This window comes from Streptomyces sp. NPDC004031, from assembly GCF_053604375.1.
On sequence record NZ_JBSGHL010000021.1, the window covers coordinates 56,688 to 114,358 of the forward strand.

The 57,671-nt window shown below is 73.6% G+C and carries 42 protein-coding genes and 4 pseudogenes (1 of these 46 only partly in view); 21 read left to right on the forward strand and 25 right to left on the reverse strand.

Annotated features, from left to right (window positions below; all coding sequences use genetic code 11):
- Positions 1-246: 246 nt before the first annotated feature.
- On the forward strand, positions 247-2,856 hold the full coding sequence (locus tag ACWERV_RS15985; RefSeq protein WP_452933213.1) for a glycosyltransferase family 1 protein: 2,610 nt from the start codon (positions 247-249) through the stop codon (positions 2,854-2,856).
- Here ACWERV_RS15985 and ACWERV_RS15990 read toward each other — a convergent pair.
- A pseudogene (locus ACWERV_RS15990) lies at positions 2,853-3,008 on the reverse strand (transcriptional regulator); the annotation flags it as partial. The gene ACWERV_RS15985 and the pseudogene ACWERV_RS15990 overlap by 4 nt on opposite strands.
- A 59-nt stretch (positions 3,009-3,067) precedes the next feature.
- Here ACWERV_RS15990 and ACWERV_RS15995 point away from each other — a divergent pair.
- Entirely contained in the window at positions 3,068-3,907 is an 840-nt protein-coding gene (locus tag ACWERV_RS15995) for an SDR family oxidoreductase (protein WP_452933215.1), read from the forward strand.
- Between the two features lie 77 nt (positions 3,908-3,984).
- Here the strand turns inward: ACWERV_RS15995 and ACWERV_RS16000 are convergent, their stop codons facing one another.
- The 3 genes from ACWERV_RS16000 to ACWERV_RS16010 form a co-directional block, all read right to left on the reverse strand.
- Positions 3,985-4,194 carry a cold-shock protein gene (locus tag ACWERV_RS16000; RefSeq protein ID WP_031518373.1) on the reverse strand — a complete coding sequence of 70 codons (210 nt, stop codon included), beginning with the start codon at positions 4,192-4,194 and terminating at the stop codon, positions 3,985-3,987.
- Positions 4,195-4,361: 167 nt separating this feature from the next.
- Positions 4,362-6,704: a M4 family metallopeptidase gene (locus tag ACWERV_RS16005; protein ID WP_452933297.1), complete on the reverse strand. Its 2,343-nt coding sequence runs from the start codon at positions 6,702-6,704 to the stop codon at positions 4,362-4,364.
- Positions 6,705-7,081: 377 nt separating this feature from the next.
- Entirely contained in the window at positions 7,082-8,026 is a 945-nt protein-coding gene (locus ACWERV_RS16010) for an RNA polymerase sigma-70 factor (RefSeq protein ID WP_452933299.1), read from the reverse strand.
- 270 nt (positions 8,027-8,296) lie between these two features.
- On the opposite strand from ACWERV_RS16010, the gene ACWERV_RS16015 reads away from it, so the two are divergent.
- Positions 8,297-9,823, forward strand: a complete 1,527-nt coding sequence (locus tag ACWERV_RS16015) for an MFS transporter (protein WP_452933217.1) — start codon at positions 8,297-8,299, stop codon at positions 9,821-9,823.
- A 16-nt stretch (positions 9,824-9,839) separates the two neighbouring features.
- On the opposite strand, the gene ACWERV_RS16020 is transcribed toward ACWERV_RS16015, so the two are convergent.
- From ACWERV_RS16020 to glgX, 8 genes are all read right to left on the reverse strand, one after another.
- Entirely contained in the window at positions 9,840-11,729 is a 1,890-nt protein-coding gene (locus ACWERV_RS16020; RefSeq protein ID WP_452933219.1) for an ABC transporter ATP-binding protein, read from the reverse strand.
- On the reverse strand, positions 11,726-13,576 hold the full coding sequence (locus tag ACWERV_RS16025; RefSeq protein WP_452933221.1) for an ABC transporter ATP-binding protein: 1,851 nt from the start codon (positions 13,574-13,576) through the stop codon (positions 11,726-11,728). Before ACWERV_RS16025 ends, ACWERV_RS16020 begins: the two co-directional genes overlap by 4 nt.
- Positions 13,577-13,651: 75 nt before the next feature.
- On the reverse strand, positions 13,652-14,398 hold the full coding sequence (locus ACWERV_RS16030) for an SDR family NAD(P)-dependent oxidoreductase (protein ID WP_452933222.1): 747 nt from the start codon (positions 14,396-14,398) through the stop codon (positions 13,652-13,654).
- Between the two features lie 95 nt (positions 14,399-14,493).
- The gene (locus ACWERV_RS16035) at positions 14,494-15,792 is read right to left on the reverse strand and encodes an MFS transporter (protein ID WP_452933301.1); all 1,299 of its coding nucleotides are present in this window, start codon (positions 15,790-15,792) and stop codon (positions 14,494-14,496) included.
- Between the two features lie 120 nt (positions 15,793-15,912).
- Positions 15,913-16,542: a hypothetical protein gene (locus ACWERV_RS16040; protein ID WP_452933224.1), complete on the reverse strand. Its 630-nt coding sequence runs from the start codon at positions 16,540-16,542 to the stop codon at positions 15,913-15,915.
- Positions 16,542-16,868, reverse strand: a complete 327-nt coding sequence (locus ACWERV_RS16045; protein WP_452933226.1) for a hypothetical protein — start codon at positions 16,866-16,868, stop codon at positions 16,542-16,544. The genes ACWERV_RS16040 and ACWERV_RS16045 overlap by 1 nt, the downstream gene beginning before the upstream one ends.
- On the reverse strand, positions 16,855-22,065 hold the full coding sequence (locus tag ACWERV_RS16050; RefSeq protein ID WP_452933228.1) for a wHTH domain-containing protein: 5,211 nt from the start codon (positions 22,063-22,065) through the stop codon (positions 16,855-16,857). Before ACWERV_RS16050 ends, ACWERV_RS16045 begins: the two co-directional genes overlap by 14 nt.
- Positions 22,066-22,199: 134 nt before the next feature.
- On the reverse strand, positions 22,200-24,419 hold the full coding sequence (gene glgX / locus ACWERV_RS16055; RefSeq protein ID WP_452933303.1) for a glycogen debranching protein GlgX: 2,220 nt from the start codon (positions 24,417-24,419) through the stop codon (positions 22,200-22,202).
- Positions 24,420-24,684: 265 nt separating this feature from the next.
- On the opposite strand from glgX, the gene ACWERV_RS16060 reads away from it, so the two are divergent.
- The 5 genes from ACWERV_RS16060 to ACWERV_RS16080 all read left to right on the forward strand — a co-directional run bounded on the left by ACWERV_RS16060 (position 24,685) and on the right by ACWERV_RS16080 (position 30,549).
- A complete protein-coding gene (locus ACWERV_RS16060; protein ID WP_452933230.1) occupies positions 24,685-25,854 on the forward strand; it encodes a L,D-transpeptidase in 1,170 nt (389 codons plus the stop codon).
- 528 nt (positions 25,855-26,382) lie between these two features.
- A complete protein-coding gene (locus tag ACWERV_RS16065) occupies positions 26,383-27,570 on the forward strand; it encodes a L,D-transpeptidase (RefSeq protein WP_452933231.1) in 1,188 nt (395 codons plus the stop codon).
- A gap of 37 nt (positions 27,571-27,607) precedes the next feature.
- A complete protein-coding gene (locus ACWERV_RS16070; protein ID WP_452933232.1) occupies positions 27,608-28,375 on the forward strand; it encodes an enoyl-CoA hydratase/isomerase family protein in 768 nt (255 codons plus the stop codon).
- A gap of 289 nt (positions 28,376-28,664) precedes the next feature.
- A complete protein-coding gene (locus ACWERV_RS16075) occupies positions 28,665-29,174 on the forward strand; it encodes an ATP-binding protein (RefSeq protein ID WP_398186254.1) in 510 nt (169 codons plus the stop codon).
- 415 nt (positions 29,175-29,589) lie between these two features.
- Entirely contained in the window at positions 29,590-30,549 is a 960-nt protein-coding gene (locus tag ACWERV_RS16080) for an alpha/beta fold hydrolase (protein WP_452933233.1), read from the forward strand.
- Between the two features lie 39 nt (positions 30,550-30,588).
- Here ACWERV_RS16080 and ACWERV_RS16085 read toward each other — a convergent pair whose 3' ends face one another.
- From ACWERV_RS16085 to ACWERV_RS16100, 4 genes are all read right to left on the reverse strand, one after another.
- Positions 30,589-31,125, reverse strand: a complete 537-nt coding sequence (locus ACWERV_RS16085; protein ID WP_452933235.1) for a hypothetical protein — start codon at positions 31,123-31,125, stop codon at positions 30,589-30,591.
- Complete coding sequence (locus ACWERV_RS16090) at positions 31,122-31,697, reverse strand: RNA polymerase sigma factor (RefSeq protein ID WP_452933237.1); 576 nt, start codon at positions 31,695-31,697, stop codon at positions 31,122-31,124. The genes ACWERV_RS16085 and ACWERV_RS16090 overlap by 4 nt, the downstream gene beginning before the upstream one ends.
- Before the next feature lie 171 nt (positions 31,698-31,868).
- Complete coding sequence (locus ACWERV_RS16095; protein WP_452933304.1) at positions 31,869-34,256, reverse strand: endonuclease/exonuclease/phosphatase family protein; 2,388 nt, start codon at positions 34,254-34,256, stop codon at positions 31,869-31,871.
- A gap of 390 nt (positions 34,257-34,646) precedes the next feature.
- Entirely contained in the window at positions 34,647-35,321 is a 675-nt protein-coding gene (locus ACWERV_RS16100) for a TetR/AcrR family transcriptional regulator (protein ID WP_398186243.1), read from the reverse strand.
- A 152-nt stretch (positions 35,322-35,473) separates the two neighbouring features.
- On the opposite strand from ACWERV_RS16100, the gene ACWERV_RS16105 reads away from it, so the two are divergent.
- On the forward strand, positions 35,474-36,898 hold the full coding sequence (locus ACWERV_RS16105; protein ID WP_452933239.1) for an MFS transporter: 1,425 nt from the start codon (positions 35,474-35,476) through the stop codon (positions 36,896-36,898).
- 482 nt (positions 36,899-37,380) lie between these two features.
- Here ACWERV_RS16105 and ACWERV_RS16110 read toward each other — a convergent pair whose 3' ends face one another.
- Positions 37,381-39,660, reverse strand: coding sequence for a glycoside hydrolase family 3 N-terminal domain-containing protein (locus ACWERV_RS16110; protein ID WP_452933241.1), 2,280 nt, complete (start codon positions 39,658-39,660; stop codon positions 37,381-37,383).
- A 444-nt stretch (positions 39,661-40,104) separates the two neighbouring features.
- Between ACWERV_RS16110 and ACWERV_RS16115 the strand changes: the two genes are divergently transcribed.
- Together ACWERV_RS16115 and ACWERV_RS16120 are read left to right on the forward strand one after the other, a co-directional pair.
- A complete protein-coding gene (locus ACWERV_RS16115; RefSeq protein WP_452933243.1) occupies positions 40,105-40,938 on the forward strand; it encodes an aminoglycoside phosphotransferase in 834 nt (277 codons plus the stop codon).
- A 119-nt stretch (positions 40,939-41,057) separates the two neighbouring features.
- Positions 41,058-41,636 carry a Uma2 family endonuclease gene (locus ACWERV_RS16120; RefSeq protein WP_452933245.1) on the forward strand — a complete coding sequence of 193 codons (579 nt, stop codon included), beginning with the start codon at positions 41,058-41,060 and terminating at the stop codon, positions 41,634-41,636.
- Between the two features lie 122 nt (positions 41,637-41,758).
- Here the strand turns inward: ACWERV_RS16120 and ACWERV_RS16125 are convergent.
- Positions 41,759-41,899: pseudogene (locus tag ACWERV_RS16125) on the reverse strand (alcohol dehydrogenase catalytic domain-containing protein); the annotation flags it as partial.
- A gap of 137 nt (positions 41,900-42,036) precedes the next feature.
- On the opposite strand from ACWERV_RS16125, the gene ACWERV_RS16130 reads away from it, so the two are divergent.
- From ACWERV_RS16130 to ACWERV_RS16155, 6 genes and pseudogenes are all read left to right on the forward strand, one after another.
- Positions 42,037-42,882, forward strand: coding sequence for a hypothetical protein (locus ACWERV_RS16130; protein ID WP_452933247.1), 846 nt, complete (start codon positions 42,037-42,039; stop codon positions 42,880-42,882).
- 112 nt (positions 42,883-42,994) lie between these two features.
- Positions 42,995-43,324: a putative quinol monooxygenase gene (locus tag ACWERV_RS16135; protein WP_452933249.1), complete on the forward strand. Its 330-nt coding sequence runs from the start codon at positions 42,995-42,997 to the stop codon at positions 43,322-43,324.
- A 254-nt stretch (positions 43,325-43,578) separates the two neighbouring features.
- A complete protein-coding gene (locus ACWERV_RS16140; protein ID WP_452933251.1) occupies positions 43,579-43,956 on the forward strand; it encodes a hypothetical protein in 378 nt (125 codons plus the stop codon).
- Positions 43,957-44,219: 263 nt separating this feature from the next.
- Positions 44,220-45,203 carry a threonine ammonia-lyase gene (locus ACWERV_RS16145; protein ID WP_452933253.1) on the forward strand — a complete coding sequence of 328 codons (984 nt, stop codon included), beginning with the start codon at positions 44,220-44,222 and terminating at the stop codon, positions 45,201-45,203.
- Positions 45,204-45,600: 397 nt separating this feature from the next.
- Positions 45,601-46,746 (forward strand): annotated as a pseudogene (locus tag ACWERV_RS16150) (right-handed parallel beta-helix repeat-containing protein); the annotation flags it as partial.
- 732 nt (positions 46,747-47,478) lie between these two features.
- Positions 47,479-47,676, forward strand: a complete 198-nt coding sequence (locus ACWERV_RS16155) for a DUF6191 domain-containing protein (protein ID WP_452933255.1) — start codon at positions 47,479-47,481, stop codon at positions 47,674-47,676.
- A gap of 8 nt (positions 47,677-47,684) precedes the next feature.
- Here the strand turns inward: ACWERV_RS16155 and ACWERV_RS16160 are convergent, their stop codons facing one another.
- The gene (locus ACWERV_RS16160; protein WP_452933256.1) at positions 47,685-48,590 is read right to left on the reverse strand and encodes an SMP-30/gluconolactonase/LRE family protein; all 906 of its coding nucleotides are present in this window, start codon (positions 48,588-48,590) and stop codon (positions 47,685-47,687) included.
- A 175-nt stretch (positions 48,591-48,765) separates the two neighbouring features.
- Here ACWERV_RS16160 and ACWERV_RS16165 point away from each other — a divergent pair, with 175 nt between their 5' ends.
- Positions 48,766-49,845 carry an NAD-dependent epimerase/dehydratase family protein gene (locus ACWERV_RS16165; RefSeq protein WP_452933258.1) on the forward strand — a complete coding sequence of 360 codons (1,080 nt, stop codon included), beginning with the start codon at positions 48,766-48,768 and terminating at the stop codon, positions 49,843-49,845.
- Between the two features lie 22 nt (positions 49,846-49,867).
- Here the strand turns inward: ACWERV_RS16165 and ACWERV_RS16170 are convergent, their stop codons facing one another.
- The 6 genes from ACWERV_RS16170 to ACWERV_RS16195 form a co-directional block, all read right to left on the reverse strand.
- Entirely contained in the window at positions 49,868-50,677 is an 810-nt protein-coding gene (locus tag ACWERV_RS16170; protein ID WP_452933259.1) for an aminoglycoside phosphotransferase, read from the reverse strand.
- Between the two features lie 66 nt (positions 50,678-50,743).
- Positions 50,744-50,908, reverse strand: coding sequence for a hypothetical protein (locus ACWERV_RS16175; RefSeq protein WP_452933261.1), 165 nt, complete (start codon positions 50,906-50,908; stop codon positions 50,744-50,746).
- The gene (locus tag ACWERV_RS16180; protein ID WP_452933262.1) at positions 50,905-52,026 is read right to left on the reverse strand and encodes a radical SAM protein; all 1,122 of its coding nucleotides are present in this window, start codon (positions 52,024-52,026) and stop codon (positions 50,905-50,907) included. Before ACWERV_RS16180 ends, ACWERV_RS16175 begins: the two co-directional genes overlap by 4 nt.
- Before the next feature lie 229 nt (positions 52,027-52,255).
- A complete protein-coding gene (locus ACWERV_RS16185) occupies positions 52,256-53,467 on the reverse strand; it encodes a helix-turn-helix domain-containing protein (RefSeq protein WP_452933264.1) in 1,212 nt (403 codons plus the stop codon).
- A 92-nt stretch (positions 53,468-53,559) separates the two neighbouring features.
- Entirely contained in the window at positions 53,560-54,678 is a 1,119-nt protein-coding gene (locus ACWERV_RS16190; RefSeq protein WP_452933266.1) for a sensor histidine kinase, read from the reverse strand.
- Positions 54,675-55,433: a response regulator transcription factor gene (locus tag ACWERV_RS16195; protein ID WP_452933267.1), complete on the reverse strand. Its 759-nt coding sequence runs from the start codon at positions 55,431-55,433 to the stop codon at positions 54,675-54,677. The genes ACWERV_RS16190 and ACWERV_RS16195 overlap by 4 nt, the downstream gene beginning before the upstream one ends.
- Before the next feature lie 235 nt (positions 55,434-55,668).
- On the opposite strand from ACWERV_RS16195, the gene ACWERV_RS16200 reads away from it, so the two are divergent.
- The 3 genes and pseudogenes from ACWERV_RS16200 to ACWERV_RS16210 all read left to right on the forward strand — a co-directional run.
- Positions 55,669-56,361, forward strand: coding sequence for a glycosyltransferase family 2 protein (locus ACWERV_RS16200; RefSeq protein WP_452933306.1), 693 nt, complete (start codon positions 55,669-55,671; stop codon positions 56,359-56,361).
- Positions 56,358-56,972 (forward strand): annotated as a pseudogene (locus tag ACWERV_RS16205) (TIGR04282 family arsenosugar biosynthesis glycosyltransferase); the annotation flags it as partial. The gene ACWERV_RS16200 and the pseudogene ACWERV_RS16205, both read left to right, overlap by 4 nt.
- 314 nt (positions 56,973-57,286) lie before the next feature.
- A protein-coding gene (locus tag ACWERV_RS16210; protein WP_452933269.1) for a methyltransferase domain-containing protein crosses the window boundary here: on the forward strand, positions 57,287-57,671 show its 5' portion. Its footprint extends 299 nt past the window's final position; only the first 385 of its 684 coding nucleotides appear in the window; its start codon is at positions 57,287-57,289; its stop codon lies beyond the right edge, outside the window.

Consider the following 57,671-nt stretch of genomic DNA (forward strand, 5'->3'; position numbering starts at 1 on the left):
TGATCCAAGCCCCCAGCATGGCACCGCCCGGCGTCCCACGGGCCGGTTCCGACCAGCGCCGACCCCGGCTGACGTGCTGTCGGCACCGGGACGACATTTCCCGGACGCCTCTGGTACAGAAGGCTGAACACGCCCGCGCCCGCGCCCCCGTGGCGCTCACTCCGATGCGCCGCCGTTCGAGCGTTTGAACCACCGGAATGGGGACAGGACCCGCGGCCCCCGTGCCCACCGGGCTACGGTCGAAGGGTGAAGGCTATCCGTCGATTCACCGTGCGCACCGTCCTGCCGGAACCTCTGCGCCCGCTGGGGGATCTGGCCCAGAATCTCCGCTGGTCATGGCACCAGGAGACCCGGGAGCTGTTCCAGTCCGTCGATCCCGACGGCTGGCGCGCCGCCCAGGGCGACCCGGTCCGGCTGCTCGGCACCGTCGGCAAGGACCGGCTCGCGGCCCTCGCCGACGACCGGCGCTTCCTGCGCCGGCTGAACGCCGCCGCCGAAGACCTCGCCGACTACCTCAGCAGCCCCCGGTGGTACCAGGAGCAGACCGACCTGCCCGCGGCCATCGCCTACTTCTCGCCCGAGTTCGGCATCACCTCCGCCCTGCCGCAGTACTCCGGCGGCCTGGGCATCCTGGCCGGCGACCACCTCAAGGCCGCGAGCGACCTGGGCGTCCCGCTCATCGGCGTCGGCCTGCTCTACCGGCACGGCTACTTCCGCCAGACCCTCTCCCGCGAGGGCTGGCAGCAGGAGCACTACCCGGTCCTCGACCCCAACTCGCTGCCGGTCGCGCCGCTGCGCGAGGCCGACGGCACCCCCGCCCGGATAAGCCTGGTGCTGCCCGGCGGCCGCGCGCTGCACGCCCGGATCTGGAAGGCCCAGGTCGGCCGCGTGCCGCTGCTGCTGCTCGACTCCGACGTCGAGGGCAACGGCCCCACCGAGCGCGACGTCACCGACCGGCTCTACGGCGGCGGCAGCGAGCACCGGCTGCTCCAGGAGATGCTGCTCGGCATCGGCGGGGTGCGGGCGCTGCGCGCGTACTGCCGGATCACCGGCCACGCCGCCCCCGAGGTCTTCCACACCAACGAGGGCCACGCCGGATTCCTCGGCCTGGAACGCGTCCGCGAGCTGTCACTGGACGGCCTGGACTTCGACGCCGCCCTGGAGGCGGTGCGGGCCGGCACCGTCTTCACCACCCACACCCCCGTCCCCGCGGGCATCGACCGCTTCGACCGCGAGCTGGTCGCCCGCCACCTCGGCGACGGCGCCGAGCTGCCCGGCGTGGACACCGGCCGCATCCTCGAACTGGGCATGGAGACCCACCGCGGCGGCGACCCCAACCTCTTCAACATGGCCGTCATGGGCCTGCGGCTGGCCCAGCGCGCCAACGGCGTGTCCACCCTGCACGGCGCCGTCAGCCGGGAGATGTTCGCTGGGCTGTGGCCCGGCTTCGACCCCGAGGACGTGCCGATCACGTCCATCACCAACGGCGTGCACGCCCCCACCTGGGTCGCCCCCGAGGTGCTGCGGCTGGGCGCCCGGCAGCTCGGCGCGCAGCGCGCCGAGGACGCCCTCATGACCGGCGGCACCGACTGCTGGGAGGCCCTCGGCGCCATCCCCGACGCCGCCCTGTGGGAGCTGCGCCGCGAGCTGCGCGAGCAGCTCGTCGCCGACGTGCGGCGCCGGCTGCGCGCCTCGTGGCGGCAGCGCGGCGCGGGCGAGGCCGAGCTGGGCTGGACCGACCAGGTCCTCGACCCGGACGTGCTCACCATCGGCTTCGCGCGGCGCGTCCCGTCGTACAAGCGGCTCACGCTCATGCTGCGCGACCAGGACCGGCTCACGGAGCTGCTGCTGCACCCCGAGCGGCCGATCCAGATCGTCGTCGCCGGCAAGGCCCACCCCGCCGACGACGGCGGCAAGCGGCTGGTGCAGGAGCTGGTCCGCTTCACCGACGACCCGCGGGTGCGGCACCGCATCGTCTTCCTGCCCGACTACGACATGCGCATGGCCCGGCTGCTCTACCCCGGCTGCGACGTGTGGCTCAACAACCCGCTGCGTCCGCTGGAGGCGTGCGGCACCTCCGGCATGAAGGCCGCCCTCAACGGCTGCCTCAACCTGTCGGTGCTCGACGGCTGGTGGGACGAGTGGTACGACGGCCAGAACGGCTGGGCGATCCCCACCGCCGACGGCGTCACCGACGAGGACCGGCGCGACCAGCTGGAGGCCGCTGCCCTCTACGACCTGCTGGAGCGGCAGGTCGCCCCGCGGTTCTACGACCAGGGCGGCCGCGGGCTGCCGCAGCGCTGGATCGAGATGGTCCGGCACACCCTCACCACGCTCGGCCCCAAGGTGCTCGCCGGGCGCATGGTCCGCGACTACGTCACCCGGCTCTACGCACCCGCCGCGCGCTCGCACCGGGCCATACGGGGTCCCGCCGCGGCGGAGCTGGCCGAGTGGAAGCAGCGGCTGCGCCGCCAGTGGCCGCAGGTGTCGGTGGACCACGTGGAGACCGACTCCGTCGAGGGCACCCCCGAGCTGGGATCCACCCTCACGCTGCGCACCCAGGTCACGCTGGGCGGGCTGGACCCGTCCGACGTGGACGTCCAGCTGCTGTCCGGCCGGGTGGACGCCGCCGACCGGATGGCCGACCCCGCGGTCCAGTCCCTCAAGCCCGCCGGGCGGTCCGACATGGCGGGCCGGTACTCCTACGAGGGCCCGCTGACCCTCGACCGCACCGGTTCGTTCGGCTACACCGTGCGGGTCCTGCCCTCCCACCCGCTGCTGGCCACCCCCGCCGAACTCGGCCTGGTGGCCTTCCCCCCGGACTCGGCGGGCATGACCGCCGGGATCCTGCGCTAGGCCACGCCCGAGGCCGCCGAACTCACCGCCGCCGCCAACTCGCGTACTCCCGTCACCCTCGGGTGACGGGACCGCGGGTCGCTGACGATCTGCCTGATCGCAGGCCGATCGCGGACTTCGCCGGGGGAGACGCGTACGGCGGACAGCAGCTCGGCCGGCCCGGAAAGCAGCGCATCCACGGGCGGTCATGTGCGGTCTACCGTTGTCGTTCGTGACAACTCTGATCATCGGCGGCAGCGGCTTCCTGGGGACCGAGCTGGTCCGGCAGTCGCGAGCCGCCGGCCACCCGACGGCCGCGACGTACGCGACCGGGGCGCCCACCTCCCAGGCGGCGTGGCACAGCCTTGATCTGCGGGACACGGGCCGCCTCGGCGCCGTCATGGCGGAGGTGGGACCGCGCCTCGTCATCAACGCGGCGAGCGGGGGGGCGGACTGGGAGGTCACGGCGACGGGTCCCGTCCACCTCGCGATGCTGGCCGCGAAGCGCGGTGCGCGCATGGTTCAGGTGTCCAGTGACGCCGTGTTCTCCGGCGCCGCGGTCCACTACGACGAGTCCGCCCTGCCTGATCCCACCACCCCGTACGGGGCGGCCAAAGCAGCGGCGGAGACCGGGGTCCTCGCGGTGAATCCGGCGGCCGTGGTCGCCCGCACCTCGCTGATCATCGGCCACGGCCGCTCCAAGCACGAACGCCTCGTGCGCGACCTCGCCGCCGGTACCCGCGAGGGTGCCCTCTTCACCGACGACGTCCGCTGCCCGGTCCACGTGACGGACCTGGCCGCCGCGCTCCTGGAGCTGGGGGCGAGCGGCGCCGCAGGCGTGCGCCATCTCGCGGGGCCCGATGCGCTGAGCCGCCATGAACTCGGCGTCCTCATCGCCGGGCGGGACGGTCTCGACGCCTCCCGCCTGCCGAGAGCCCTCAAGGCGGAGAGCACCGTTCCCGGAGCCCTCGACGTGCGTCTCGACTGCCGAACGTCCCAGCTCTCCCTGCACACGAGGCTGCGCGGCGCGCGGGAGTTCCTGCGCCCGGGGACCGACCGGCCCGCGCGCTGACAAGCGGCCCGCGGCCGGGGCCCCAGGGGCGCGGGAGTCCGCGCCCCTGGGGATGCCCCGCAGGGGCGGAGCCGGGCTTATGCCTGGAGGGTCTTGATGTTCTCGGCCTGCGGGCCCTTCTGGCCCTGCGTGACGTCGAAGGACACCTTCTGGCCCTCGATCAGCTCACGGAAGCCGGTCGACTGGATGTTCGAGTAGTGGGCGAAGACGTCGGAGCCGCCGCCGTCCTGCTCGATGAAGCCGAAGCCCTTTTCCGAGTTGAACCACTTCACGGTTCCGGTTGCCATATTGCATCTCCTACATGTGGGGCACTTTCAGCTCCGCACTGTACGGACCGGGGCGCCCGGAGCCGATCACCCCACACCGGAGAAAAGCGGCAAAAACTCGAACGCACCCGGGCCGGCCAGTGCTGACCGGCCCGGGTGCGTACCGCCGAACGGATGGTGCGACCGCGTCAGCTCACGTTGACGGCGGTGTCGTCGAGCAGGAAGGAGGTCGCCAGGCTGGAGTCCTCGGTGCCGGTGAACTTCAGGGCGACGGTGGAACCGATGTACGGCGTGAGGCTGACCGTCCGCTGGACGTAGCCGGTGCCCTGGTTGACGTTGCTGTAGCTGGCCACGGTGGTGCTGCCGGCGGCGACGGTGAACTTGTCGTACGCCGTGCCCGTGCCCTCGTCGGAGGAGATGTACAGGTAGAACGTCAGGCTGGCGCTGGTGCAGCTCGCCGGGATGGTCACCGACTGGGAGAGCGTGTCGGTGTGCGTGGTCCCGTAGCCGTCGAACCAGGCCTTGTACGAGCCGGAGTGCGCCGGGGCGCCGGTGCTGCTGTCCACGACGCCGGAGGACGACGTCCAGCCGGTGCTGCCGCTCTCGAAGCCGGGGTTGGCCAGCAGCTGGCCCGCGGTGCAGCCGCCGCTGGTGCTGGTGACCGCCCAGCTGAAGGAGGCGGTGCCGGTGGCGTTCGCGGAGTCCTTGACCGTCACCGTCACGCTGGAGGTGCTCGCGCTGCTGCCGGTGGTGCCGGAGATCAGGCCGGTGGAGGCGTTGATGCTCAGGCCCGCGGGCAGGCCGGTGGCGCTGTAGGTCAGGGCGCCCGAGGTCGTCGAGCTGGCCTGGATCTGCAGGCTCACCGCGGTGCTCACCTTGGTGGACTGGTTACCGGGGTTGGTGACCGTCACACCGGTCGGGTTGGACACCCGGCTGCCGACGCCGATCGCCGCCCAGGTGTTGGCCACCGTGTTGTACGTGGCGCTGCCCTGGCCCCACAGGTCGGCCGCGGCCTGGAGCGACTGGGTGCGCGCCGCGGCGTAGTTGGTGGTGGAGGTGAAGCGCTCGGTCAGCGACTTGTACCAGAGCTTGAGCGCGTTGTCCCGGCCGATGCCCGGCACCGACAGGCCGTCGTAGGTCGGGCTGTTGTAGCTGACCCCGCCGATCACCTTGGCGCCGCTGCCCTCGGACAGCAGGTAGAAGAAGTGGTTGGCCGGGCCCGAGGAGTAGTGGACGTCCAGGCCGCCGAGGCTGGAGGACCAGTAGTCCTTCGAGCCGCCGTCCTTGCTGGGCTTGTCCATGTAGCGCAGCGGGCTGCCGTCACCGTTGATGTCGATCTTCTCGCCGATGAGGTAGTCGCCCGGGTCGCTGGAGTTGTTCGCGTAGAACTCCACGCCGGTGCCGAAGATGTCGGACGTCGCCTCGTTCAGGCCGCCGGACTCACCGGAGTAGTTCAGGCCCGCGCTGTTGGAGGTGACGCCGTGGCTCATCTCGTGGCCCGCGACGTCCAGCGCGGTCAGCGGGTGCGCGTTGCCGCTGCCGTCGCCGTAGGTCATGCAGAAGCAGGAGTCGTCCCAGAAGGCGTTGACGTACGAGTTGCCGTAGTGCGTACGGGAGTAGGCTGCCTTGCCGTCGTCGGCGATGCCGTTGCGCCCGAAGGTGTTCTTGTAGAAGTCCCAGGTCTCCTGGGCGCCGTAGGCCGCGTCGACACCCGCGGTCTGGGCGGTGCTGCCGTTGCCGTCGCCCCAGGTGTCGTCGGCGTCGGTGAACAGCGTGCCGGTGCCGGACGTGGCGTGGCTGAGGTTGTACGTCTTGTGGCCGCCGCGGGTGTTGTCGGTCAGCTGGTAGGTGCTGCCGGACAGCGTCGTGGTGATGTTCACCTGGCCGCTGTACTCGCTGTTGCCGACGCCGGTCTCGATGCCCTGGTACTGGAAGAGCTGCTTGCCGGAGGTGGCGTCCGTGATCACGTGCAGCTCGCTGGGCGTCCCGTCGTCCTGGAAGCCGCCGAGCACGGTCTCCCACGCGAGCACCGGGGTGCCGGAGGCGGCCCACACGACCTTGCGGGCCGAGTCGACCACGGCGGAGTCGTTGTGGAGGGCCTTCATGCGCGAGAGGTTGTCGGCCTTCACCTCGGCGGCGCTGATCCCCGCGGTGGTGGAGGGCACCGCGACGCTCGCGCCGGTGGCCTTGTCGACGCCGGTGGTCGCGCCCAGCGCGCTGGTGTGCACCACCAGGTCGCCGCCGAGCACGGGCAGGCCCTGGTAGGTGCGCTCGTAGCGGGTGTGGGTGCTGCCGTCGGCGTCCTGGGCCACGGACTTGACGACCAGTTTCTCCTGCGCGCCCAGGTGCAGGGACGACGCGGTCGCGGTCGCGCCGGCCTGGGCGTGGGAGACCAGGGCGGCCTGCTGGGCGGGGCTCAGCGCGGCGGGCAGCGCGCCCGCCCTGGGCTGGGCGTGGGTGCCGGCGGCCGGCACGGACTGCGCGGCGGGGTCTGCCGCCGCCGTCCCGGCCGGGAGGGTCACGGCGAGCATGGCCGCACCGGCGACCAGCGCGCCGACGGCTGCTGCCGTCCGGCGCGTACGGGGGGATCGTGCCACTCGTCACTCCTTCTGCGGCGGCCGCGGGTGACGGCCGGTGACAGGCCGGGCGGGAGGGGTTGGTGATCCGCCCGGATAGAGCTGTGGAAGTGCTGCGGAACGGGGCACAGAGTGGCACTCTTTACCTGTTCATGTCAGTCCCATGGGACCAACTTGGCTGAAAAACGTCCGGTGAACGGAGTCCCGCATCCGCATAACGGACGCGTGTTGCCACGGTGTTGCGCGCCGGAGAACTCGACCGCCGCTCCGGCGTGCCGCAACAGTGACCTATCGGGGCCTCCCGGGGCGAACCGGGCACACCCGCGGGGGGCCTACGAGGAGCGGCTCACGGCCGTCTGCCGCCCGACCCGGGAGAGCTTCTCCGGATTGCGCACGCTGTAGAGGCCGGAAATCAGGCCGCTGTCGATGCGCACCGCCATCACCGCGTCGAGCGTCCCGCCGAACCGCACCAGCAGCGCGGGGCCGCCGTTGACCTCGACCGGTTCAAAGCTGCGCGCGCCCCGCCGCCGGTACCAGCCGTTGGCCAGCAGCCGGGCCACCTTGGGGGCGCCCACCACCGGGCGGACCAGCGCGTGCACCACCCCGCCGCCGTCGCTCAGCGCCACCACCCCGGGCGCGAGCAGATCCAGCAGCCGTTGCAGGTCGCCGTTCTCCACCGCCTCCTGGAAGGCGTCCAGCACCGCCCGCGTCTCGGCTGCCGAGACACTGCCGCGCGGGCGGCGCGCGGCCACGTGCCCGCGGGCCCGGTGCGCGATCTGCCGTACGGTCGCCGGGGTCTTCTCGACGGCCTCGGCGATCTCGTCGTAGTCCAGGTCGAAGACCTCGCGCAGCACGAAGACCGCCCGCTCGGTCGGGTTCAGCGTCTCCAGCACCAGCAGCATCGCCATCGACACGTTCTCGGCCAGCTCGACGTCCTGCGCCGCGTCCGGCGCGGTGAGCAGCGGCTCGGGCAGCCACGGGCCGACGTAGGACTCCTTGCGGCGGCCCAGCGCGCGCAGCCGGTCCAGCGCCTGCCGGGTGGTGATCCGCACCAGGTACGCGCGCACCTCCCGTACGGTCGACGGATCGACGCCGACCCAGCGCAGCCACGTCTCCTGCAGCACGTCCTCGGCGTCGGCGGCCGAACCGAGCATCTCGTAGGCGACCGTGAAGAGCAGATTGCGGTGGGCCACGAAGGCCTCGGTCGCCGCGTCGACGTCCCGGTGGACGACCTTCCCGGCGCCGTCCTTACGGCTCTTCCCGGCCGCCTCCGCCACCCCGTCGCTCGCCTCGCCCACCGCCGGCTCCTCCCCGTGTGCCGCGCGGCTGTCACCGCGCCCGATCTCGCGCCCGTCCTCGCGCACAAGACGACCGCCGCGGCCGGTTTGTGACAGCCGCGGGCGGTGTCGCTCGTCACAGGCGCAGCCTGTCACAGCCCTGCGACCAGCGGCGTCCTGTGAGCGTCGAGGCGCCGGACGGACAGGTCCGGGCGGCGCCCCGGCCCGTCGGAGTGTCCGACGAGTGCCCGATGTGCAAAGGAGACGGTCGTGGCAGTGCACGACGCAACCCCCGGGGCCGGGCCGGTCCCGAAAACGGCCGGGAACGCGGACGCCGACCCGCGCCGCTGGCTGGTTCTCGGCGTCATCGCCGTCGCGCAGTTCATGGTCGTCCTCGACCTGACGGTGATGAACCTCGCGCTGCCCTCCGCGCAGCGCGCCCTCGGTTTCGGCACCGCCGACCGGCAGTGGGTCGTGACGGCCTACGCGCTGTCGTTCGGCAGCCTGCTGCTGTTCTGCGGGCGGCTCGCCGACCTCCTCGGCCGCAAGACCACCTTCCTGACCGGCCTGATCGGCTTCGCCGCCGCCTCCGCGGTCGGCGGCGCCGCGGTCGGCTTCCCGATGCTGGTGGCCGCCCGCGCCTGCCAGGGCGTCTTCGGCGCGCTGCTCGCGCCGTCCGCGCTGTCGCTGCTGACCACCACCTTCAAGGACCCGCGCGAACGGGCCAGGGCCTTCGGTGTCTTCGGCGCGGTCGCGGCGGCCGGCAGCGGCCTGGGCCTGCTGCTGGGCGGCGCGCTCACCACGTACCTGTCCTGGCGCTGGTGCATGTACGTCAACGTGATCTTCGCCGTCGCCGCCGCCTTCGGCGCCGTCACGCTCGTGGGCAAGCAGCCGCGCACGCCCGGCGGACGGCTCGACGTGCCCGGTGTGGCCACCGTCTCCGCCGGGATGTTCTGCCTGGTCTACGGCTTCGCGCACGCCGGGTCGCACAGCTGGGGCAGCGTCACGACGGTGTCCTTCCTGGCGTCCGGGGCCGCGCTGCTGGCCGTCTTCGGCTTCCTCCAGGCGCGCACCGCCCACCCCCTGCTGCCGCCGCGCGTCGTCCTCGACCGCAACCGCGGCGGCGCCTACCTCACCGTCCTGGTGCTGGGCGCCGCGACCTTCGGCGTCTTCCTCTTCCTCATCTACTACATGCAGGTGATGCTGGGCTGGAAGGCGATCCGCTCCGGTGTCGCGATGCTGCCGATGGTGCTGGTCAGCGGCGTCTTCGCGGTCCTCGGCAACACCCGGCTGCTGCCGCGCGTCGGCCCGCGCCCGATGGTCTTCACCGGCATGCTGCTCGACGCGGCCGCGATGGCCTGGCTGACCCGGATCGGCGAGCACTCCGGCTACTGGTCCGCGCTGTTCGGCCCGCTGCTGGTCATCGGCGCGGGCAGCGGCCTGATCTTCGGCATGGTCGCCGCCACCGGCACCTTCGGCGTCGGCCCGCAGGACGCCGGGGTGGCGTCGGCGAGCATCAACACCGGCCAGCAGCTCGGCGGTTCGATCGGCACCGCGCTGCTCAACACCGTCGCGGCCGGGGCGGCCACGCGCTACGTCGCCGCCCACGCGCACGGGAAACCCAGCGCGCACGTGCTCCAGCTCGCGGCGATCCACGGCTACACCACCGTCTTCTGGTGGTGCGCCGCGATGTTCGCCGTCGGCGCCCTCGTCGGCGCGGTGGTGCTGCGCGGCGGACCGCTGTCCCGCCCCGCGGACGGGGCCGGCCCGCACACCCCGGCCCCGGCCACCGGGTGACGCGCGGGCCCCGGGCTCAGGCCAGGCCGTCGCGCCAGGCGGCGTCCAGGTGGGCGTAGTGCCCGTCGGCGGCGATCAGTTGCGCCGGCGGGCCGTCCTCGACGATCCGCCCGTCGCTCATCACCAGCACCCGGTCGGCGATCTCGACCGTCGACAGCCGGTGCGCGACGACCACCGCCGTGCGGCCGGCCAGCACCGTGCGCATCGCGTGCTGGACGGCCCGCTCGCCGGGGATGTCCAGCGACGAGGTCGCCTCGTCCAGGATCAGCACCCCGGGGTCGGCCAGCAGGGCCCGTGCGAAGGCCACGAGCTGGCGCTGGCCCGCGGAGATCCGGCCGCCGCGCTTGCGGACGTCGGTGTCGTAGCCGTCCGGGAGGGCCGCGATGAAGTCGTGCGCCCCGATCGCGCGGGCCGCCGCCTCGACCTCCTCGCGGGTCGCGTCGGGCCGCCCGATGGAGATGTTCTCGGCGACGGTGCCGGAGAACAGGAACGCCTCCTGCGTCACCATCACCACCGCCCGCCGAAGGTCGCCGAGCGAGAGATCGGTGAGGCCCGTGCCGTCGACGAGCACCCGCCCGCCCGTCGGGTCGTAGAACCGGGCCAGCAGCTTGGCCAGCGTCGACTTGCCCGCGCCTGTCGCGCCGACGACCGCGACCAGCTGGCCGGCCGGCAGCCGCAGGCTGAACTCCGGCAGCACCTCGCCGCCCGTGCGGTAGCCGAACCGCACCCGGTCGAAGACCACCTCGCGCCCCGGGCGGCCGTCCGCGGCCGGCGGCAGCGCCGCGGGCCGCTCCGGCTCGGGCACGGTCGGCGCCTGCGCCAGCAGCCCGGCGATCTTCTCCAGCGACGCGGCCGCCGACTGGTAGGAGTTGAGGAACATCCCCAGCCGGTCGATCGGGTCGTACAGCCGCCGCAGGTAGAGCGCGAAGGCCGCGAGCACACCGAGCGCCATCCCGCCGCCCGCGACCCGGTAGGCGCCCCACACCACGATGCCCGCGATGGTGACGTTGGCGATCAGCCGGGAGCCGACGACGTAGCGGGCCATCTCCAGGATCGCGTCGCCGTTGGCGCGGTAGTGCCGGTGGTTCAGCTCGTCGAACGCCGTGTCGTTGGGCACCTCGCGGCGGAAGGACTTCACCGGGCGAATGCCATTCATCGTCTCGGTGAACTTCACGATGACCGCCGCGACGGCCGTCGAGCGCCTGCGGTACGCGACCATCGACCGGCGCTGGAAGATCCGCACCGCGACGTACAGCGGCAGGTACGACACCAGGGTGACCAGGCCGAGCCGCCAGTCCAGCACGAGCAGCAGCACCGAGATGTACACACAGCTCAGCACTACCCCGATGAGTTCCTCCAGACCGTCGGTCAGCAGCTCGCGGATCGACTCGACGTCGGAGGTGGCGCGCGAGATGAGACGGCCCGAGGTGTAGCGCTCGTGGAAGTCCAGGCTCAGCGTCTGGGCGTGCCGGAACATCCGGGCCCGCAGCTCGATCAGTACGTCCTGGCTGATCAGCGCGGCGATCCGGATGAACGCCCGCTGCAGCAGACCGGCCGCGAGGCCGCAGCCCAGATAGGCCGCGGTGACCGCGATCAGCGCGCCGTGCCGCCCCTCGCGCACCTGCGGGATCGCGTGGTCGATCGCGTACGCGACCAGCAGCGGCCCGGCCTGCACCGCGGCCTGCTGCACCAGCAGCAGCACGGTGGTCACCCACAGCCGCCGGTGGTGCGGGCGCAGCAGCGAACGCAGCAGCACCGACTGGGCGTCGGGCGGGGCGGGCAGCACGTCCCGGTCGAAGGCGTCCGGCTCCGGCGGGGCGGTGCCCGTGCCGGTGCTGGTACCGGTGCCGGTGGCGGCTCCGGTCCGCTCCGGGTCGCCGAGCTGCTGCTCGGTGGCGGACGTCATCGGGCGTCGCTCCTCTCCAGGGCGGCGGCCCCGGGCACAGGGTCCTGCGGCGGTGTCCCGGAGCCGAGGCCGGACATCAGATGGCGGTACTCCGCGCTGGTGCGCAGCAGTTCGGTGTGGGTGCCGACCGCGGTGATCCGGCCGCCGGACAGCAGCGCGACCTGGTCGGCGAGCTGGACGGTCGACGGGCGGTGCGCGACGACCAGCGCGGTCGTCTCCCGCAGCACCTCGCGCAGCGCGGCCTCGACCAGCGCCTCGGTGTGCACGTCGAGCGCCGAGAGCGGGTCGTCCAGGATCAGGAACCGCGGCCGCCCCACGACCGCGCGGGCCAGCGCCAGCCGCTGCCGCTGCCCGCCCGACAGGCTCAGCCCCTGCTCGCCGACCTGCGTGTCCAGCCCCTGCGGCAGGGCGTGCACGAAGCCGCACTGCGCGACCTCCAGCGCGCGCAGCACCGCCTCCTCGTCGGCGCCCGCGGGGCCCGCGCCCATCGCCACGTTCTCCCGCACGGTCGCGGAGAAGAGGGTGGGCTCCTCGAAGGCGACCGCGACCAGTTCGCGCAGCCGGGCGGCGGACAGCAGAGCGGTGTCCGTGCCGTCCAGCGTGATCCGCCCGGCGGTCGGCTCGTGCAGCCGCGGTACGAGCGCGGTCAGCGTCGTCTTGCCGCTGCCGGTCGCGCCGACCAGGGCCGTCGTCCGTCCGGCCGGGACGTGCAGATCGACGCCCGTGAGCAGCGGTTCGCTGCCGGCGGGCGCGTCCGGGTAGCGGAAGACGACGCCCTCCAGCCGCAGTCCGTCGCCCTGGTGGGCGGTGGCCGCGGCGGGGCCGCCGTCGTCGGTGGCCTCCGCGCCGGGGGTGTCCATGGGCTCGAAGTAGCGGTCGGCGGCGGTCGCGGCCTCGTTGCTCATCGCCAGCAGGAAGCCGATCGAGTCCACCGGCCAGCGCAGCGCGAGCGCCGTGGACAGGAAGGCGACGAGGGTGCCCGCCGACAGCTTGCCGTCGGAGACCTGGAGCACCCCGATCAGCAGGGCCACCCCGATGGACAGCTCCGGCAGTGTCATGATGAGCGCCCACAGGTCCGACAGCAGGTCGGCCTTGCGCAGTTCGGTGCGGCGCAGCTCGCGGGCCCGGGAGTGGAAGGCCTGCGCCTGGGTGCGGTGCCGGCCGAAGGCCTTGATGATGCGGATGCCGAGCACCGACTCCTCGACGAGCGTCGCCAGGTCGCCCGCCTGGTCCTGGGCGCGCCGGGCGGCGAGCGCGTACCGCCGCTCGAAGCGGGTGGACAGCACCATGAGCGGCACCGCCGGGCCCAGCACCACCAGCGTCAGCAGCGGGGACTGGGTGAGCAGCACCACCACGCCGACCAGCAGTGTGGTGGCGTTGACGAACAGGAAGACCAGCGGGAAGGCCAGGAACATCCGCAGGATCTGCAGATCGGTCGTCGCGCGGGAGAGCAGCTGCCCGGACGCCCAGCGGTCGTGGAAGGCGACCGGCAGCCGTTGCAGCCGCCGGTAGAGATCCGCCCGCATCGCCGCCTCGACGCCCGCGAGCGGCCGCGCCACCAGCCACCGCCGCACCCCGAACAGCCCCGCCTCCGCGACGCCGAGGGCCAGCAGCAGGCCGCCGCCCAGCCACACCCCGGACGGGTCGCGGTCCTTGACCGGCCCGTCCACCAGCCACTTGAGCACCAGCGGGATCAGCAGCGACATGCACGAGGCGACGACGCCGACCACCGCCGACACCGACAGCCGCACCCGTACCGGCCGCACGTACGGCCACAGCCGCAGCAGCGAGCGGACGGAGGACCGCGGACGGACGGCGGGCGCGGAGTCAGGGGCGGTGGCAGACATCACCCCTGACACTACGGTCCCCCCTGCCCCGCATCACAGGGTTTTCCGCCGGACAGGGGGCGGGTGGCGCGCGGCTCAGACGGTGAAGCCGCCGTCCGCGTGGACGATCGCGCCGGTGACGTACGAGGCCGCGTCCGACGCCAGATGGGCCACGACCGCCGCGATCTCCGCCGGTTCGGCGTAGCGGCCGAGCGCGGTCAGGCCGCGCACGGTGTCGGCGAACGGGCCGTCCGCCGGGTTGGCGTCGGTGTCGGTGGGACCGGGGTGCAGCAGGTTGACGGTGATGCCGAGCGGGCCCAGGTCACGGGCCAGGCCCTTGGTCATACCGGCCAGCGCGCTCTTGGTCAGGGCGTAGAGCGTCAGGCCGGGGAAGGGGGTGCGCTCGGCGACGTTGCTGCCGAGCGCGACGATACGGCTGCCGGGGCGCATGTGCCGGACCGCCGCGCGGGCGGCCAGGTAGGGCCCGCGCACGTTGACCGCGACCGCGCGGTCGAAGTCCGCGGCGCCCAGGTCGGTCACCGCGCCGGTGACGTACACCCCGGCGCTGCACACCAGGACGTCCAGCCGTCCCCACTGCTCCGCGACCCGGTCCACCGCGGCCTCCGCCTCGGCGCCGTCCCCGCTGTCCGCGCGCAGCGCCAGGGCCCGCCGCCCGAGGGCGCGTACCTCGGCCGCGACGGCCTCCGCGCTGTCCTTGTCCTTCTCGTAGGTGATCGCGACGTCCGCGCCGCCCTGCGCCAGCCGCCGTGCGACCGCCGCGCCGATACCGCGTGAGCCACCGGTGACCAGGGCGGTCCGGCCGCCGAATTCGTTCGTGTTCATGCTGATCATGCTGGTCGGCGCGGGCGACGGAAGCTGGCGGGAATCGGCCCTGGCGCTGCTGCCCGTCCCCGCGGCCGGTCGGTGGGCGCGGCCGGTCAGTGGGCGCGGCGCAGGCCCCGTACCGCCGGGATGGACAGCAGGGTGACGGCGACGCAGACGGCCACCACACCGCCCGCCTGGAGGACGTGCCGGGCGCCGAGGACGGACGCGGCCGGGCCCGCGAGCGCCTGGCCGACCGGGAGCATCGCCACCGAACCGGCGACCTCGTAGGCGTGGATGCGGTTGAGGATCTCGTTCGGCACCTGCGTCTGCACGCTCGTCGCCCAGTTGACCGCCCAGAAGGCGCCGCCGATCCCGGCGACGAAGACGCCCCCGCACAGCAGCGGCATCGGCAGGTCCAGGCCCACCGAGGTGGGCATCAGGGCGAAGGCGAAGATTCCGAAGGTGCCCGCGCGCAGCGGCCGGTCGGCCCGCAGCCGCATCGCCACGAGCGCCCCGCACGCGGTGCCCGCGCCCAGCGCGGAGTTCATCAGGCCGTACGCGCCCGCGCCGTGCTCCGGGATGATCTGGCCCGCGGCCAGCGGGATGAACGGGCCCATCACGCACATCGTGTAGACCGTCCAGACCAGGATCACCGCCCACATCCACGTCCGCGCCCGGAACTCCCGCCAGCCCTCGGCGAGATCGGCCCGGAAGGCGCCCGGCGCCGCCTTCCCGGCGCCGTCGCGGGCCCGCGCCCCCACCGGCGGCAGCCGCAGCGCCAGCAGGCACAGCGCGCTGGTCAGGTACGTCGTCGCGTGCACCGCGAAGACCGCGCCCGCCGAGGTGAAGCCGACCAGCACACCGGCGAGCGCGGGCCCGGCCAGGCTCGCCCCCGACTCCGCGGCCCGGGTCACCGCGTTCGCGCCCTGCACATCCCGCGCGACCCGCACCACCGTGCTGGCCACCCCGGGCTGGAACACCGCCGCGCACGTGCCGTTGACCACGCCGATCAGCAGCACCTCCCACAGCCGCACACTGTGCGTCAGGAAGAGCACGGCCGCGGTGGACTGCGTGCACACCCGCGCCAGGTCCGCGCCGATCATCATGCGGCGCGCGTCGAAGCGGTCGGCGATGACGCCGCCGAAGATCACGAAGCCCGCGAAGCAGGCGGTGGTCGCGGCCATCACCAGGCCGATGTCGCCCGCCGAGTAGCCGTACGACAGCAGCCCCGCGGACAGCGCGACCGGAAGCATCGTGTCGCCGAGCATGGCGACGGAACGGGCGGTGAAGTAGAGCCGGAAGTTGACCGACCAGAGCGAGCTGCCGAGGCCCTCAGGACCCGGCGGCGCCAGGAGCCCGCCTGGTCCGGCGGCAGCGGGGGAGCGCGGTGCGGAGGACGTCACTGGGCTCATAGTGGACTGGACCATTGCGGGAGTCCAGCCAATTTCCGCCCTCCGGACGGGGCGCGGTCCGGGACGACGGGCGAGCGGTGCGACCGGCGCGACCGGCCCGCGGCGGCTCGCCGCCGGGGCTCAGCAGGTGTCCGCCGGGGACGCGCTCAGGGCCTGCGTGCCCCATGCGAGCCTGCGCAGCGTGTCCTTGCCGCCCGGCTCGCGCGCCGCGACCCGCACCGTCACACCGGTCCGGTCCGCAGCGACCAGTTCGCCGCACACCGCGCCGTCCCGTGTGTGGACGCTGACCAGGCCGGACGCCGCGTCCGCCGCCGGCGCCGTCCACGTCAGCATCACCGCGGCCGCCGTCGCCAGCACCCCCACGACCGCGAGCCCCCGGGCCAGGGCGACCAGCCGCCCGATCCGCCGCACCTCCGCCGACTCCCAGCGCAGCAGCGCCGAACCGTCCGCGTACACCAGCGCCTGCCCCGGCTTGCCGTGCGCGGCCGACGCCACCGCGAACGCGGACGCCAGCAGCGCGAGCAGGCCGCACGCCGTACAGGCCACGACCGCGTACCGGAAGTCCGGCGGCAGCTCGGCGACGTTCTCCCGGCCCTTGAGCACCAGCACCGCCGCGAGCAGCGCGGTGGCGGTGGCGAGGAAGTTGCGCCACCCCTCGGCCTGCGCGCGGGCGACCTCCAGCTGCGACTGCAGCATGTCCTGCACCCGGGCCTGCGCCCGCAGCCGCGCGGCCCGGTTCGTCGTCGGCATCAGGGCGTCCCCGGCGCCGGGGACGGCACGCGGACCGTCCACCAGGCGCCGCAGCCGGGGAACTCGTCGGTGTTCCGCGGATGCGTACGCGGGCAGCCGCAGTCCATCGTCCGCTCCGCGGGCGCCTGCTGCTGCGCCCGCGGCCAGGGCAGCCCCTTCGCCACCGTGCCGGGCACGACGGTGGGCAGCGGGAAAGCCGTCGCGCTGTGGCAGACCGGGCAGGTGCCGGTGGCCACCAGGATCCCGGCGGCGTCGGTGTGCCAGGCGAGATCGCCGGGCGGCGCCACCTCCTGCTCGCGGAAGTCGGTGTCCTCATGGTCCGGCATGCGCGCTCACCTCCGGGGCGGGTGCGGATTCGGCGGCCCCGGCGGATTCCGCCGGGAGGGTCAGCCCGAAGAGCGGCGCGAAGTACGCGAGCCGCTCCCGCGCTTCGGCGGGCGTCAACTCCGTCTCCTCGGCGGCGAGTTCGATGTGCCCCACGGTGACCTCGCCGCTGAGCGCGGGCTCCGTGCCGGTGAGCTTGCGGGAGAGCAGGATGACGTCCCGCCAGTCCGGCGCGCGCTCGTCGTCGGCCGGTTCGGGGCATGCGCTCATGTCCAGCCCGTAGGGGCCGTAGGGCGTGAGGGCGCGGTAGGTGGAGGCCAGACCGCGGTCGAGGCGGACGGCGGTGACGACGAGGGCGAGGGGGGTGAGGAGGCTTTCGTCCAGCGGGGCGTAGTCGAACAGTTCCTCGACGGCCGGGTCCGGTGTCCAGGTCGAGGGGGCGTGGCGCGGGACCGCGGGGGCGCCGAACGGCTCGTACGCGCGCAGTTCCTCGGCGGCGGCGGGGAGTTCGAGGTTGCGGGCGTCCGCGTGTTCGAGGAGGACTTCCAGGGCGATCGCGCGCTTCCAGCCGGCTCCGGTCCCCTCGCACAGCGCCTGGTACACCGCGAGGTCCGGGCGCAGCGCACGGCATTCGGCGGGCACCTCCACGATCTCGATCCCGAAGGACGCGGCCTCGTCGCGTACTTCGTCGGCGGCTGCCCCCAGGTCGGTGCGGTTGTGGGCGGCCAGGGCGATGAGATAAGCCCCGCCCAGCATGTTCGAGCAGGGGTCGAAGTCGACGGAGAAGGTCGACGAGCTCCCTCGCCGGTCGGACAGGTGCCAGTGGGCCAGCAGTAGTTTCGCGGGGTGCTGCTCCGGCGGCAGCGCGAGCCAGCGGCGGACAGCCGCGGCGGCGTTCGGGGCGACGATGCCGGCTGCTGCGAGGGCCGCGGTTCGGCGCACTTCCTCTGCCGGTGAGTCGTACGGTGCGTCGTACGGGCGCGCCGACGACAGCGCCCGCAGCACCGCCAGCGCGCTGTAGGGACGGGGGAGGGGATCCCCCTGGTGGAAGAGCGCCTGCCACCACTGGCCCGGTGTGACCGTGAGCACGGATTCCAGCCGCCTGTCGTCGACATCGACGCGCAGGTCGGTCCGCGACGCGGCCTCGCGGACCCTGGCGAGCGTCTCGGCGACCGGTACGTCGCTGTTCACCGCTGCGATCATCAGCAGCCGGTGGAGCGTGACGGGGACGACGGGGGAAGTCCCGGGCATCGGCGCCGGCGTGCGCGCCGAGTAGAGAGTGCGCGCGTCCTCGGACTGCAGCAGTGCCTGCTCATGGCCCTCGCCGGTCACCTGGTAGCCGAAGGACCGGTAGCGGCGCGCTGTGTCGACGACCTGCGCGACCGGGTAGCCGAGCCTGTTCGCGACGAACGCGGCGACCGCCGGGGTCACCACGACGGGAAGCGCAGGCGCGTCGCGCTCTCCGCCCAGGATCCGCATCTCGGCTGGTGTCGGGACATGGTGGGTGAGATCGCCGGTGTCCGGGGGTTCCGGGATGCGGGGGTCCAGGATCCTGAGCAGACGGATCAGGCCCGCCACGTGGCCGAGAGTGCGCCGGGTGTGGCCTGCGAACAGTACGAGAGCGGCCGGCTCCCGGGTTGGACCGGGCACAGCGATGTTCTCGTGGAGATCCTTCGTCTCACGCGTGCACGGCACATCACGCAGCGCGCTCAGGTCCTCGGGCGCCGGAACGACGACGCCTGTGACCGCGTAACGGCGTAGCGCGCGCAGCAGGGTCCGCAGATCGGCTCCGGTGTCGAGGGCGGCCTGCAGCGCAGCCGCGCCCGCGTCCCAGTCGTGGTGGCCGCCCGGCTCGCGGAACAGCACCGCGTCGAGGGCGCGAGGACGGGGGAACCCGCTGGGGACCCAGTCCCCGGAGGTGCCGTTCGGGTCCCAGGGGGCATCGTCCGTCACGATTCCCGACCGCCAGCGGTGGAAGAAGCCGGCAGTCGTGGACGACCTGGAGATCCAACGCCCGGACGAGTCGGTGTCGAGCGGGATGCAGCCGACGTCCCCGAGGCGCCATAGCCGGAGGGCGGTTCCCTCAGGATTCCGGTTCGGGTCTGAGATGCTCACCGTCGTGTCCGCCGCGAGCAGGCGGTCGACCACACGGACACCGAGTGCGGGGTTGTCGTCGACCAACTCCCACAGCCAGCGCAGGGGCAGCGCGTCGATCCGGGTCAGGTCGTCGGCGGCCGAGACGAGTTCCCGCATGACCATGTCCTCGTCGAAGGCGTTGAGCTGGTTGCGGCTGGCGCTGAGGACGGGGCGGTGCCGGTGGCGCAGGTTGACGATGTAGCCGAACGGTGTCCGGGCGCCGGACACGGCGATGCCGTCGACGAGAAGCAGACCGCGGTCCTGCGTCCACCAGATGTCCCGGTCCGGATCCTGCCGCGTCACCAAGGGCGGCATCGCGCCCAGGAGTTCCCCTGCGGGCAGGGGCACCGACACCGGCGAGCCGGGCGTCGTCTCCTCCGTGACGACCAGGCCCACGGGGCTGTACCAGACGTGCTCGCGCAGGAATCCGCCGACCGAGGGCGGATCGTCCGCGAACTCCGGCCGCAGGTAGAGCCGTACGGTGGTGCCCGCGTCGATGTCGTCGCACGGCGTGATGTGCATCAGGCCCGAGTCGGCCACCACGTCCACACGGTGGCCGGAGGGGCCCGCGCCGAAGCCGCTTCTCGCCGCCGGGCGGGTCGTCACCCGGATCTCCTCGGCGAGCATGAAGTAGCTGAACACCCCGATGCCGAAGCGGCTGTTCAGCTCGGGCACGATGCCGACCCGGCGCCAGCGCCGCAACTCCCTTACCCGTGCGGGGGACTGCTCGTTGCGGCGGCCGGCGCGGGCGAACAGGTCGCGCAGTTCCTCGGCCGTCATGCCGATGCCCTCGTCCTGGCACTCGACGTAGAGGCGGCCGTCGGCCGGGTCCCGGGCGAGGGTGAACGTGACGGTGTACGAGGCGAGTTCGGCGGGGCGGCGGGTGCCGTCGCCGGTGCGGGCGGCGTACTGCTGACGGGCCTGGCGGCGGCGGCAGGCGTCCAGGGCGTTCTGGTACAGCTCGCGGATGGCCAGCAGGCGGTCGCCGTAGAGCTGGGTGCCCATGATGAGGGGCTTGACGCCGTCCTCGGCGAGCTGGAAGCGGGGCGGCGGGGCCTCGTAGGAGCCGGGGTTCACCGGTTCGAGCGCGTCGGTGTTGATGTGGCGGGGGAGCGCGGAGAGCAGGATCTCGCTCGGCTGGGCCTTGGCGATGTTGCGGGCGGCCGAACTCGCGCTGTCCGCCTGGCGTTCCAGCGCGACGTGCAGGGCCGCGCTGTGGCACGCGGCGGACAGCGTCCAGTCGGCGGAGTGCCCGGCGCCGACGGGGTGGACGTCGCACGCGACGACCTGGGCGACGACGTCGGCCGCCGTCACGCGGTGGTGCGGTACGCCGAGGTGGTCGACCACGATGCCGTCGAGCAACCTCGGGTCCACGGCGAGGAGTTCGGCCACGTAGAGCAGTTCGGCGAGCCGCGCGGGGCGCCAGAAGGCGGGCTGCGCGTAGATGCCGAGCTGGGCGGCGAGTCCGGTCTGCCACAGTTCGTCGTTCGGCGCGTCGGGGCCGGGGCGGGTGCGCATCTGGGCGACGACCTGGAAGAGCGCGGCCCGCAGCCGGTCGCGGCTGTGGGCCGGGGGGTTCGCGCCGAGCCCCGCGGCCTTCGCGGCGGTGTCGGTGAGCAGCTCCATGACGGCCGTCAGGCTGTCCAGCTCCCCGAGGACGGGCCCGCCGGTGCCGGGCGCCCGCAGGTGTTCGGCGAGCTGGTCCCAAAGCTGGTCCCACCCGGCGAGCAGGCGGTGCCGCAGCCAGCTCTCGGCGGCGACGGCGGCGTCCCGGGCCTCGGCAGCGGCGGCCGCGTTCCCCGCGGCGTCCGCCGCGTCGCCCGCCGCCAGCAGGCGCAGCCGCTTCGCCTCGATCTGGCCGAAGGCCCGCCGTACGTCGGCCATGTCGTCGGCCAGGTGCCGCCGTGCCTCGTCGGGGGAGCCGGAATCGGAGTCGGAGCCGGAGCGGGTGCCGGAATCCGGGCCGGAGTCCTCGTCCTGCCCGCCCCGCGGGCCCTGCGGTGGGTGCAGCCGGGCCAGGGCGCGGCGGCCGCACGCCACCGCGGCCTCGCGGACGAAGGGGGTGGCCAGCAGCGTCACCGCCTCCAGCGCGCTGAGGCGGCCGCCCTCCGCGGCGGGCGGGACGAGGCGGTCGAGCTGGCACAGGACGCGGGCGGGGTGGTGCGGGTCGTCCCAGGGGTCGGGGCCCGCCTTGGCGGGGTGGGCGGCGTCGCGGCGGATCGCGGCGACCTTCTCGACGATGCGGCCGAGGCCGTCGGCGAGCGGGCCGGTGCCGAGGGTGCCGGGGGTGCCGGGGGCGACGCGGTCCCACAGCGCGGAGCCGCGCACGGCCTCGGCCCACAGGCCGCGTCCCGGGCCCGAGGCGCAGATGACGCGGTCGGCGTGCACGGCGGCCGGGGCGCCGGTCCTGCCGTGCAGCCACCACGCGTCGAGACGGGCCGACCGGCCGTTGTCCGCGGCGATCTCGCGGGTCCGCCGCCGGACGGCGGCGATGACCTCGCCGACCGTGCGGGGCGGGGTGCCCGGACCGAGCGCTTCGGCGAGGGCGCGGCCCATGAAGCTGCCCGAGGCGTTGCCCATGGCCTGGCGTCCGGGCGGGCAGCCGTAGAGCAGGACGACGTTCTCCCGCAGGCCCGTGAAGTCCGGTCTGGTGACCTGGCCGGGGTCGGGCGTGAGCGCGTCGCGGCACGCGTCGAGGCACACCAGCACGGTCGCCTGCGAGGTGAGGCCGCCGAGCAGTTCGTCGGGCCGCACCGCGACGAGTTCTGCGGGGCCCGCGGCGGGGTCGTAGCCGTGGGGGACGAGGTGGTCGACGTCGTCGACGCGTACGCCGTGGCCGGAGAAGTAGACGAGGGCGGCGTCCTCGTCCCGCAGGCCGGCCAGGAAGGTGCGCAGGGCCGCGTACAGGCGGGTGCGGCTGGTCCGTTCCGGGGTGTCCAGCACGGTCAGGTCGTCGTCGGCGCAACCGGAGGCGAGGAGCGCGTCCTTGACGCGTGCGGCGTCCCCGGCGGTGAAGCCGAGGTCGCTGGGTACGGCGATCAGCAGTGCACGTAACGCGCCCACGGCGGAGCGGCCCTCCCGTCTCGGAAACCGGCCGCGTACCCCCTGTGCCCCCAACTCGCCGCCGGCAGAGCGGCATTATGGCAGAGCGGCCCGGCGAGCACGGACAAACACCCCACCTCCGGCGGCCCGCGCCCTCATCCCCGCGCCCGCACCGCGCGGTACAGCCGTACCGAGCGCGGGCCGATGCCCACGGCGGTGCCCGCCGGGGTCGGCGGGGCGGCGGGCGGGGCGGACTGCGCCTCCAGGGCGGTGTCGAGGAGGAGGTCGTAGGTGGTGGCCCAGGGCGGGCCGGGGAGGGTGAAGGAGCAGGCGAGGTGCCCGGCGTGGACGACGAGCAGGAAGCTGTCGTCCCGGACGGGGGCGCCGCGCGGGTCGCGGTGCGGGATGTCCGCGCCGGACAGGTACATCCCGAGGGTGGCGGAGTGCGCGAACCACTCCTCGTCGGTGAGTTCGCCGCCGTGCGCGCCGAACCACGCGACGTCCCGCAGCCCTTCGGGGGCCTGCGCCAGGCCGGAGAAGAAGCCGCCGCTGCGCAGCACCGGGTGGGCGCGGCGCAGCGCGATCAGCCGGGCGGCGAGGTCGCGCAGCGCGGCCCAGCCGGGGTCGTCGAGCAGCGACCAGTCGATCCAGCTGGTCTCGTTGTCCTGGCAGTAGGCGTTGTTGTTGCCGCCCTGCGTGCGGCCCATCTCGTCGCCCGCGACCAGCATCGGCACGCCGGTGGACAGCAGCAGTGTGGCGAGCAGGTTGCGTATCTGCCGCCGCCGCAGCGCGAGCACGTCCGGGTCGTCGGTCGGGCCCTCGGCGCCGCAGTTCCAGGAGCGGTTGTCGGGGGAGCCGTCCCGGCCGTCCTCGCCGTTGGCCTCGTTGTGCTTGTCCTGGTAGCTGACGAGGTCGCGCAGCGTGAAACCGTCGTGCGCGGTCACGAAGTTGACGGAGGCGTACGGGCGGCGGCCGCCCCAGTCGTAGAGGTCGCTGGAGCCGGACAGCCGGTAGCCGAGGTCGCGTACGTCGGCGGTCGCGCCGCGCCAGAAGTCCCGGACGGTGTCGCGGTAGCGGTCGTTCCACTCCGTCCACAGCGGTGGGAAGGCGCCGACCTGGTAGCCGCCCGAGCCGACGTCCCAGGGCTCGGCGATGAGCTTGACCCGGCGCAGCACCGGGTCCTGGGCGATGACGGCGAGGAAGGGGGAGAGCATGTCGACGTCGTGCATGGAGCGGGCCAGCGCCGCCGCGAGGTCGAAGCGGAAGCCGTCGACGCCCATCTCCGTCACCCAGTAGCGCAGCGAGTCGGTGATCAGGCGCAGCACGTGCGGCTGCATCACGGCGAGGGTGTTGCCGCAGCCGGTGTAGTCGGCGTAGCCGCGCGGGTCGGGGCCGAGCCGGTAGTAGCCGCGGTTGTCGATGCCGCGCAGGGACAGCGTCGGGCCGCCCTGGCCGCCCTCGGCGGTGTGGTTGTAGACGACGTCGAGGATGACCTCGATCCCGGCGGCGTGCAGCGCCCGCACCATCGCCTTGAACTCCCCGACCTGCGCGCCGCCCGAGCCGCTGGCGCTGTAGGCGGCGTGCGGGGCGAAGTAGCCGATCGAGTTGTAGCCCCAGTAGTTGGAGAGGCCGCGGCCCTCCAGGTGCTCCTCGTGCGCGAACTGGTGGACGGGCAGCAGCTCGACGGCCGTCACGCCCAGCGAGGTGAGGTGCGCGAGGGCCGCGGGGTGCGCCAGCCCGGCGTAGGTGCCGCGCAGTTCGGGCGGCACCCCGGGGTGGCGGCGGGTGAAGCCGCGGACGTGCAGCTCGTAGATGACGGTGTCCGACCAAGGGGTCTTGGGGCGGTGGTCGTCCTCCGAGGAGTCGGCCTGCGCCCAGTCGTCCACCACCACGCCCTTGGGCACGAAGGGCGCCGAGTCGCGGTCGTCGCGCACGGTGTCGGCGGCGCCCGGCTCGGGCCAGTCGCGTACGTGCCCGTACACCTCCGGGACGAGGCGGAAGCCGCCGTCCACCGCGCGGGCGTACGGGTCGAGCAGCAGCTTCGCCGGATTCCAGCGGGCCCCCGTCCACGGGTCCCAGCGGCCGCCGACGCGGAAGCCGTAGCGCTGCCCGGGGAGCACGCCGGGCACGAAGCCGTGCCACACCTCGTGCGTCAGCTCGGCCAGTGGGACGCGGGTCTCGGTGCCGTCGGCGGCGAACAGGCACACCTCGACGGATTCCGCGCCGCCTGCCCACAGGGCGAAGTTGGTGCCCTGCCGCCCGTCGGGCCCGGTGTGGAAGCGGGCGCCCAGCGGCTCGGGCGACCCGGGCCACACCTCGGCCGCCGGAGTCACGGCGGCGGGGGCGCCCGGCCCACTGCCGCGGGGTGCGGGCAGCGGGAGGCCGGGCGCCCACCCGGGCACCCCGGATTCGCGTGTCTCCGACACGTACGTCCTCCCGCGGCTCGGGCACGGCGGTGGCCGCGCCGGGCGTCCCGTGCCCGGCGGCCTGCCGTGTCCCTGCCCTGTTCCTTCCCCTCGCGGGGCCCGGTCTCACCACCTGGGCGGCCACCGCCCCGGGCGGTGCGTTTCCCGGACGGCGGTGCGTCGTTGACGGTGCGTGAGAGAAGCGGTGCGGCGCGCGGTGCGCGCGGGTGCGGGGGTGCTACTGGGTGCGGTGCTCGCCGCGGGGTGCGCGGTGGGCGGGGGCGGCGGCCCGGACGGGAAGGGCGGCGGGGCGGACGGTGCCGGGGCGCCCGTGTCGCGGGCGGTCATCAGCGTCGAGCCCGGGGACGGGGCCAGGGACGTCGCCGCGCGGGGCGCGCTGGCGGTGCGCGTCGCGCACGGCAGGCTCACCGAGGTCACGGTGCGGGCGGCGGACGGCACGCCGGTGCCGGGGCGGCTCGCGGCGGACCGGCGCGGCTGGCGCCCGGACGGCACGCTCGCGCTGGCCACGCAGTACACCGTCGACGCGCTCGCGCAGGACGGGCAGGGCCGGGAGGCCGCCAAGCACACCGACTTCACCACGCTGGTGCCGCAGCACACCGTGATCGGCTTCTTCAGCCCGGAGGAGGGCAGCACGGTCGGCGACGCCATGATCGTCTCGCTGACGTTCAGCCGCCCGGTCGCCGACCGGGCCGCGGTCGAGCGCGCGGTGACCGTCACCGCGCAGCCCGCCGTGCGGGTCGTCGGCCACTGGTTCGGCGACCAGCGCCTCGACCTGCGCCCCGCCGGGTACTGGGCGCCGGGCTCGCACGTCACGCTGCATCTGCGGCTGCGGGACGTGGCGGCGGCGCCCGGCGTCTACGGCACGCAGTCCAAGGACGTGCACTTCACGATCGGCCGCGACCAGCGCACCACGGTGGACGCGGCCACCCACACCATGACCGTGCGGCGGGACGGCCGGGTCGTGCGCAGCCTGGACGTCTCCACCGGGGCGCCGGGGCACACCACGTACAACGGGGTCATGGTGATCGCGCAGAAGTTCGCGGTCACCCGGATGGACAGCCGCACGGTCGGCTTCGGCGGCGAGTACGACATCCCCGACGTCCCGCACGCGATGCGGCTCACCCGGTCGGGCACCTTCGTGCACGGCAACTACTGGTCCGCGCCCGATGTCTTCGGCCGCACCAACGTCAGTCACGGGTGCATCGGGCTGTTCGACACCAAGGGCGGCGGCTCCGACACCCCGGCGGGCTGGTTCTACGACCATTCGCTCGTCGGCGACCCGATCCGGGTGGTGAATTCCCATGACGGAACGGTCGCGCCGGACAACGGAATGAGCGGCTGGAATCTCGACTGGCGGCAATGGGTGGCCGGTTCGGCACTCTGAGTACGCGAGGCAATGCTGCAGGTCATCTCCCTGCGGCATGTGCCCGCGCGCGCAATTCCGGTGAAGAGCCTGTGAATTGTTGCGGCAATGCTGTGAACTCACCCCTACGGGAACCGAATCGCTCTCCCGTGCGTCCGTCTTCACGACCGCCTCCGGTAATCGCACGCGCGTGCGGGTCCGGTTCGCGCGGCGGATACGCCTGCACGACAGCAAGGAGTGAGTTCGATGTCCTGCGCCAACCCGGACTGCCGGAAGATGGGATGCAGCACCGATCCGAGGCCGCGGCCGTCCCGCCCCGGCACCTCAGGCAAGTAGCCCCTGCAGGGCCCGCCGCCCGCACCTGGCAGGACCCGCGGTGATCTGGGACGCAATGGTGACATTCCCGGGCCGCCCAGAAGCCTCGCGGTGTGGTTTTCTTGCGCCAGCCGGGGAGGTCCGGGGCTGAGGTGCGGGAAGCGGGCAAGGGGAGCGACGGACGTGAAGCCGATAGGCGTGGCGCCTGGGGTCAGAAGGACGATATCCGCGCTGATGGTAGGGGCGGCGCTGCTCGCCGCGGCCGCCTGCGGGGGCGGCGGGGGCGGTGACGACTCCGCGTCCGGCCCGTCCGGGCCCGCGTCCTCGGCGGCGGCCGGTGCCTCGCCGGACACCGCGCCCTCGACCGCCGTCGTCACGATCGCCCCGCAGGACGGCGCCGACAACGTCGCCACCACCGGTGAGCTGAAGGTCTCCGCGAGCGGCGGCAAGCTGTCCACCGTCGTCGTCAAGGACGACAAGGGCGCCGAGGTGCCCGGCGACATCAGCGCGGACGGCCTGGGCTGGACGCCCACCGGGCATCTGGACACCTCGACGCAGTACACCGTCGACGCGACCGCCAAGGACGCCGCGGGCCGCGAGTCCGACAAGCACGCGACCTTCACCACGGTCACCCCCAAGGACACCTTCGTCGGCTACTTCACGCCCGAGGACGGCTCGACCGTCGGCGTCGGCATGGAGGTCTACCTCCACTTCAGCCGCCCGATCACGCACAAGAAGGCCGTCGAGCAGGGCGTGTCGGTCTCCGCCTCGCCCTCCGTGGAGACCGCCTCGCGCTGGTACGGCAACCAGGACCTCTACATCCGCCCGGCCGACTACTGGACGCCCGGCACCAAGGTCACGCTGAACCTGGACCTCAAGGGTGTCGAGGGCGCCGCCGGGGTCTACGGCAAGCAGCAGAAGTCCGTGCACTTCACGATCGGCCGCCGCCAGGTGAGCGTCGTGGACGCGTCCAAGCACACGATGACCGTCTACCGCGACAACAAGGTGGTCCGGACGATCCCGATCTCCTCCGGCGCTCCCGAGCACACCACGTACAACGGCAAGATGGTGATCTCCGAGAAGTACGTCACCACCCGGATGAACGGCGACACCGTCGGATTCGGCGGGGAGTACGACATCAAGGACGTGCCGCACGCGATGCGGCTCACCACCTCGGGCACCTTCATCCACGGCAACTACTGGGCCGCGAACTCGGTCTTCGGGCACAGCAACACCAGCCACGGCTGCGTCGGCCTGCACGACGTGCGCGGCGCGCACGACCCGGACACCCCGGCGGCGTGGTTCTACAACAGCTCGATCATCGGCGACGTCGTCGAGGTCGTGCACTCCAAGGACAAGACCGTGCAGTGGTACAACGGCCTGAACGGCTGGAACATGCCGTGGGAGCAGTGGAAGGCCTGATGCCGCCCGGCCGGGTGGGCGCCGTAGTCTCGCCGTCATGACTGTGACCTTCGAAGTCGACGACGGCGTCGGCACCGTGACGCTCGCCCGGCCGCCCATGAACGCGCTCGACAGCGCCGTGCAGGACCGCCTCGCGGAGATCGCCCGCGAGGCGTCCGCCCGGCCGGACGTACGGGCGCTGGTGCTGTGGGGCGGCGAGAAGGTCTTCGCGGCGGGCGCCGACATCAAGGAGATGCAGGACATGTCCTACGAGGACATGGCGCTGCGCTCCGGCCCGCTCCAGGAGGCCTTCACCGCGATCGCCCGCATCCCCAAGCCGGTGGTGGCCGCGGTGACCGGCTACGCGCTCGGCGGCGGCTGCGAGCTGGCGCTGTGCGCGGACGTGCGGATCGCCGCGCAGGACGCGACGTTCGGGCAGCCGGAGATCCTGCTGGGCCTCATCCCGGGCGCCGGCGGCACCCAGCGGCTCGCCCGGCTCGTCGGTCCCTCCCGCGCCAAGGACCTGATCTTCACCGGGCGCATGGTGGGCGCGGCCGAGGCGCTCGCGATCGGCCTGGTCGACAAGGTGGTGCCGGCCGCCGAGGTGTACGAGGCCGCGCACGCGTGGGCGGCGCGGCTGGCGCGCGGTCCGGCGCTGGCGCTGCGGGCGGCCAAGCAGGCGGTGGACGCGGGTCTGGAGACCGACCTGGACAGCGGCCTGGCGCTGGAACGCGCGCTGTTCACGGGCCTGTTCGCGACCCGGGACCGGGAGACCGGGATGCGCAGCTTCGTGGAGCAGGGACCGGGGAAAGCACAATTCCGCTGAGGCGTTACCCGGTTGAGGTCTGTACGACTCTCGTACAGGCACTCGAACATCGGTAGCCCGCCGGTGGCGGCCTTTCCTTAAGGCAGGCTTATGCCAACCTTAAGAATTTTTGTTCCGCCACCGATCACCGGGAAGGTTGGGTTCGGCAACACCGCAGGTGGAATGGGGCGATTCCAGGGAATTCATGCCGCTGGAATATGCCGAAACACACGGGTGGAATGCCGTCCTCCCCCGGGGCAATTCCCCGGGATGGCACGCGGGAGGGCAAGCGGGCGGCCATCATGAAGGCATGGCGGGCAGGGGTGGATCCGAGCGGCCGCAGCGGGTGGAATCCGGTCCCGCGGCGGGCCCCTTACCCGTACTCGCGGCCGGGGCCGAGGGTGCGGAGGCGAGCGCGCTGGATCTGCTGGGCGACCCCTCGCTGGCCGAGGTCCATCTGACCTCGCGGCCCGAGTCGGCGTCCACCGCGCGCCGGATGGCACTGGACGTGCTGCGCAAATGGGCCCTGCCGGCCTACGGCGAGACGGTCGAGCTGCTGGTGTCCGAGCTGGTCGGCAACGCGGTGCGGCACACCGGGGCGCGCAGCTTCGGCCTGCGGTTACGGCGGCGGCGCGGCTGGATCCGGGTCGAGGTGCGCGACCCCTCGCGCGCGCTGCCCTGCCTGCTGCCGGTACGCGAGACGGACGTCAGCGGACGCGGCCTCTTCCTCGTCGATCACCTGTCCGACCGCTGGGGTGTGGACCTCCAGCCGCGCGGCAAGACCACCTGGTTCGAACTGCGGGTGCAGGACCGCGGCTGATCCCCCCCGGGCACACGTGAAGAGGCCCTTCGCGTCGGGGTAACGACAGCTGGAAGGGCCTCTTCATGACCGCCGCGGAGCAGGGGGGTGTGGTCCACGGCGCTTGTGGAACGGCCGGGCTCGGGTCGATCGGCCGTTGAACCGACTCTCGCACGCGGCGCCGCGCGTAGGCAAACACCCTTATGGTACAAGTCGTGCAATCCGGACAAAATGCCGCTCACTCTGGGGGTGATGTGCGCCACCCGCCTTGCAAACCACGGAAAGTTCGCACTGCCGTCTTCCAATGTTCCGGTGCGAGCCCTCCGTGGATCCCGCGGAAAACCGCGGGAACGTCCCGGCGGCCCGGCTCCTCCTGACAGGGCAGGAGAGAGGACCGTACCGGCGAGACGGTGGTCCTCGTGACCGAGGAGTCGACATGACCAGCGACGTTTCCGCGACGGGCACCGCGCGGCCGGACCTGCCCGATCCGGTGGAGCTGCCCGAGCTGCCCGAGCTGCCCGAGCTGCGCGGGCTGCCCGAGGTGCCCGGCGTCCGGCACCGCTTCGTCACCGCGGGCGGCGTGCGCCTGCACGTCGCGGAGGCCGGGGCGGGGGAGCCCGTCGTCCTGCTGCACGGCTTCCCGCAGCACTGGTACGGCTGGCGGCGGATCATCGCGCCGCTCGCCGCCCACCACCGGCTGCTGTGCCTGGACCTCCGCGGCTTCGGCTGGTCCGACGCCCCCGCCCGCGGCTACGACACCGCCACCCGGGTCGCCGACGTCCTGGCCGCGATGGACGCCCTCGGGGTGCCACGGGCCCGGCTGATCGCCCACGAGTTCGGGGCGTGGACGGGCTTCATGGCGTGCCTGACCGCGCCCGAGCGCTTCAGCCACTTCCTGGCGCTGAACGTCGTCCACCCCTGGCCGCTGCACCGCCGCCTGCTGCCGCAGGCCTGGCGCTACTGGTACACCACGCCTCTGGAACTGCCCCTGTCCGGCCGCACCGTGCTGCGCCGCGTCCCCGCCTTCACCCGCTACCTGCTGCGCAAGGGTCTCGCCGACCCCGCCGCCCGGGAGCCCGCGGCGACCGAGGAGTTCGTCCGCTCCGCCGCCGAACCGGACCGGGCGCGGGCGGCCGAGGCGATGTTCCGGCAGTACGCGGTGCGCGACATCGGACGGCTGGTGCGCGGCACGTACCGGGGGCTGCGCCTGGTCACACCGACGGTCATCCTGTCCGGCGACCGGGACTTCGCGCTGCCGCCGAGCGTGCTGACCGACCCCGGCGAGCGGGCCGACGACCTGCGGATCGAGATCGTGCCGGACTGCGGCCACTTCGTCCACGAGGAGCGGCCCGACGCGGTCGTGCGCGCCGCGCTGGAGCTGTTCGCCCGCGCCTGACGCCGTGCCGCCCGCCCGCGGACCCGGGTCCGCGGGCGGTCAGGCGCCGCGCCGGGCCTCGACACGGCGCCGGGCCCGCTCGATCATCCTGCGCCCGCGGTACGGCCCGAAGCCGCGGGCCGCGAGCAGCGACACCGGGAGCAGGGCGCGGTGCCGGGCGGCCCCCAGCACCGCGAACCGGGTGCCGTCGCCCTCGGGCACCGCGGCCATCCCGCCCACCACGCCCCTGCTCTGCATCAGGCACCAGCCGGGCCGCAGCACCACCTCGAAGTACGCGCGGTGCCCCAGCGGCCCGTACGCCCAGGCCCCGGCCCGCCCGCCGGTGCCGTCCGGGGCGTCCGCGGTGTCCGTGCCGTCCAGGCCGTCCGCGGTATCCGTGGCGTCGGACATGCGGAACGCGCGGATCGTCGGCACCAGTCGGGGCAGTTCGCCCGGCAGGTCCGAGGCCATCGACCACACCTCGGCGAAGGGCGCGTCCACGTGATCCTCGGCGTACACCGCGGCGCGCAGGCCCGCCGCCATCACGCGCAGCCGCCGCACGGGGTCGAGGTCCGTCGCGGGCCATGTGCCGGTCATCGGGTCCATGCCTTCCGGAAGCTGGTGCGGGCCCGGTGCAGCCGGGACCTGACCGTACCGCGGGAGATGTTCAGCACCTCGCCGGCGGCCTTCTCGTCCAGGCCCTCCAGCTCGCGCAGCACCAGGATCGCCCGGTGCTCCGGGGTCATCCGGCGCAGGACGTCGTGGACGTCGCCGGCGAGCTCCGGGCCCGCCGTCGGCGGGAGGCCGTCGACGTGCTCGACGGGGGTCTCGCGCGCCGCGCGCCGGGCCACCCGTACCGCCTCGCGGACCGCGATCACGCGCACCCACCCGTACAGCGCGAGCGGGTCGTGGAGTCCGCCGATGCCGCGGAAGACGGCGATGAGCGCCTCCTGCACCGCGTCGGGCGCGTCCCCGCGCGCGATCGGCGCGCACAGCCGGGTGACGTACGGGGTCAGCAGGTCCAGCAGATCGCCCAGCGCCAGGGCGTCCCCGGCCTGGGCCGCCCGCACCAGCGGGACGGCCGTGACCCACGGCCCGTCCCGGGGTTCCCGGGGCTCGGGGGGCGGGTCCGGTGGCCGGGGCGGTGTCCCCTTGCGTACCGGTGGCATGCGCGCGTTCCTCTCCTGAGCGGGGTCGTCCACCCCGTGAGGAGGAGGCCCGCGCCGCGGACGATCCCTGCGTGCCGACAATTGTCCGCGCGGCTTCCGCGGAGCCGGCAAAGGGGGAGGGGGTGCGCGGGCCGGAGCCCGCGCACCCCCTCGTGCCGGCTTCGTCCCGTGCTACGGGCGCAGCCGGATGACCTGCGGGTCGTGGTCGCTGGTCTGGTTCGCGAACTCGGAGTTGATGTGCACGACGTCGTAGGCGACGTGGCTGTCCAGGTTCGGCGAGACCAGGATGTGGTCCAGCACCTGGGAGTTGCCCTCGTAGACGTAGGAGTAGCGCTCCTTGACCGGGAGGGTGTTGACCAGGTCGGTGAGCACCGAGCCGTTGCCGGTCAGGCTCTGCACGGCGGGCGAGAACTGGTAGTCGTTCAGGTCGCCGAGGACGACGACGTCCGCCTTCTTGTCGGCGGTCTCCAGCTGCTGCACGAAGTCGTGCTCCAGGATCGCCTGCCGCACCCGCTGCACCTCGGAGCTGCGCACCGGGGGCTGGAAGCGCGAGTCGATGCCCTGGTCGCCGCCCTTGCTGTCGAAGTGGTTGGCGATGACGAAGAGCTTCTTGCCGCGGAAGGTGAACTGGCCCACCAGCGGCTTGCGGCTGGTGTTCCACGCCTGGTCGTTGGGGGCGATACGGCCCGGGGAGGCGGTCAGCGCGGTCGCGGAGCCGGTGCCGGTGATGCCGACCGCGGTGGTCGAGTCGCCGCCGGGGATGTCGGTGAAGCCGACGCGCTGCGGGTTGAACAGGAAGACCTGGCGGATGTTGCCGCCGGGCTGCCCGCCGTCCTTGTCGTTGACCGGGTCGATGCCGCGCCACTGGTAGCGCGGGCCGCCCGCCGCCACGATCGCGTCGGTGAGCTTGGTCAGCGTCTGGTCGGCGGCCACCGTGCCGTCGTCCGTCGCCCCGTTGTTGTCCTGGATCTCCTCCAGGGCGACGATGTCGGGCGAGCGCAGGTTGTGCACCAGGCCCTGGGCGAGCGCGTCGAACTTCGACTGCGGGTTGCCGGGCGCGAGGTTCTCCACGTTGTACGTGGCCACGGTCGCCTGGTCGGCGGCGGCCTTCGCGGTGACCTCGGGCGTGATGCCGCCGCTCTTGACCGTGCCCAGCTCGCGGGCCTGGACCGCGTACGTCCCGGCGAACTGGTTGTAGTCCAGCGGGCCCGACGTCGTGCCGCGCAGCGTGTCGCCGACGTTCGCGACCGGGAAGGGCGAGGTCGCCGTCGGCAGCAGTGACTGCACCATCAGGCGGCCGGAGTTGGGCTGGTCGTAGCCGGTGTAGAGGGTGCCGCCGCGCTTGGTCGGGTCCTGCTTGGGCTTGACGGTGACCCACAGCTCGGAGTACGGGTCGGTCGCGCCGACCACACGGGTGTCCTTGATCTGGACGTTCATGCCCTCCAGCGACGCGTACAGGTCGAGCGCGTAGTCCGCCGGGCGCAGCGGGAGGTCCTCGATGCTGCCGCCGCCGGCGCTCGGCACGAAGGCGTCGGGCACGTGCTTGTCGTCCAGCACGACGGGCGCGGGCAGCGCGTTGCCGGAGGAGACCTTGGTGACGGTGGGCTTGGTGAGCTCGGTGACCGCCTGCACGCCGGTGTCGGCGCCGCCCGGGTAGTACTGGGAGACGGTGCCGGCCACCGTGACGGCGTCGCCGACCGTGACGGTGGGGCTGGAGCTGGTGAAGACGAAGATGCCCTCGCTGGTGCGCGGGTCGGCGTCGGGCTGCGGGTCCTGCATCCAGAAGCCGCGCGAGGAGCCGTAGTCGCGCACGCCGGTGACGATGCCGGTCACGCCGGTCACCGCCTTGCCGGCCAGCGGGCTGTTGCGGGTGTCGCCCTGGATGTCGTGGATCTTCGCCTCGACGCCGGTCGGCGGCGGGGTGGTCGGGGGAGTCGTCGGGGGCGTGGTGGGCGGGTTCGTCGGGCCGCCGGTGCCGCCGGAGTTCTGCGGGGTGGGGTCGCCCGCGGTGAAGTCCGCCGCGTTGTCGTCGGTGTCGGTCAGGCCCGCGCCGCGGGCGACCGAGGCGGAGTTGCTCGCGCCCGCCGCGGCGCCGCTGCCCTCGTGGACGACCGCGGTGCCGTAGCCGACCAGGTCCTTGACCCGCGGGTCGGCGGCGCAGTCGGCGGCCGTCAGGCAGGTCAGCGGGTCGGCGCCGGAGACCAGCGCGACCGTGCCGGTGGTGCCGGACATGTTGATGGCGCCGGTCACGTCCGGGGTGGGCAGCGCGCTGCTGCCGCCGGTGCCCGCCGCCTCCTGGACCAGCAGGTGGCCGCCGCCGGCCAGCGAGCCGGTCAGCGCGGTGGCCTGCCACTTGGAACTGGCGGTGGGCGCGCCGGGCAGGTACTGCACGCTGTAGCCGCTCAGGTCGACGGACGCGCCGCCGGCGTTGGCCAGCTCGATGAAGTCGTTGGTGTAGGTGGCGCCGGAGTTGCCGCCACCTCCGTAGACCTCGGAGATCAGCGCGTCGGCCGAGGGCGCGGCGAAGGCGGCGTGCACGCCGACCCCGGCCAGCACCATGGCGCCCGCTATGCCGATCGGCAGGAAGCGCTTGCGGAGGCCGGCGGGCAGCTGCCCCGCCGGGCGTGGTGACGTCTCGGTGGCCTCAGAGGGGTGCGACACCGGGGGGTATCTCCTTCATGCGGGGCGGTCGTTGGTGACGGCGCGTCACCGCGGGGCGGTACGCGCACGGTCGGGCCTCAAGATACGCGCGTAGACTCGCCGGGGAAGGGGTTTTCCGGTGAATTCTGGGTGCCGCCCGCCGCTCGTGCGGCTTACCGTCTGATACGTCCGGTCCGCGTACGTGACCGCGCGTCACGTACGCCCCACGCGCCCCGGGCGCAGGCGGTCGGCGGACGGCTCCGGGGTGGCGCGGCGGTGTCGCGTGGTGACGGGGTTCCGCGTGCCGGGCTAGCGGCCGGCGGCGGCTTCCGTGCGGGCGGCGTCGCGGATGCCGCTCATGATCATCTCGATGCCGCGGTCGAAGTAGATCCCGGTGTCGGCGCATTCGGCCAGCGGTTCGGCCGCGGCGACCACGTGCGGGTAGCGGCGCGGGGAGAGCGCGAGCAGCGTCGCGCGCTTGGCGCGCACCGCGTCGTCGGCCGCGTCCGGATCGGCGCCGGGCGGAGGTCCGGGGGCGACGATCGCCAGTGCGACGAGCGAGCCGAGTATGTGGCTCGCGGTCTCCGCGCAGTGCTCGACCGACATGCCGCCCTGCCCCATGAGGGCGAGCGACCGGTCGGTGATCTCCAGTCCGGCTTCCGTCGTGACCATGCCGCGGAAGGCGAGGACGGCGGCGTTCGGGTGCGGGCGCAGCGCCTCGGCGAAGGCGACCAGCACGTCGCGCAGTTGGTCGTACCAGGGCCGGTCGTCCGGCTCGGGCAGCACCGCGCCGGACAGCAGCCGGTCGGCGAGGGCGAGCAGCAGGCCGTCCTTGTCGGGGAAGTGCCGGTAGAGCGCCATGGGGGTGACGTCGTGCTGCTGGGCGACCCGGCGGATGGTGACTGCTTCGAGTCCCTCGGCGTCCGCGACGGCGAGGGCGGTGGTGACCAGGTCCTCACGGTTCAAACGCTTCTGTGCGGCCATGTCCGCATCCGCACCCTTCACTCGCAGCTCCCCCCGCTCGGTCGACAGCGTACACACGGCCTGCGGAGTGTCGTTGTTTACAGCGTAAGCTCTGTGTGTATGGTTGTGCCGTAAGCATACGGTGTAAACATCCCTCATCCGAGGTAGCAACCATGCGACGCAGTCCCTGGGCCACCCTCGCGGTGCTGGCCCTCGCCCAGTTCATCGTGGTGCTCGACGTCACGATCGTGAACGTCGCCCTGCCGCACATCCAGACCGATCTCGGTTTCTCCCCCGACGGCCTGCAATGGGTCATCAGCGCCTACACCCTGGTCTTCGGCGGCTTCCTGCTGCTCGGCGGCCGCGCGGCCGACCTGCTCGGCCCCCGCCGGATCTTCGTCGCCGGTCTCGTCCTGTTCGGGGTGACCTCGCTGGCCGGCGGCCTGGCCGGCTCGCCCGGCCTGCTCGTCGCCGCCCGCAGCGTCCAGGGCCTCGGCGGCGCGCTCCTCTCGCCCGCCGCCCTCGGCATCCTGACGGTGACCTTCCCGCACGGCAAGGAACGCAACATCGCGATGGGCGTGTGGGGCGCGCTCGCCGGACTGGGCGGCACCCTCGGCGTGGTCGCGGGCGGCTTCCTCGTCGACGCGCTGAGCTGGCGCTGGGTCTTCATCGTCAACGTCCCCCTGGTCGTCCTCCTGGTCGCCGTCACCCCGCTGTTCGTCCGGCCCATCCCGGCGCAGCGCACCAACCGCTCCTTCGACCTGCTGGGCGCGGTGCTCGCCACCGGCGGCCTGCTCGGCGTCGTCTACGGCGTGGTCCGCGCCGAACCGCTCGGCTGGTCCTCGGCCGAGGTCATCGGCTGCCTGGCCGGCGGGGCGGTGCTGCTCGCCGCCTTCGTCGCCGTCGAGACCCGCACCGCCGCCCCGCTGGTGCCGCTGCGGCTGCTGCGCTCGCGCAGCCTGAGCACCGCGGGCGGCACGATCGCGCTCAACGGCGCGGCCTTCCTGTCGATGTTCTTCCTGACCGCGATCTTCCTCCAGCAGGTGCGCGGGGACAGCGCGCTGCGCACCGGCGTGGAGTTCCTGCCGATGGGCGGCGCCGCCATCGCCTCCGCCGTCGTGGCCAGCCAGCTCGTCACCAAGTTCGGCACCCGCCCGGTGCAGACGGCCGGCAGCGTGTTCGGGGTCGGCGGCCTGCTGCTGCTCTCCCGGGCCGACGCCACCGGCTCCTACCTGGGCCAGATCATGCCCGGCACGGTGCTCTTCGGCCTCGGATTCATCGCGGTGGCCGTGCCCTCGCAGATCGCCGCCGTCGCCGAGGTGCGGCACGACGACGCGGGCGCGGCCTCCGGCGTCTTCACCGCCTTCCAGCAGGTCGGCGGCGCCATCGGGCTCGCCGTCGTCACCACGCTGGCCAACTCCCGCACCGCGCACGAACTGGCCACCGGCGCCTCGCAGTCCGCCGCACTGGTGGCGGGCTTCCAGCGCGGCCTGCTGGTCGCGGCGGTCTTCGCGGCCGGCACCTTCGCCGTCTCGCTCGTCTCGCCCCGCATCGAGCCGACCGCCGAACAGGTCGCCGGGGCGGCGGCAGCGGCGTAACACCCCGGCGTAACACCCGGCGTCCGCGGAACGGGCGGCAGCCGGGCCCCTGACGGGGGAGTGCCCGGCCGCCGCCGCACGTGCGTGGGGCCGCCCCGGACAACGGCCGGAAAACTGCGGCCGACGCTGCCGGGGGAGAGTGCCGGGCGCCCGGCGCCGGAGGAGGGGGACGGCGCCGGGCACCCGGCGGGAGGGGTGGTCTGCGGGAGGCGGCGACGCCACCACATGCGCGGCGGGTCGCGCCGTACCGTTCGCCCGCGGGGGCATCCCTGACGGTATCGCCGCCGCCGCGGCCCGGAGCAACATTTGGCCACCCGGAGCGGCGCCGTCCGCCCGCCCCCTCCGTGACGCGCCGCGGCCCGGCTCCCGCGGACGGGGAGCCGGGCCGGACGGACCTCGCGCGTACGGTGGTTCAGGCCGCGCGGATCAGGACGCGTGGATCAGGACGCGTGGATCAGGACGCGTGGATCAGGACGTGCGGTTCAGGACGCCGTGCACGTCGGCACCGGAAGCGGCGCGGGCGCCGTCCCGTTGGCGGTGAAGCCGAAGGAGACCGAGGCGCCGGGCGCCACCGCCCCGTTGTAGGGCGCGTTGGTCACCGTGACGGCGCTGCCGCTCTGGGAGAGCGTGCCGTTCCACAGGCTGCTGATCGTCGCACCGGACTGCGTCCACTTCACGCTCCAACCGCCGAGCGCGGAGGCGCCCTTGTTCGTGACGCTCACGTCCGCCTGGAAACCGCCGGACCAGGAGTTGGTCAGGGTGAAGGTGGCCGTGCAGCCGCTGCCCGCGGGCGGGGTGGTGGGCGGAGGTGTCGTGGGCGGCGGGGTGGTCGGCGGAGGAGTGGTGGGCGGCGGGCTGGTGGGCGGCGTCGTGGTGCCGTACGTCAGCCCATAGCCGTACGGGAAGAGCGGGGTCTTGCCGTCGCCGTCGTTGACCGGCTCCTGTGAGGCGCTCTGCATCCACGACATCGGCAGCTTGCCGGTGGGCGCGTAGTCGCCGAAGAGCACGTCGGAGACGCCGTTGCCCTCGGTGCCGGGCAGCCAGGCCGCCACCAGCGCCTTCCAGTCCGGGAGTTGGGCGGCGATGTCGAGCGGGCGGCCGGACACCAGCACGGTGACGACCGGCACCCCGCTGGCCTTGAGCTTGGCGAGCACGCCCAGGTCGGTCTGGTCCAGGCCCATCGACCCGGTGCGGTCGCCCTGCCCCTCGGCGTACGGGGTCTCGCCGATGACGGCCACGGCCACGTCGTAGGCCGAGGAGATGCCGTCGCCGGTCTTGCTGTACGTCACCTGCGAGGAGTTGTTCACCGCCGACCTGATGCCTTGCAGGATCGTCGTGCCCGGGGTCGTCGCGCCGCTCGCGCCCTGCCAGCTGATCGTCCAGCCGCCGCTCTGGTTGCCGATGTCGTCGGCGGACTTGCCCGCCACGAAGACCTTCGCGGACTTCGCCAGCGGCAGCACCCCGCCGTCGTTCTTGAGCAGCACCTGCGACTCGCGCACCGCCGTGCGGGCCAGCGCCCGGTGGTCGGCCGAGCCGACCGTGGAGGTGTACGAGCGGTCGGTCAACGGGTGCTCGAACAGTCCGAGTTCGAACTTCTTGGTGAGGATGCGGCGGTTGGCGTCGTTGATCCGGGCCGTGCTCACAGCGCCGGAGGAGACGTCGCTCTTCAGGTCGGCCACGAACGCCTTGTAGTCGGTCGGCACCATCACCATGTCGATGCCCGCGTTGACGGCGGTCGCGACCTCGGCGGCCGTGAAGCCCTGCGCACCGTCGATCTTGTCGACGCCCGCCCAGTCCGACACCACGAAGCCGGAGAAGCCGAGTTCACCCTTGAGCAGGTCGGTGATCAGGTAGTGGTTGGCGTGGTCCTTCACACCGTTCCAACTGCTGTACGACACCATGACCGAGCCGACCCCGCGGTCCACCGCGGCCTTGAACGGCGGCAGATGGATCGCCCGCAGCTCCGCCTCCGTCAGCGTGGCGTTGCCCTCGTTGACACCGCCGTCCGTACCGCCGTCGCCGATGTAGTGCTTGGCGGTGGCCAGGACGGAGGCGGGCCCGCCCAGCGTCTCGCCCTGGAGGCCGGTGATCTCCGAGGTCATCTGCGAGGGCAGGTCGGGCGTCTCACCGAAGGACTCGTACGTACGGCCCCAGCGGTCGTTGCGCGCCACGCACAGGCACGGGGCGAAGTCCCAGTCCACGCCCGTCCCCGACACCTCCTCGGCGGTCGCCCGCCCGATCCGCTGCACGAGCCCGGGGTCGCGCGTCGCGCCCAGCCCGATGTCGTGCGGGAAGATCGTGGCGCCGTAGACGTTGTTGTCGCCGTGCACGGCGTCCACGCCGTAGATCATCGGGATGCCCAGCGGCGTGCTGAGCGCGGTGCGCTGGAAGCCGTCGTACATGTCGGCCCACGAGGTGGCGTTGTTCGGGCTCGGCGCCGAGCCCCCGCCGGAGAGCACCGACCCGATGCGGTACGTGGCCAGGTCGTTCGGCGCCGACGCGAGCGCGGTGCGGTCGACCTGCGTCATCTGCCCGACCTTCTCGTCGAGCGACATCCGCCCGAGCAGGTCGTCCACACGCTGCGCCACCGGCAGCGACGGGTCCTGGTAGGGCAGCCCGGCGGCCTGCGCGGCCGTGTCCGGGGAGGCGGTGCCGGAGGCGTGCACGGCGGCGGTGGTGAGCGAGAGCATCGCGAGCACGGCGCCGAAGGCGAGGGCCGCTCTGCGGTGATGGTGTCTGTGCGTCCTGCTGCTGCTTGGCATGGGAACTCCGTGTGGGGGGAGGCCCGGTGGGGCCCGATGGAGTATGGGAGCGCTCCCATAGATAAGGCCAGCGGTCGCCTGCCGCTGTCAAGGCCGCGGTCGCCTGCGGCGGGCCGGGGCGGTAATCCGCTGGCCGGGCGGCGGGGCGGGTGGGTAGCGTGGCGCGGCCTCCAACTGCAGGGCGGGGTGTGCTGCGCAGTGGCCCGGTCTCGGGCCGGTCGGGCGGGGTGTCCTGTGCGGTGGCCCGGTCCTCGCCCGGCGCGGGCCGACCGCATCGTGACGTGCCCCCGGCCCGTTGTGCGGGTCGTCTCGTACGGTGGCCCGCTTCCGTCGCGCGGGGCGCCCCGGGCCGGGCGCGTACCCGTCGCCCGTCGCGCGGGGCGCCCGGGGCCGGGCACGTACCCGTCGTCCGCCCGCTTCGTATCCCCGACGAGGAGTCCCCGCATGAACCTCCCCGGACCCGACGTGATCGCCGCCTTCGGGCTGACCGGACACCCCGTGCCGCTGCCGGGCGGGCAGGGGGAGAGCGTGCGGGTGGGGGACGGTGTGCTCAAGCCCGCCGGGGAGGACACCGGATACGCCGAGTGGCTCGCGGGCGTGATGGCCTCGGTCGTGGCGGACGGATTCCGGGTCGCCCGCCCGCTGCGGGCCGTGAGCGGCGGCTGGTGCCACGGCGGGTGGACGGCGAGCCGCTACGTGCCCGGCGCCCCGCATCCTGCGGAACCGCGCTGGGGCGACATCCTCGCGGCGGGGCGGGCGTTCAACCGCGCGCTGGCCGGTGAGCCGCGCCCCGCCCTCCTCGCCGGGCGCGACGACCCGTGGGCGGTCGGCGACCGCGTCGCCTGGCAGGAGCAGGCGCCCGACGTCATGCGCGAACTGCTGCCGTCCTACGAGGAGTTGACCGCCCTCGCCGGACCGCCGCCGTACGCCGACCGGCCGCAGCTCGTGCACGGCGACCTGGCCGGCAACGTCCTCTTCGCCCCCGGACTGCCGCCCGCCGTCATCGACTTCTCGCCCTACTGGCGCCCGCCCGCCTTCGCCGAGGCGATCGTCGTCGCCGACGCCCTGCTCTGGTACGACGCCGGCCCCGGCCTGCTCACCGCGACCGCCACCGCGAACGGTACGGGCTTCCTCCGCTACGTCGCCCGCGCCCTCGTCTTCCGCCTCGTGACGGACAGCGAGCGCTTCCGCACCCCCGGGACCCCGCCCGACCTCGACCTCCCGACCGAGTCCCGCCGCTACGCCCGCGCGTCGCGACTGCTGCGCGCCGCGAGCTGAGGCGTGCGTCGGCAGCCCCGGGCGTCGGCTGTGCCGTCCGCCCTGGGAGGCCGACGAATACCTAGACTGGACGGTGTGCCGGATGTGCTGGGAACAGGTGCGGACGATGGAGGTGCGCGATGACGGTCACCGAGGATCGGCCCCAGATGCTCGCCGAGGAGTTCGAGCGTATTGCCGCCGCAGCTGAGCGGGAGGGCGTTCGGCTGGAGTTCGTCCACGGGAAGCTGGTGGTCAAGGCTGTGCCGGACGGGGATCACGACGAGATCGTCCGCTGGGTCATGGAGCACTGCATGCAGCAGCGCCCCGATCTGTGGCTCTACCCGGAACGCGGACTGAAGGTGGAGACCTACCGCAGGGGCCATGCCAAGCCGGACGGGACCTTGGCGCCCAAGGGCAGTTTCGCCGGTCAGGGGGAGTGGGCGGGCGCCGACCAGGTGGTGATGGTGGTGGAGGTGACGTCGTACGACACCGACACCGACAAGCGGGACCGGGAGGAGAAGCCCCGCGCGTATGCCGAGACCGGCATCCCGGTCTACCTGCTCATCGACCGCGAGTCTTGTGAGCTGCTGGTGTACAGCGAGCCTGAGGACGGCGCCTACGGCAACATCGCTCGGCGGTCATTCGGCAGGACGACGACCCTGCCCGAGCCCGTGGGGATCACCCTGGACACCGAGCCCTTGAAGGACTGGGTGCGCTGACGCCCGCCGTCATCTGAAGATAGGCGGGTCCCGGCGTGTCGCGGTCAGGGGTGGAGGACGATCTTGCCGTGGGCGTGGCCGCCCTCCAGGTCGCGGAAGGCGTCGCACAAGCCGCGCGTCTCCGGGCCGGTCTCGACCACGACACCGGCCAGGTCGCTGCCCTGCCCGGAGGGGAAGGACGCGGGCCAGCGCCCGTGCCGCGCGCCCTCGCGGATCATCACCTCGCCCGGCTGGATCCCGGCCGCCCGCACCGCGACCAGCACCTGCCCGGGACTGCGGTGGAGGTGAGTTGACGCCCAGGCGTTCTGGCGGCGGCGGCCCGCCCGCCCTAAGGTGCTGCGCGCGTCCCCGGCGTGCTGTCGCCCGTCGGCCCGATCCTCCCCTACGAGTGGAGAAAACCGTGGGCCACACCATCGTCGTCGCCCGGAGGGCGGCCGCCCTGCTGGGCGCGCTGGCGCTCGCCGTCGTCGGCTCGGCCGCCACCGCGCACGGCACCACCGCGCACGACGCTGCCGCGCATCCGCACGGCAGTTGCGCGGACGCCCGGGGCACGCTGCTGTTCTGCGAGGACTTCGAGGGCATGCCGCGCGGGACCACCACCGGCCGGGGCTGGACGGCGAACACCGGCAACGGCACGCTCACCGTGGAGCGGGACACCGCGCACGGCCGCGAGCACCGGGCCGGGCAGGTGCTGCATGTGCGCACCGAGGCCAACGGGCATGCGTTCGTCCAGGTCAACGGCCTGTCGGCACCCGGCAACAGCTTCTACGGGCGGATGCGCGTCCGCATCGACGCGCTGCCGACCGCCCCGGACTGGGCCCACTTCACCCTGGTGGAGGCGACGGGCACGGGCGACGGCAGCGTGGTCCGGCCGATCGGCGGCCAGTACGTGCCCACCGTGGGCGGCGGTACGGACCTGTGGGGCGTCGGCTCCGACGGCGGCCCGACCGGCGACTGGACGAACTGGCAGGCGACCTCCCCCGCGCGGGCCGACCGCTGGACGTGCGTCGAGTGGCGCCTCGATGCCTCCGACAACCGCGTCTCGGTCTGGCTCGACGGCCGCCCCCACCCGGACCTCACCGTCGACACCACCGACCACGGCGGCAACCCGGTGGACTTCGTCCTCCCGCGCATCGACACCGTCCGCATGGGCTGGCAGCTCTACCAGCCCGGCCCCACCCCGTCCGCCTACGACCTGCGCCTGGACGACCTCGCCCTGTCCACCCACCGGCTGGGCTGCGAATGACGGTACGCGAGCAGGCAGGTCGTCAAATCCCGTGCGGAGGCGGCGAGATAGGGTCGTCGGCAGCCGCGTCGCCGCCCAGCGGCGGGCTGCGAGGCGAAGGGGGAGAGCCGCGGTGGCCGAGGGGACGATGTTCAGCGTCTACGGGCGGATGACCGCGCTGCCGGGGCGGCGGGACGAACTGGCCGCCGTGCTCGCCGAGGGCTTCCGGGCGGGCGGCGAGGGCAGCGGGCTGCTCGCGTACAGCGTCAACGAGGCCCTCGACGACCCGGACACGCTGTGGCTGACGCAGCTGTGGGTCGACAAGGACGCGCACGACACCACCACCCGCTCCGCGGCCGTCGCCGCGGTGAGTGCGCGGGTCCCGTCGCTGCTGGCCGCGGCGCCCGAGGGGTGCTACGGGCACGCCGTGCACGTGCGCGGCTCCGCCGTCGGCGGGGCCTGACCGCGGCGCTTCCCCCGCCTCCCCGACTCCCTGCTTCCGTGGAAGTCGGTGGAGCCGGTCTCCCGCCCGGTGCTAGCGTGCGGGAGACCCGGGGGGACCCGGGAGACCGCTGCCGCCCCGTGAAGGACACGCCGTTGTACACCTCGTGAGACACCCCGAGCGCTGAATCCGTCGCGCGTCGCGCCCTGTCCGTGCGCCGCGCTGCTTTTCGCTGCATCTCGCTGTGGTTCTCTCACGGGAAACGGTGTCTGTCTGTGTCCACGACCCTTGGGGCGGGCGTGCCCGCCTGCCTGCTGAACGTTCTCCACCGCTGCCACGGGTGCGCCTCCGGGCGCCCGCGTACGGACGGCGGATTCCTGCACAACGACCTCTCCGCAGAGTTCGCCGTCTCCGGCGCCTCCGCGGGCTGCCTTCGGTGCGTCGCCGTGCTCGCCCTCCCGGAGCGGGCGGGCCTGCCCGGCGGGCGCCGCCGGGCCCGGGGCGACCGGGTCCGGGGCGGGCGCCCCGCCTGGCAGTCGCCGTACGGTCCGGCCCCGCACCGCGCTCCCCGCGACCGGTGGGCGCGCGCGGCGGCGCCGACGCCGACGCGGTCCGTCCCGCGGCGCGGCCACGTGTGCGGGCGCTGCGACTGACGACGGCCCGGGGCCCGTCCGGCGCGATCCCGTCCGCCGGGCGGGCCCGCCGCCCCGGGGCCTGTCGTGTGGATCTCCGCGGCGTCGCGTGCCCCGGCATGCACCTCTTCCCCCTGCCTTGAGGGGACCCCCACCGCGTTGCCTCCCTCCTCCGCCTTGCGTCTGGGGGTACTTCCCCGGCGAAGCTCTGGGGCGGCGCCGGATCCCGCTCCTCCCTCCGCGGAGATCCACACGACAGGCCCCACCCCCTACGCTGCCGTGGCATGCAGCAGACGCGTCTCGACCTCGACCGGATCCGGGCGGCCCGCCGGGTCATCGACCCCGTCTTCCTCGACACCCCGCTCTACCGCTGCGACGCGCTCGCGCCCGTGCTCGGCTGCACGGTGAGCGTCAAGCTCGAAACGGCGAACCCCGTGCGCAGCTTCAAGGGCCGCGGTACGGAACTGGTCGCGAGCCTGCTCGCGGCGCAGGGGGCGGCAGCCGCGGTGTGCGCGAGCGCGGGCAACCTCGGGCAGGCCCTGGCCTGGTCCGGGGGACGCCGGGGGCTCGACGTCACCGTCGTGGCGTCGCGCTTCGCCACCGCGGCCAAGCTCGACCGTGTCCGCGCGCTGGGCGCCACGCTCGAACTCGTGGACGGCGACCACGAGTCGGCGCGCGAGCGCGCCGCGGACATCGCGCGCCGCGACGGCATACGGCTCGTCGAGGACAGCCTCGACATCGAGACGTGCGAGGGCGCCGCCACCATCGGCCTCGAACTCGCGGCCGCCGCCGCGCCGTTCGACGCCGTCCTGATCGCCCTCGGCGGCGGCGCGCTTGCCACCGGCGTCGGGCACGTCCTGAAAGCCCTGGCCCCCACGACCGAGGTGATCTGCGTCCAGCCGCTGGGTGCACCGGCGTTGACGCTCTCGTGGCGGCAGCGGAGCGTCGTCACCACCGACACGGCCGTCACCATCGCCGACGGCGTCGCCGGGCGCTACCCCATCCCGGCCGTCCTCGACGACCTCCTGCTCGTCGCCGACGACGCGGTCCTGGTCCGCGAGTCGTCGATCGTGGCGGGTATGCGGCTCCTCTTCGACCACGCGGGCCTCGTCGTCGAACCCTCCGCCGCGCTCGGCGTCGCGGCGATCCTGGAGGACCCCGCCCGTTTCGCCGGACGCCACGTGGCCACGATCGTGTGCGGCAGCAACGTCGACATGCCCGCGTACCGCGGGTGGGTGGGCGGAGGCCCGTCCCCCGCCGAGAGCTGACCGCCCCCCCGCCGGGGGAGGAGCACCCGGGACCGCGCGCCCGCGCCGCCGGAACCACCCGCCACCCGGTTCCGCGCGCTGAACGGCGTTCAGCCCGTTGACGGTGCAGCAAGCGCTTGCTACGTTGGCGTGCGCTCGCCGCGCCCGTGTGGCAACAGCGGGGACGTCACAGCCCCTCGACCCGCACCCGCGTCAGTAACCGCTTTCATATTTTCCCGCACGCACGCTGATCCGAGCTGCCCGCACACGCACCGGGCAGCTCACCCCCCCACGCACCTTTCGGACGAGAGGTATCAGCACCGTGAAACACACCAGCACCCCCCTTTCCCTCCGCGGACGCGACGTCCGCGCCAAAGCCGCCGCCGGGGTCGCCGCCGCGGGGCTCGCGGCCGCCGGGCTGCTCGCGCTGCACCCCGGCGTCTCGCAGGCGGCGCAGCCGCAAGCGCAGCCGCTCGCACAGCCGCGGCTCAACGCCAACGCGCTGTACGTCGCCCCGAACGGCACCGACAGTGCCGCCGGTACGCAGGCCGCGCCGACCACCCTCACGTCGGCGATCAGCCGGGTCACCGCGGGCGGCACGATCTACATGCGCGGCGGCACGTACAACTACGCGCAGACCGTCACCATCGCCGACGGCAACAACGGCTCCTCCGGCGCCCTCAAGGAGCTGTCGGCCTACCCGGGCGAGACGCCGGTGCTGGATTTCTCCGCGCAGAGCGAGGACTCGGCCAACCGCGGGCTGGCGCTCATGGCGTCGTACTGGCACCTCTACGGGCTCACCGTGCAGCACGCGGGCGACAACGGGATCTACGTCGGCGGCAGCAACAACGTCATCGAGCGTGCCGTGACCGCGTTCAACCACGACACCGGCCTCCAACTCGGCCGGATCGCGTCCACCACCCCGCAGAGCAACTGGCCGTCGAACAACCTGATCGTCAGCTCGGAGTCGCACGACAACGCCGACTCCGACGGCGAGGACGCCGACGGCTTCGCCGCCAAGCTCACCACCGGCACGGGCAACGTCTTCCGGTACGACGTGTCGCACAACAACATCGACGACGGGTGGGACCTCTACACCAAGACCGACACCGGTCCGATCGGCCCGGTGACGATCGAGAACTCCCTGTCGTACGACAACGGCACGCTGTCCAACGGCGGCCAGGCCGGCAGCGGCGACCGCAACGGATTCAAGCTCGGCGGCGAGGACATCAAGGTCAACCACATCGTCCGCAACAACATCGCCTACCGCAACGGCCACCACGGCTTCACCTACAACAGCAACCCCGGCTCGATGACGATCTCGGGCAATGTGAGCATCGACAACACCGAGCGCAACTTCTCCTTCGACGCGGGCACGTCGGTCTTCCGCAGCAACACGTCCTGCCGCAGCGGCTCCGGCTCCAACGACAAGACCGTGGGCGACGCGGACGGCTCCAACCAGTTCTGGAGCGGCACCAACGGCTCGCGCTGCTCCTCCTACGGCGGGGCGCTCAGCTGGTCCTTCGCCTCCGACGGCACCCTCGTGGTGACCTTCGGCGGCTCCACCCCGCCCACGACACCCCCCACCACCCCGCCGACCACCCCGCCGACGACGCCGCCCACCACGCCGCCGACGACCCCGCCCACCGGCGGCACGCTGCTCAGCGACGACTTCGAGGACGGCAACGCCAACGGCTGGACGACCACGGGCGGCACCTGGGCGGTGCGCGCGGCCGGCTCGCACGTCCTCACCCAGTCCACCGTGGCCGGGACCGCGGTCGCGCTGGCCGGGTCGCCGGGCTGGACGGCGCAGAGCGTGCAGGCGTCCGTCACGCCCACGCTCTTCGACGGCTCCGGCGAGTACGTCGCCGTCCTGGCCCGCGCGCGGGACGCCTCCGACTACTACGCCCTCGTGCTGCGCGACGCGAACAAGGCCGAGATCCGCCGTGTCTCGGGCGGTACGAGCAAGGTGCTGGCGAGCGTCTCCTTCCCGGTCGACACCGGCACCACCTACACCGTGCGGCTGTCCGCCCAGGGCAGCGCGCTGACCGGCTACGTCAACGGCGCGGCCGTGGTGAGCGCGAGCGACGGCACGTACGCCTCCGGTGCGGCGGGCCTGAGCACGTACCAGGGCACGGCCGACTTCGACAACGTCGTGGTCACCACGTCGTAACCGCGTCGTCGCACTGCGTGCGGGCGGTCGGGCCGCGGGAATCGCGGTCTGACCGCCCGCACGCTTTCGGGCGTAGCCTGAGGTGGACAGCGCCTGCTGCCGGTCGGCCCGCGGGAGGTCCTCATGTTCAACATCCTGGAAGATCTGTTCGCGCCGTCCCGCAAGCACACCGACGACGAACGCAACCGCCTGGAGCTGTTCCGCGAGGAGGAGGGCAACGGCGATCCCGCCCGCGGCCCGATAGACCTCTCGTCCGGCAAGGTCGTGATGCGTGCCCAGCGCACGTCCCCGGAGGACGCCCCCACGAGCAGCGCACCGTAACCGCGCGGCTACGCGGCGCCGAACCGGTGCGCGGGCAGCCCCGGCACCGCCGCCGTACGGCGCAGCACCGCGCCGGACAGCGGCCAGCGCGCCAGCTGCTCTTCGCTCAGCCCCCGGGAGGCGGACGTGACGAACATCGTCCGCAGGTCCGGGCCGCCGAAGGCGATGCTCGTCGGCCGCAGCACGGGCAGCCCGACGCGTTCGCGCACGCTGCCGTCCGGCGTGAAGCGCGTGAGGTGGGCGCCGTCCCAGAACGCGCACCACAGGTCACCGGACGCGTCCACCCGCAGCCCGTCCGGGACGCCCTCCAGCGCGGTGGTGTCGGCGAGGACCTCGCGGGCGCCGAGCGCGCCGGTCGCGGCGTCGAAGGCGTAGCGGTGGATCCGGTCGCGGCCGGAGTCGACGACGTACATCCACCGGCCGTCCGGCGACCAGTCGATGCCGTTCGCGCACCGGAAGCCCTCGTCGGCCGCACGGTACGAGCCACCGTTCTCCAGGACGTACAGGCGGCCGTCCGGGCCGGGCGGGTCGTCCTCCAGGGTGCCGGACCAGAAGCGCCCGGCCGCGTCGACGGCGCCGTCGTTGAAGCGGGACGACGGGTGGCCCGGCTCCGGGTCGGCCAGCAGCCGCAGCGCCCCGGTGCGCAGGTCCAGCAGATGCCAGCCCGTCCGCAGGGCCGCGAGCAGCACATGCGGGTCGGCGGTCAGCCCGAGGCAGCCCACGTCCGTCCCGACCCGGGTCACGCGCGGGCCGTCCGCGTCCTCGCGGCGGCTCAGCACCTCGCCCGCGACGATGTCCACCCAGTGCAGGGTGCGGGTGCGCGCGTCCCACAACGGGCCCTCGCCCAGCCGGTGCCGGCCCGCCGAGAAGACCTCGACCCCACCGGCCCCGCCGGGCCCAGCAGCACTGCTCACGAGACGGCTCCCCTCGGCGGGGCGCGCCCCCACCGGTAGTTCCGGACAACCGCGAACCGTATCCGACCAGTTCGCGGCGCATCCGCCCGGGTCCGGGCCGGGCGGATCTGACGGAAGGCTTACGGGCACCCGGCGGGCCGCCCCACCGGGCCGCCGGGCGCCTAGCGTGCGGGACATGCGCGTCCTCGTCACCGGCGGAGCCGGGTTCATCGGCTCCCACATCGTCACCGCCCTCGCCGCCGAAGGCCACGAGCCGCTCGTGCTCGACACCCTGCTGCCCGCCGTCCACCCGGTCCCGCCCGCGATCCCGGCGGGCGCCGCGTTCGTGCGCGGTGACGTCCGCGACGCCGAACAGGTACGGGCCGCGCTGCGCGGCGTGGACGCCGTCTGCCACCAGGCCGCCATGGTCGGCCTCGGCTCCGGCGTCCACGACGCCCCCGCGTACGTCTCCTGCAACGACCTCGGCACCGCCGTCCTGCTCGCCGCCATGGCCGAGGCGGGCGTCCGGCGGCTGCTCCTGGCCGGGTCGATGGTCGTGTACGGGGAGGGCCGCTACGAATGCGCCGAGCACGGAGCCGTACGCCCCGGCCCGCGCCGGGCGGCGGACCTCGACGCCGGGCGCTTCGAACCCCCCTGCCCGCGGTGCGGCGCGCCGCTGCGGCCCGGACTCGTCACGGAGGACGCACCCACCGACCCGCGCAACGTCTACGCCGCGACGAAACTCGCGCAGGAACACCTCGCCGGATCCTGGGCCCGCGCCACCGGCGGGCGCGCGGTGGCACTGCGCTACCACAACGTCTACGGGCCCGGCATGCCCCGGGACACGCCCTACGCGGGCGTCGCGTCCTTCTTCCGCTCCGCCCTCGCCCGCGGCGAGGCACCCCGCGTCTACGAGGACGGCGGCCAGCGGCGGGACTTCGTCCACGTCACGGACGTCGCCGCGGCCAACGTCGCGGCGCTCGCCGCGGTCGGGGACCGTACGGAGGGGATGTGCACCCCCTACAACATCGGCAGCGGCTCCCCCCGCACGGTGGGCGAACTCGCCGCGGCCCTCGCCTCCGCGGCGGGCGGCCCCTCCCCGGTGACCACCGGCGCCTACCGTCTCGGCGACGTCCGCCACATCACCGCGGACTCCGCCGCCGCCCGCCACGACCTCGCCTGGACCCCCCGCACCGCCTTCGCGGCAGGCGTCACCGAATTCGCCACGGCGCCACTGCGCGAGCCGACGAACGCCTCGCCCTGCCAGGGCCAGTAGTACGCCTCGGCCCGCCGACCCGCTAGCAGTGGCGGCGGTACTCCGCCCACTGCCGGGCCGCCGCTCGTACGCCCGACGCAAAGGGGGCGGGGGTCGGCCCGGCCACTTCCTCCCAGTAGTTCGCCTTGGCCTCGGCGAAGGCGGTGACTCCCGCCGACGGCGCGGTGCGCCAGGCATGAACGCTGGAGGCGCACCTCTCCGCCGATGCCGGGCTGTGCTCGCCGGAGGCCACCAGCCAGAGGACCCAGTAGGCGGCGTCCAGCCATGCCGCCCCCCGAGAGCCCCACGCCCAGTCGACCAGCTTGGCGGTAGAGCCCGTCACGATCACGTTGGTGCTGTTCGGGTCCGTGTGCACCAGCGCGTCACCCTCGAAGTGGGATGTGTCGGACGGCTTGGCCACGTAGCCCTTGAGGCGATCGCTCACGGGCCGCAGACCGAGGTCGGGACAGGGCGTCTTCGCTACGGACGTCAGAAGTGCCGCAACGGTACGCAGATCCGGCGACCCGGCGGAGTAGTCGGCGTGGTGGCCGTCCAGTGCTTCGAAGATCAGCAGATCCCAGCCGCAGTCGGTGAGGTGCCAGCGGAGAGCCGGTGACAGCCCGGCCACGTGCGGGTTGATCTCCGCCTCCCGTGCCTGCGTCCACGCGCGTGTGTGGCTCTCCCGGAGGCCCTTGACGAAATAGCTCCCGGTCGCACATAGGATGCGCGCCGCGATTTCGCTGTTGTATCCCTCGCGTACCGATGTCACCTCACTGATCGGCCCCGTGCGCGCCTCGATCCCGGCGACCAGGCGCGAGGGAAGGACGGCAAAGGCGATGCGTGCGGTCGTCACTCTTGCGCTCTCGTCGTGGACGGACTGGCGGACCGGTGCGCGGACCGGTCCGCCAATTGTGAGGGATCAGTTGTACGGGTTGTCGTCGCCGCAGCCCGGCACGGCCCCCGCGGTCAGGCTCTCCACATCATCCACGAAGACCAGCCCGGTCGGCTCGGGAGCCACTCCTGTCACAGGGGTGGGCTTGTCGACCCGGGGTCGCGTGGTGATCTCCACGGCTACAGCCGTCATGGAGCATCATCTCCGTTTCCGTGTTGGCAGTAGATTTCGAGCGGTGCCTTCGCTGCCTGGTAGACCCTTGCCAGCGGCCGACATACCCGGCAGGTGTCCGAGAGTCGGCAGCCGCTGCAGCCACCGGAGCGAAGCATTTGGGCATCTGCGATACCGGGCAGACGCAGGAGGCCGTCCAGGCCCTCCGTCAGGAGGTTGACGGGGTTCTCCCGGCCGACTTTGCACATGGTGGCGAAGCCGTGCGGGTCCACGTGGAAGAACGTGTGGCCGGCCGGGCGGCCCCTGAAGACCTCCGACTTGTCGAGCCATCCGGACGCCTGGACGGCGAGCGGGCCCGGTGTCCCCTCGTAGGTGGGGGAGATGTTGGCGTACTCGGTGAACCAGGTCGCGTACTCCTCGGCAATGGCCCGCATCGCCGGTACCTCTTGGGCGTTGCGCTTGGTGATGATGAGCGCGATTTCCACCGCGACGTCCGCGGCCTTTGCGGCCTGAAGTCCGCGCATCAGCAGATTGAACGCCCCGCGCTTGCGCGTGAGCGCGTCGAAGCTGTCGGCCGTCGCCCCGTAGAGGGAGACGGTCACCTTGTGGGGCCGGTGTCTCGACAGGAGTTCTATGACCTCGGGGCGGTGCAGCCGACTGCCGTTGGTCAGGATCTCGATCAGCATGCCGAGCCCGTATGCGTACTCGTAGGAGTGAAGGAAATCCTTGTCGATGGTGGGCTCACCACCGGTGAACTGGAGCCAGAGAACCCCCGCGTCACGGACCACATCGAGAAGGTGCTCCTTTTCAGCCCGGGAAACACCCTCGAACCGGCGTTCTGCGAGGTAGCAGTGTTCGCAATTGAAGTTGCATCCCTTGTTGATCTCGTACGAAGCGCGGTTGTACTTGTACGGACTGACAGGGCGGACCAACACGGCTCCGGGCACGGCGAGATCGCCTTCGTTCAGCCCCCATGTCTTCTCAGCCGCCGGCAGCAGCCACGTCGGAAGGCTGCCCCCGGCACCCACGGCCTCGGCGATCTCGATGTACATGGCGGAGGGAAGTCGGATGGCTCTGCGGGCCCCGGGGCGCACGAGCACGAAGGTATTGTTCTGCGGGCTGGCGATCAGTTCGTGCATGGGCTCTCCCGATACGCCGCTGACGGGTGGATCTCCGGCACACGCTCCTCCCGGAGCACGTCGTTGAGGTGCTCCAGGAGGTCCGAGGCGACGCTGAGCTCAGCGTCGAGCCACGCCCCCGGGCCGACTCCACGGCGCGGTGGCCTACTGAGGCACACGCTAGAAACTGCTGACCACCCGTCACAGCGCCGTATCGCCCTACCTTTGCGATCAAGTAGGGCACAGCGTCCTACCCGATGAGTCCGAGGCGATCCGCCAGGCCCAATACCGGCGCATCCCGGCGCCGAACCCGACCGCGCAGATCCTCCACCAGGCGGCGCGATGTGGAGTGATAGCGCATCCACTCAGGGGCGTTCTGCTCAGCCAGCAACAGGGCCCGCGTCGCAGCCACGTCGTCGTCGAGGTCGAAGTGGGCCAAAGCCCGGTCGACGTGGAAACGGGCCCGCCACGTCGGCGGGAGGGAACCGAGGGCCGGAACTGCACGCGCGGCGCGAATCGCCTCGTCGCTGCGTTCCAACTCGACGAGGAAGTTCACCTTCGCCACTCCGGCGTTTGTCGGGCCGAAGGGCGTCGCGTACACCATCAGATCGGCACCGATGCTCGCGGCCGCACCGGTCGCCATGTTCAGCAGATCACTGACCTGACGCTCCTGCCGCACCGCCGCCGTGGCCGCGCGCAGGAGCAGAACACCCCACAAGGCCAGGTCCTTGGGAGCAGACCGGAAGCCCGGCTCGATCTGCTCAGCACGCAACACCGCCACGCGCTCGGCATCTTCGAGCCTGCCTTGCTTGGTGAAGATCCACGACAGTGTGGACGCGGCGAGCGTTTCCAGGTCCGGATCGTCACAGTGCCTTATCGCGGCCCAAGAACGTTCCATCGCCGTAAAGGCTGCATCCTCCTTGCCAAGTGCTGTCAAGGTGGTAGCAGCCACCTGGTAGGCCACGGCCAGGACCGATTGCGCCGCGGCAGCGTCGGAACCCGTGGAGGCGTGAACGACAGCACGCGCGTCGCTGATCAGCTGCGGCAAGAGCTTCCCGATCTCGCCCATGCGGCCCTCACGCCGGATCACCTCAGTGGATGCGAGCGACGCTTGCAGCTCCGCAAGTGTCGGCGGATCTTCCGGGTCCGCCTCTCCACCCATGAGATCCGAAAGTGGAGACACCGCCTGTCGCAGGGCAAGCACCGAAGGCAGCTCCGATTCCGTGTGGTGACCGGCCTCGAACGTCGAGGGCTGACCCACGAGAAACGACGGCTCGGTGTCCAGCGCTCTGGCCAAGGCGTTGATCGTGGTCAACCTCGCCGATGTCCGCCGTCCCTGCTCCAGTTTCCGCACCACATCAACCGAGACCCCGGCCTCGTGGGCCAGCTCCTCTTGCGTGAAGTTCCGCCGGAGCCGCAACTCCGCCACACGGTCGCCGATTCCGGACTCGAATACGCCCACGCCTACCCCCGGGCAAAGGATGGTCCCTCCACGGTACGCCGCCCGGTCCCGACGGCCGAACGACCGCCCGGACCACGGCAGCAGGTCCCCCCTCAGGGAAGGGGCGTGCCCAGGGGGAGGGCGACGTCGAAGCGGCAGCCGCCGGGGACGTTGTGGACGTCGGCGCGGCCTGCGTGGGCCTCGACGATGCCGCGGACGATCGCCAGGCCGAGGCCCGCGCCGGAGGGCGGGGTCCGGGCGGGGGTGCCACGCCATCCGGTGTCGAAGACCCGCGGCAGGTCCTGTTCGGGGATGCCGCCGCACGCGTCGGTCACGGACAGCAGGGCCGTTCCGTCGTGGCGGCTCACGGACACCGCGACGGTGCCGTCCGGCGGGGTGTGGCGGATCGCGTTGGTCAGCAGGTTCGCGAGCACCCGCGTCATCTCCTTGCCGTCCACCTCCACCGGCACGTGCGCGATGCGGTCGCCCACCAGCCGTACCCCGCGTTCGCGGGCGAGCGGATCCGCGCCGAGCATCGCGTCGGCCGCGAGGTCGCGCAGCGAGACCCGGCTCGGGCTGAGGGTGAGGGCGCCCGCGTGGATGCGGGAGAGTTCGAAGAGGTCGCCGATCATGCCGCCGAGCCGTTCGACCTCGGTGCGGATCTGGCGGTGGTAGCGGGCGGGGTCGGCCGCCATGCCGTCCTCCAGTGCCTCGGCCATCGCGCGCAGCCCGGCGAGCGGGGTGCGCAGGTCGTGCGAGATCCAGGCGACGAGCTCGCGGCGCGACGACTCCAGGGCGCGTTCGCGTGCGCGCGAGTCGGCGAGCCGGTCGCTGGTGGCGGCCAGTTCGCGGGTGAGCGCGGCGAGTTCGGCGGTCGCCGGGACGGGCGGGGCGGCGAAGCTGCCGCCGTCCCCGAAGGCGCGCGCGGCGAGGGTCAGCGCGCGGCTGCGGGCGACCACCCAGCGGCCCATGAGCAGCGCGGTCGCGAGCGACACGACCGCGGCCATGGCCGCGACGAGCGTGACGACCCGCAGGTCGTGCGGCGACAGGAACATCGCCTGGGCGACGGCCAGCGTGCCGCCCAGCATCGTCGTGACGGCGACGACCGCGACGACCGCGAGCGACACGGCGACGGACCGGTGCCGTACGAGCCGCAGCGCGACCGCTCCCGACAGGCCCGCGCACGCGGCGCCGCCGAGCGCGAACAGGGCGATGAGCGCGATGTCCTTCATGACGCCGCCGTCCCGCCCGCCGTGGGGGCGGCCGCCTCCTCCGTGCCCGGCGGGGGGTCGAAGCGGTAGCCGACGCCCCACACCGTGCGGATCAGGCGGGGGGCCGCCGGGTCGTCCTCGATCTTCGCGCGGAGGCGGCGGACGTGAACGGTCACCGTCGACAGGTCGCCGAACTCCCAGCCCCACACCACACGCATCAGCTCCTCCCGGCTGTGGGCCCGGCCGGGGTGCGCCAGGAACCAGGCCAGCAGGTCGAACTCGCGCAGGGTGAGGGTCAGTTCGGCGGCGCCCTTCACGGCGCGGCGGGCGCCGGTGTCGACGGTGAGGCCCGCCGCGCGCAGCACGCCCGTGGGGCCGGGCGGGGTGCCCGGTCCGGAGCGGGCGCGGCGCAGCACGGAGTCCACCCGCAGGACCAGCTCGCGCGGGCTGAACGGCTTCGTGACGTAGTCGTCCGCGCCCATTTCGAGGCCCGCGATGCGGTCCTCCTCGTCGCCGCGGGCGGTGAGCATGATCACCGGCAGCGGGTGGCCGGCCCGCAGCCGCCGGCACACCTCCAGGCCGTCGATGCCGGGCAGCATCAGGTCCAGGACGACGAGGTCCACCGCCCCCGCGGCGGCCTCGGCGAGCGCGGCGGGGCCGTCGGGGGCGTGCAGGGCGGTGTGGCCGGCCCGGCGCAGATAGCCGGTGACGACCTCCGCGACGGTCGGGTCGTCGTCGACGACCAGGATCCGGGCCGGTGCTGCTGGCGTACTCATGCCCTCCAGCCTCGCACCGGGCCGCCGTGTGCGGCCTGCCCGGGAGCGCGGGACGGCCCGGCGTCCGCGTTTCGTAAGGAGTCCGTGTCCGCTATGTCCGCCGGGAATTCCTACGGTTGCAGGCGTGACATCTCACCGTGTGGACGCCGCCTCCGCCTCCGCGATCCCGGTCCCCGTCCCCGTCCCGGTACGGGCCGCGGATCCCGCCGCCGGAGCGGCGGGCGCGGCCCCTTCCGTGGACGTCGTGCTTCCCTGTCTGGACGAGGCCGCGGCCCTGCCGTGGGTGCTCGCGCGGATCCCCGCGGGGTGGCGGGCCCTGGTCGTGGACAACGGTTCGCGGGACGGGTCGGCGGAGGTCGCGCGGCGGCTGGGGGCGGTCGTCGTGGCGGAGGCGGAGCGCGGGTACGGCGCGGCCTGTCACGCCGGGCTGCGCGCGGCGACCGCCGACATCGTGTGCTTCTGCGACTGCGACGCCAGCCTCGACCCCGGTCTGCTCACCCGCTTCGTCGGGGCGGTCGCGCAGGGCCGGGCCGATCTCGTGCTCGGCCGCCGCCGTCCGGTGTCCCGCGGCGCCTGGCCCGTCCACGCCCGGACCGCCAACGTCGCGCTCTCCGTCCTCCTGCATCGCCGTACGGGTCTGCGGCTGCACGACCTCGGCCCGCTGCGGGCCGCCCGCCGCGAGGCGCTGTTCTCCCTCGCCCTGACCGACCGGCGCAGCGGCTACCCGCTCCAGACGGTGGTGCGCGCCGCCGACGCGGGGTGGCGGGTGCGCGAGTACGACGTCCCGTACCTCCCCCGGGAGGGCAGGTCCAAGGTCACCGGTACCTGGCGCGGCACCTGGCAGGCCGTGCACGACATGCGCGCGGTGCTGGCGGAGCCCCCGTACGCCCCCGGTGTGCCGTGCGCGGCGGACGGGAGCGGGCGGTGACGGACCTCGTGGTGATCGCCAAGGAGCCCGTCGCCGGGCGGGTGAAGACGCGGCTCATGCCGGACTTCTCGGCCGCCGAGGCCGCGGCGCTCGCGGCGGCGGCGCTCGCCGACACGCTCCGCGCGGTCGCGGCGACGCCCGCGCGGCGGCGCCTGCTGGTGCTCGACGGGCGGCCGGGGGCGTGGCTGCCGGACGGCTTCACCGTCGTCCCGCAGTGCGCGGGCGGGCTGGACGTACGGCTGGCCGCGGCCTTCGCCGCGTGCGCGGGGCCCGCGCTGCTGATCGGCATGGACACCCCGCAGGTGACCCCCGCGCTGCTGCGTACGGGCACGGACTTCGCCGGGCACGACGCGTGGTTCGGCCCCGCCGCGGACGGCGGCTTCTGGGCGCTGGGCCTCGCCGTCCCCGACCCCGCGCTGCTGCTCGGCGTGCCGATGTCGGTCGCGGAGACGGGCGCGGTGCTCGCGGCCCGCCTCCACGCGGCGGGCCTGCGCACCGGCCGCCTGCCGGTCCTGCGCGACGTGGACACCGCCGCGGACGCCGCGGCGGTCGCGGCCCTGTGCCCGGACGGCCGCTTCGCCGCGCTGCACGCCCGGTTGACGGGACGCGGTGCGGCGGCGCGCGGTGCTGCCCGGCCCGGGTCCGGCACGGACGACCTGGCGTGCGGCGGGGCAGCGGGCCCTTCCGCGGGTTCCGTCGGCGTCGCGCCGCCTGTCCGGTCGGCGGGACGCCGGGACGCGGCGGACCCGGCGGCGGGCGGGCGCGGCCCGGTGCACGGCGGGGTGACAGGCGCCCCAACGGCTGCCGTCGCCCCCGCGGTTGCCGTCGCCTCCCCGGCTCCCGTCGGCGCCGCGTCGGCGGGTGGCACGGGGGCCGCCGGGCCCGCGGCGGGGGGCGCCGCGGGCGGTGCCGGGGGGGCGGCGCGGTGATCGAGGCAGGGGGCGGGGCCGTCGTCGTGGGGGTGCGGGGCGGGGCGTGGGGGGAGGACGCGTACGACCGGGCGCTGCGGGCGGGCGGGGGACCGCTGTTCCTGCGGCGGCGGGACGGCTGGCTGCTGCCGCTGGAGGTCGAGCGCTGGCTCGCGGACGCGGACGCCGCCGACGAGAGCGTGCTGGCCCGCTGCCGGGGTGCCGTCCTGGACATCGGGTGCGGGCCCGGCCGGCTCGTCGCCGCGCTCGCCGGACGCGGCCACCGCGCGCTCGGGGTGGACGTCAGCTCCGCGGCCGTGCACCGGACGGTGCTGCGCGGTGGAGCCGCGCTCCACCGCTCCGTCTTCCACCCGCTGCCCGGGGAGGGCCGTTGGGCCACCG

What these genes read in the sequence shown, in the direction of transcription:
- ACWERV_RS16000 (WP_031518373.1), bottom strand. Translation starts at nt 4,194, where the DNA reads ATGGCAACCGGAACCGTGAAGTGGTTCAACTCGGAAAAGGGCTTCGGC.
- ACWERV_RS16005 (WP_452933297.1), bottom strand. Translation starts at nt 6,704, where the DNA reads ATGCTCGCCGTGACCCTCCCGGCCGGGACGGCGGCGGCAGACCCCGCC.
- ACWERV_RS16020 (WP_452933219.1), bottom strand. Translation starts at nt 11,729, where the DNA reads ATGACGTCCGCCACCGAGCAGCAGCTCGGCGACCCGGAGCGGACCGGA.
- ACWERV_RS16025 (WP_452933221.1), bottom strand. Translation starts at nt 13,576, where the DNA reads ATGTCTGCCACCGCCCCTGACTCCGCGCCCGCCGTCCGTCCGCGGTCC.
- ACWERV_RS16030 (WP_452933222.1), bottom strand. Translation starts at nt 14,398, where the DNA reads ATGAACACGAACGAATTCGGCGGCCGGACCGCCCTGGTCACCGGTGGC.
- ACWERV_RS16035 (WP_452933301.1), bottom strand. Translation starts at nt 15,792, where the DNA reads ATGAGCCCAGTGACGTCCTCCGCACCGCGCTCCCCCGCTGCCGCCGGA.
- ACWERV_RS16040 (WP_452933224.1), bottom strand. Translation starts at nt 16,542, where the DNA reads ATGCCGACGACGAACCGGGCCGCGCGGCTGCGGGCGCAGGCCCGGGTG.
- ACWERV_RS16045 (WP_452933226.1), bottom strand. Translation starts at nt 16,868, where the DNA reads ATGCCGGACCATGAGGACACCGACTTCCGCGAGCAGGAGGTGGCGCCG.
- ACWERV_RS16065 (WP_452933231.1), top strand. Translation starts at nt 26,383, where the DNA reads ATGGTAGGGGCGGCGCTGCTCGCCGCGGCCGCCTGCGGGGGCGGCGGG.
- ACWERV_RS16070 (WP_452933232.1), top strand. Translation starts at nt 27,608, where the DNA reads ATGACTGTGACCTTCGAAGTCGACGACGGCGTCGGCACCGTGACGCTC.
- ACWERV_RS16075 (WP_398186254.1), top strand. Translation starts at nt 28,665, where the DNA reads ATGGCGGGCAGGGGTGGATCCGAGCGGCCGCAGCGGGTGGAATCCGGT.
- ACWERV_RS16080 (WP_452933233.1), top strand. Translation starts at nt 29,590, where the DNA reads ATGACCAGCGACGTTTCCGCGACGGGCACCGCGCGGCCGGACCTGCCC.
- ACWERV_RS16085 (WP_452933235.1), bottom strand. Translation starts at nt 31,125, where the DNA reads ATGACCGGCACATGGCCCGCGACGGACCTCGACCCCGTGCGGCGGCTG.
- ACWERV_RS16090 (WP_452933237.1), bottom strand. Translation starts at nt 31,697, where the DNA reads ATGCCACCGGTACGCAAGGGGACACCGCCCCGGCCACCGGACCCGCCC.
- ACWERV_RS16095 (WP_452933304.1), bottom strand. Translation starts at nt 34,256, where the DNA reads ATGGTGCTGGCCGGGGTCGGCGTGCACGCCGCCTTCGCCGCGCCCTCG.
- ACWERV_RS16100 (WP_398186243.1), bottom strand. Translation starts at nt 35,321, where the DNA reads ATGGCCGCACAGAAGCGTTTGAACCGTGAGGACCTGGTCACCACCGCC.
- ACWERV_RS16105 (WP_452933239.1), top strand. Translation starts at nt 35,474, where the DNA reads ATGCGACGCAGTCCCTGGGCCACCCTCGCGGTGCTGGCCCTCGCCCAG.
- ACWERV_RS16110 (WP_452933241.1), bottom strand. Translation starts at nt 39,660, where the DNA reads ATGCCAAGCAGCAGCAGGACGCACAGACACCATCACCGCAGAGCGGCC.
- ACWERV_RS16115 (WP_452933243.1), top strand. Translation starts at nt 40,105, where the DNA reads ATGAACCTCCCCGGACCCGACGTGATCGCCGCCTTCGGGCTGACCGGA.
- ACWERV_RS16120 (WP_452933245.1), top strand. Translation starts at nt 41,058, where the DNA reads ATGACGGTCACCGAGGATCGGCCCCAGATGCTCGCCGAGGAGTTCGAG.
- ACWERV_RS16145 (WP_452933253.1), top strand. Translation starts at nt 44,220, where the DNA reads ATGCAGCAGACGCGTCTCGACCTCGACCGGATCCGGGCGGCCCGCCGG.
- ACWERV_RS16155 (WP_452933255.1), top strand. Translation starts at nt 47,479, where the DNA reads ATGTTCAACATCCTGGAAGATCTGTTCGCGCCGTCCCGCAAGCACACC.
- ACWERV_RS16165 (WP_452933258.1), top strand. Translation starts at nt 48,766, where the DNA reads ATGCGCGTCCTCGTCACCGGCGGAGCCGGGTTCATCGGCTCCCACATC.
- ACWERV_RS16175 (WP_452933261.1), bottom strand. Translation starts at nt 50,908, where the DNA reads ATGACGGCTGTAGCCGTGGAGATCACCACGCGACCCCGGGTCGACAAG.
- ACWERV_RS16180 (WP_452933262.1), bottom strand. Translation starts at nt 52,026, where the DNA reads ATGCACGAACTGATCGCCAGCCCGCAGAACAATACCTTCGTGCTCGTG.
- ACWERV_RS16190 (WP_452933266.1), bottom strand. Translation starts at nt 54,678, where the DNA reads ATGAAGGACATCGCGCTCATCGCCCTGTTCGCGCTCGGCGGCGCCGCG.
- ACWERV_RS16195 (WP_452933267.1), bottom strand. Translation starts at nt 55,433, where the DNA reads ATGAGTACGCCAGCAGCACCGGCCCGGATCCTGGTCGTCGACGACGAC.